Annotated in this window: 55 protein-coding genes, 1 tRNA gene, 1 other RNA gene and 1 pseudogene (1 of these 58 cut by a window edge); 20 read left to right on the forward strand and 38 right to left on the reverse strand. The window is 67.6% G+C overall.

The features are described 5' to 3' along the window. Nucleotides 1-56 precede the first annotated feature (56 nt). Together HCX50_RS04315 and HCX50_RS04320 are read right to left on the reverse strand one after the other, a co-directional pair. Nucleotides 57-203 (reverse strand): annotated as a pseudogene (locus HCX50_RS04315) (trehalose-6-phosphate synthase); the annotation flags it as partial. A gap of 66 nt (nt 204-269) precedes the next feature. Beyond that, complete coding sequence (locus HCX50_RS04320) at nt 270-1532, reverse strand: MFS transporter (RefSeq protein WP_167633151.1); 1263 nt, start codon at nt 1530-1532, stop codon at nt 270-272. Nucleotides 1533-1759: 227 nt separating this feature from the next. Between HCX50_RS04320 and HCX50_RS04325 the strand changes: the two genes are divergently transcribed. Further along, nucleotides 1760-2965, forward strand: coding sequence for an aminotransferase-like domain-containing protein (locus HCX50_RS04325; protein ID WP_237682344.1), 1206 nt, complete (start codon nt 1760-1762; stop codon nt 2963-2965). Between the two features lie 9 nt (nt 2966-2974). After that, nucleotides 2975-3274: a hypothetical protein gene (locus tag HCX50_RS04330; RefSeq protein ID WP_029263584.1), complete on the forward strand. Its 300-nt coding sequence runs from the start codon at nt 2975-2977 to the stop codon at nt 3272-3274. Nucleotides 3275-3298: 24 nt separating this feature from the next. On the opposite strand, the gene HCX50_RS04335 is transcribed toward HCX50_RS04330, so the two are convergent. From HCX50_RS04335 to HCX50_RS04345, 3 genes are read right to left on the reverse strand one after another with little or no spacing between them, the layout of a single operon-like run. Continuing rightward, nucleotides 3299-4483 carry an acetyl-CoA C-acetyltransferase gene (locus tag HCX50_RS04335; protein ID WP_167633152.1) on the reverse strand — a complete coding sequence of 395 codons (1185 nt, stop codon included), beginning with the start codon at nt 4481-4483 and terminating at the stop codon, nt 3299-3301. Further along, nucleotides 4476-5144, reverse strand: coding sequence for a CoA transferase subunit B (locus HCX50_RS04340; protein ID WP_205828788.1), 669 nt, complete (start codon nt 5142-5144; stop codon nt 4476-4478). The genes HCX50_RS04335 and HCX50_RS04340 overlap by 8 nt, the downstream gene beginning before the upstream one ends. 1 nt (nt 5145) lies before the next feature. Further along, the gene (locus HCX50_RS04345; RefSeq protein ID WP_167633153.1) at nt 5146-5919 is read right to left on the reverse strand and encodes a 3-oxoacid CoA-transferase subunit A; all 774 of its coding nucleotides are present in this window, start codon (nt 5917-5919) and stop codon (nt 5146-5148) included. Between the two features lie 105 nt (nt 5920-6024). Between HCX50_RS04345 and HCX50_RS04350 the strand changes: the two genes are divergently transcribed. From HCX50_RS04350 to HCX50_RS04365, 4 genes are all read left to right on the forward strand, one after another. Beyond that, nucleotides 6025-6813, forward strand: a complete 789-nt coding sequence (locus HCX50_RS04350) for an IclR family transcriptional regulator (RefSeq protein WP_091033453.1) — start codon at nt 6025-6027, stop codon at nt 6811-6813. A gap of 36 nt (nt 6814-6849) precedes the next feature. After that, the gene (locus HCX50_RS04355) at nt 6850-7287 is read left to right on the forward strand and encodes a MarR family winged helix-turn-helix transcriptional regulator (protein ID WP_167633154.1); all 438 of its coding nucleotides are present in this window, start codon (nt 6850-6852) and stop codon (nt 7285-7287) included. Beyond that, complete coding sequence (locus HCX50_RS04360; protein WP_167633155.1) at nt 7284-8513, forward strand: MFS transporter; 1230 nt, start codon at nt 7284-7286, stop codon at nt 8511-8513. The genes HCX50_RS04355 and HCX50_RS04360 overlap by 4 nt, the downstream gene beginning before the upstream one ends. A 74-nt stretch (nt 8514-8587) precedes the next feature. Beyond that, nucleotides 8588-9070 (forward strand): YbaK/EbsC family protein, encoded by a 483-nt coding sequence (locus HCX50_RS04365; protein WP_167633156.1) that lies wholly within the window; start codon nt 8588-8590, stop codon nt 9068-9070. Nucleotides 9071-9181: 111 nt separating this feature from the next. On the opposite strand, the gene HCX50_RS04370 is transcribed toward HCX50_RS04365, so the two are convergent. Both HCX50_RS04370 and HCX50_RS04375 read right to left on the reverse strand, forming a co-directional pair. Next, the gene (locus tag HCX50_RS04370; protein ID WP_167633157.1) at nt 9182-10735 is read right to left on the reverse strand and encodes a DUF5979 domain-containing protein; all 1554 of its coding nucleotides are present in this window, start codon (nt 10733-10735) and stop codon (nt 9182-9184) included. Between the two features lie 255 nt (nt 10736-10990). Next, nucleotides 10991-11063: transfer RNA gene (locus HCX50_RS04375), tRNA-Lys, on the reverse strand. Nucleotides 11064-11217: 154 nt separating this feature from the next. Between HCX50_RS04375 and HCX50_RS04380 the strand changes: the two genes are divergently transcribed. Continuing rightward, complete coding sequence (locus HCX50_RS04380; RefSeq protein WP_337748981.1) at nt 11218-12015, forward strand: inositol monophosphatase family protein; 798 nt, start codon at nt 11218-11220, stop codon at nt 12013-12015. Between the two features lie 19 nt (nt 12016-12034). Next, the gene (locus HCX50_RS04385) at nt 12035-12601 is read left to right on the forward strand and encodes a hypothetical protein (protein ID WP_167633159.1); all 567 of its coding nucleotides are present in this window, start codon (nt 12035-12037) and stop codon (nt 12599-12601) included. A 24-nt stretch (nt 12602-12625) separates the two neighbouring features. Here the strand turns inward: HCX50_RS04385 and HCX50_RS04390 are convergent, their stop codons facing one another. Then, nucleotides 12626-15487: an HAD-IC family P-type ATPase gene (locus tag HCX50_RS04390; protein ID WP_337748982.1), complete on the reverse strand. Its 2862-nt coding sequence runs from the start codon at nt 15485-15487 to the stop codon at nt 12626-12628. 231 nt (nt 15488-15718) lie between these two features. Further along, nucleotides 15719-16088: a transfer-messenger RNA gene (gene ssrA / locus HCX50_RS04395) on the reverse strand. A gap of 141 nt (nt 16089-16229) precedes the next feature. Between ssrA and HCX50_RS04400 the strand changes: the two genes are divergently transcribed. After that, entirely contained in the window at nt 16230-16895 is a 666-nt protein-coding gene (locus tag HCX50_RS04400; RefSeq protein WP_091033470.1) for an SIMPL domain-containing protein, read from the forward strand. Nucleotides 16896-16900: 5 nt separating this feature from the next. Here HCX50_RS04400 and hflX read toward each other — a convergent pair whose 3' ends face one another. Next, on the reverse strand, nt 16901-18412 hold the full coding sequence (hflX, locus tag HCX50_RS04405; RefSeq protein WP_167633160.1) for a GTPase HflX: 1512 nt from the start codon (nt 18410-18412) through the stop codon (nt 16901-16903). Nucleotides 18413-18482: 70 nt separating this feature from the next. Here hflX and HCX50_RS04410 point away from each other — a divergent pair, with 70 nt between their 5' ends. Continuing rightward, nucleotides 18483-19130: a class I SAM-dependent methyltransferase gene (locus HCX50_RS04410; protein WP_167633161.1), complete on the forward strand. Its 648-nt coding sequence runs from the start codon at nt 18483-18485 to the stop codon at nt 19128-19130. Nucleotides 19131-19184: 54 nt separating this feature from the next. Here the strand turns inward: HCX50_RS04410 and dapF are convergent, their stop codons facing one another. The 17 genes from dapF to HCX50_RS04495 form a co-directional block, all read right to left on the reverse strand. After that, nucleotides 19185-20057 (reverse strand): diaminopimelate epimerase, encoded by an 873-nt coding sequence (gene dapF / locus HCX50_RS04415; RefSeq protein WP_167633162.1) that lies wholly within the window; start codon nt 20055-20057, stop codon nt 19185-19187. A gap of 72 nt (nt 20058-20129) precedes the next feature. Then, nucleotides 20130-20669, reverse strand: coding sequence for a dihydrofolate reductase family protein (locus HCX50_RS04420; RefSeq protein WP_167633163.1), 540 nt, complete (start codon nt 20667-20669; stop codon nt 20130-20132). 58 nt (nt 20670-20727) lie between these two features. Next, entirely contained in the window at nt 20728-21639 is a 912-nt protein-coding gene (miaA, locus tag HCX50_RS04425; RefSeq protein ID WP_167633164.1) for a tRNA (adenosine(37)-N6)-dimethylallyltransferase MiaA, read from the reverse strand. After that, nucleotides 21636-23183: a tRNA (N6-isopentenyl adenosine(37)-C2)-methylthiotransferase MiaB gene (miaB, locus tag HCX50_RS04430; protein ID WP_091033485.1), complete on the reverse strand. Its 1548-nt coding sequence runs from the start codon at nt 23181-23183 to the stop codon at nt 21636-21638. Before miaB ends, miaA begins: the two co-directional genes overlap by 4 nt. A 49-nt stretch (nt 23184-23232) precedes the next feature. After that, on the reverse strand, nt 23233-23616 hold the full coding sequence (locus HCX50_RS20265; protein WP_244175990.1) for a regulatory protein RecX: 384 nt from the start codon (nt 23614-23616) through the stop codon (nt 23233-23235). 470 nt (nt 23617-24086) lie between these two features. After that, the gene (recA, locus tag HCX50_RS04440) at nt 24087-25136 is read right to left on the reverse strand and encodes a recombinase RecA (protein WP_091033490.1); all 1050 of its coding nucleotides are present in this window, start codon (nt 25134-25136) and stop codon (nt 24087-24089) included. 267 nt (nt 25137-25403) lie between these two features. Beyond that, nucleotides 25404-25628 carry a DUF3046 domain-containing protein gene (locus HCX50_RS04445; RefSeq protein ID WP_091033493.1) on the reverse strand — a complete coding sequence of 75 codons (225 nt, stop codon included), beginning with the start codon at nt 25626-25628 and terminating at the stop codon, nt 25404-25406. Between the two features lie 21 nt (nt 25629-25649). Beyond that, on the reverse strand, nt 25650-25958 hold the full coding sequence (locus HCX50_RS04450) for a helix-turn-helix domain-containing protein (RefSeq protein ID WP_017830901.1): 309 nt from the start codon (nt 25956-25958) through the stop codon (nt 25650-25652). 141 nt (nt 25959-26099) lie between these two features. After that, nucleotides 26100-26588, reverse strand: a complete 489-nt coding sequence (locus HCX50_RS04455; RefSeq protein ID WP_091033495.1) for a CinA family protein — start codon at nt 26586-26588, stop codon at nt 26100-26102. Then, nucleotides 26585-27163, reverse strand: a complete 579-nt coding sequence (pgsA, locus tag HCX50_RS04460) for a CDP-diacylglycerol--glycerol-3-phosphate 3-phosphatidyltransferase (RefSeq protein ID WP_091033497.1) — start codon at nt 27161-27163, stop codon at nt 26585-26587. Before pgsA ends, HCX50_RS04455 begins: the two co-directional genes overlap by 4 nt. Further along, a complete protein-coding gene (locus HCX50_RS04465; RefSeq protein ID WP_091033500.1) occupies nt 27163-29874 on the reverse strand; it encodes a DNA translocase FtsK in 2712 nt (903 codons plus the stop codon). Before HCX50_RS04465 ends, pgsA begins: the two co-directional genes overlap by 1 nt. A 73-nt stretch (nt 29875-29947) precedes the next feature. Continuing rightward, the gene (locus tag HCX50_RS04470; protein WP_091033502.1) at nt 29948-30442 is read right to left on the reverse strand and encodes a GNAT family N-acetyltransferase; all 495 of its coding nucleotides are present in this window, start codon (nt 30440-30442) and stop codon (nt 29948-29950) included. Nucleotides 30443-30506: 64 nt separating this feature from the next. Next, nucleotides 30507-32183: a ribonuclease J gene (locus HCX50_RS04475; protein WP_091033505.1), complete on the reverse strand. Its 1677-nt coding sequence runs from the start codon at nt 32181-32183 to the stop codon at nt 30507-30509. 53 nt (nt 32184-32236) lie between these two features. Next, complete coding sequence (gene dapA, locus HCX50_RS04480; RefSeq protein ID WP_167633165.1) at nt 32237-33214, reverse strand: 4-hydroxy-tetrahydrodipicolinate synthase; 978 nt, start codon at nt 33212-33214, stop codon at nt 32237-32239. Between the two features lie 51 nt (nt 33215-33265). Next, entirely contained in the window at nt 33266-34027 is a 762-nt protein-coding gene (locus tag HCX50_RS04485) for an SDR family NAD(P)-dependent oxidoreductase (RefSeq protein WP_091033508.1), read from the reverse strand. Further along, nucleotides 34027-34503, reverse strand: a complete 477-nt coding sequence (locus HCX50_RS04490) for a dihydrofolate reductase (protein ID WP_091033511.1) — start codon at nt 34501-34503, stop codon at nt 34027-34029. The genes HCX50_RS04485 and HCX50_RS04490 overlap by 1 nt, the downstream gene beginning before the upstream one ends. Next, nucleotides 34500-35309: a thymidylate synthase gene (locus HCX50_RS04495; RefSeq protein WP_091034478.1), complete on the reverse strand. Its 810-nt coding sequence runs from the start codon at nt 35307-35309 to the stop codon at nt 34500-34502. Before HCX50_RS04495 ends, HCX50_RS04490 begins: the two co-directional genes overlap by 4 nt. 118 nt (nt 35310-35427) lie before the next feature. On the opposite strand from HCX50_RS04495, the gene HCX50_RS04500 reads away from it, so the two are divergent. The 3 genes from HCX50_RS04500 to HCX50_RS04510 all read left to right on the forward strand — a co-directional run bounded on the left by HCX50_RS04500 (nt 35428) and on the right by HCX50_RS04510 (nt 36951). Continuing rightward, nucleotides 35428-35841: a thioredoxin family protein gene (locus HCX50_RS04500; protein WP_091033514.1), complete on the forward strand. Its 414-nt coding sequence runs from the start codon at nt 35428-35430 to the stop codon at nt 35839-35841. A gap of 23 nt (nt 35842-35864) precedes the next feature. Further along, entirely contained in the window at nt 35865-36440 is a 576-nt protein-coding gene (locus HCX50_RS04505) for a DUF4395 domain-containing protein (RefSeq protein WP_167633166.1), read from the forward strand. Nucleotides 36441-36525: 85 nt separating this feature from the next. After that, nucleotides 36526-36951, forward strand: a complete 426-nt coding sequence (locus HCX50_RS04510; RefSeq protein ID WP_029263617.1) for an OsmC family peroxiredoxin — start codon at nt 36526-36528, stop codon at nt 36949-36951. 14 nt (nt 36952-36965) lie between these two features. Here the strand turns inward: HCX50_RS04510 and HCX50_RS04515 are convergent, their stop codons facing one another. The 5 genes from HCX50_RS04515 to HCX50_RS04535 form a co-directional block, all read right to left on the reverse strand. Beyond that, complete coding sequence (locus HCX50_RS04515; RefSeq protein ID WP_091033519.1) at nt 36966-37400, reverse strand: hypothetical protein; 435 nt, start codon at nt 37398-37400, stop codon at nt 36966-36968. Further along, nucleotides 37400-38140, reverse strand: coding sequence for a 4-hydroxy-tetrahydrodipicolinate reductase (dapB, locus tag HCX50_RS04520; RefSeq protein WP_167633167.1), 741 nt, complete (start codon nt 38138-38140; stop codon nt 37400-37402). The genes HCX50_RS04515 and dapB overlap by 1 nt, the downstream gene beginning before the upstream one ends. A gap of 74 nt (nt 38141-38214) precedes the next feature. Continuing rightward, nucleotides 38215-38817, reverse strand: a complete 603-nt coding sequence (locus HCX50_RS04525; RefSeq protein WP_029263620.1) for a histidine phosphatase family protein — start codon at nt 38815-38817, stop codon at nt 38215-38217. A gap of 69 nt (nt 38818-38886) precedes the next feature. Next, nucleotides 38887-39912, reverse strand: a complete 1026-nt coding sequence (locus tag HCX50_RS04530) for an aldo/keto reductase (protein WP_091033523.1) — start codon at nt 39910-39912, stop codon at nt 38887-38889. A 220-nt stretch (nt 39913-40132) separates the two neighbouring features. After that, nucleotides 40133-42409, reverse strand: coding sequence for a polyribonucleotide nucleotidyltransferase (locus HCX50_RS04535; RefSeq protein ID WP_091033524.1), 2277 nt, complete (start codon nt 42407-42409; stop codon nt 40133-40135). A 361-nt stretch (nt 42410-42770) separates the two neighbouring features. Here HCX50_RS04535 and HCX50_RS04540 point away from each other — a divergent pair, with 361 nt between their 5' ends. Further along, on the forward strand, nt 42771-44081 hold the full coding sequence (locus tag HCX50_RS04540) for a UDP-glucose dehydrogenase family protein (RefSeq protein WP_167633168.1): 1311 nt from the start codon (nt 42771-42773) through the stop codon (nt 44079-44081). Between the two features lie 39 nt (nt 44082-44120). Here the strand turns inward: HCX50_RS04540 and HCX50_RS04545 are convergent, their stop codons facing one another. Further along, nucleotides 44121-46061 (reverse strand): GDSL-type esterase/lipase family protein, encoded by a 1941-nt coding sequence (locus tag HCX50_RS04545; protein WP_167633169.1) that lies wholly within the window; start codon nt 46059-46061, stop codon nt 44121-44123. A 140-nt stretch (nt 46062-46201) separates the two neighbouring features. Between HCX50_RS04545 and HCX50_RS04550 the strand changes: the two genes are divergently transcribed. Both HCX50_RS04550 and HCX50_RS04555 read left to right on the forward strand, forming a co-directional pair. Beyond that, the gene (locus HCX50_RS04550; RefSeq protein ID WP_167381604.1) at nt 46202-46786 is read left to right on the forward strand and encodes a DedA family protein; all 585 of its coding nucleotides are present in this window, start codon (nt 46202-46204) and stop codon (nt 46784-46786) included. A gap of 31 nt (nt 46787-46817) precedes the next feature. Further along, nucleotides 46818-46994 (forward strand): DUF5302 domain-containing protein, encoded by a 177-nt coding sequence (locus HCX50_RS04555; RefSeq protein ID WP_017830923.1) that lies wholly within the window; start codon nt 46818-46820, stop codon nt 46992-46994. A gap of 55 nt (nt 46995-47049) precedes the next feature. Here HCX50_RS04555 and HCX50_RS04560 read toward each other — a convergent pair whose 3' ends face one another. After that, nucleotides 47050-48489, reverse strand: a complete 1440-nt coding sequence (locus tag HCX50_RS04560) for a cation:dicarboxylate symporter family transporter (RefSeq protein ID WP_091033532.1) — start codon at nt 48487-48489, stop codon at nt 47050-47052. A 145-nt stretch (nt 48490-48634) separates the two neighbouring features. Between HCX50_RS04560 and HCX50_RS04565 the strand changes: the two genes are divergently transcribed. Then, nucleotides 48635-49918, forward strand: coding sequence for a sensor histidine kinase (locus tag HCX50_RS04565; protein WP_167633170.1), 1284 nt, complete (start codon nt 48635-48637; stop codon nt 49916-49918). Then, on the forward strand, nt 49915-50604 hold the full coding sequence (locus HCX50_RS04570; protein WP_091033537.1) for a response regulator: 690 nt from the start codon (nt 49915-49917) through the stop codon (nt 50602-50604). Before HCX50_RS04565 ends, HCX50_RS04570 begins: the two co-directional genes overlap by 4 nt. Nucleotides 50605-50607: 3 nt before the next feature. Here HCX50_RS04570 and HCX50_RS04575 read toward each other — a convergent pair whose 3' ends face one another. Genes HCX50_RS04575 through HCX50_RS04585 form a run of 3 tightly spaced genes read right to left on the reverse strand, consistent with a single transcriptional unit; the run spans nt 50608 to nt 53884 of the window. After that, the gene (locus HCX50_RS04575; protein WP_140403338.1) at nt 50608-51960 is read right to left on the reverse strand and encodes an FAD-binding oxidoreductase; all 1353 of its coding nucleotides are present in this window, start codon (nt 51958-51960) and stop codon (nt 50608-50610) included. Between the two features lie 51 nt (nt 51961-52011). Beyond that, nucleotides 52012-52656, reverse strand: a complete 645-nt coding sequence (locus tag HCX50_RS04580; protein WP_091033542.1) for an FMN reductase — start codon at nt 52654-52656, stop codon at nt 52012-52014. Nucleotide 52657: 1 nt separating this feature from the next. Further along, on the reverse strand, nt 52658-53884 hold the full coding sequence (locus HCX50_RS04585; RefSeq protein WP_091034484.1) for an LLM class flavin-dependent oxidoreductase: 1227 nt from the start codon (nt 53882-53884) through the stop codon (nt 52658-52660). Between the two features lie 111 nt (nt 53885-53995). Here HCX50_RS04585 and HCX50_RS04590 point away from each other — a divergent pair, with 111 nt between their 5' ends. Continuing rightward, complete coding sequence (locus HCX50_RS04590; RefSeq protein WP_091033544.1) at nt 53996-55138, forward strand: acyltransferase family protein; 1143 nt, start codon at nt 53996-53998, stop codon at nt 55136-55138. After that, nucleotides 55135-56013: a serine hydrolase domain-containing protein gene (locus HCX50_RS04595; protein ID WP_167633171.1), complete on the forward strand. Its 879-nt coding sequence runs from the start codon at nt 55135-55137 to the stop codon at nt 56011-56013. The genes HCX50_RS04590 and HCX50_RS04595 overlap by 4 nt, the downstream gene beginning before the upstream one ends. Before the next feature lie 6 nt (nt 56014-56019). On the opposite strand, the gene efeB is transcribed toward HCX50_RS04595, so the two are convergent. Continuing rightward, on the reverse strand, nt 56020-56437 hold the end of the coding sequence (efeB, locus tag HCX50_RS04600) for an iron uptake transporter deferrochelatase/peroxidase subunit (protein ID WP_167633172.1). 887 nt of this gene lie beyond the right edge of the window; only the last 418 of its 1305 coding nucleotides appear in the window; its start codon lies beyond the right edge, outside the window; the stop codon is at nt 56020-56022.

Here is a 56437-nt window from a genome sequence, read left to right on the forward strand (position 1 = left end):
ACCGTGATCTACACTGGCGCGTTCGTAGGCAGCGTCAGATGTCTATAAGAGACAGCCCACGCGCCGTGCACGTTGCGCATCATCGGCTCGAGGGCGGCGACGAGCCCACCGGGAGACGTGCGCCAGACTTCCTCGCCGTCAGGTCCCTCCACCCGGTCGACCGGCAGGCGGTTGGCGACGACGACGAAATCTGCGGCGGTCAAGTGGGACTCCTCACATCAACGATGGAATCCAACCTACCCAGGATCACGGAATACCGTCGCCCGAGGTCAGGCGGTCACCGACGAACGACCTCGCCTCTCGCCGCTGAGAACCCAGTTCGCCACTCCCGCTCCGAAGGCGATGAACGCGGCGATCATCGGCAGCAGGAGTGCGGCGGATGTTCCGACGTTCTCGGCGATCTCGCCGGCCACTGCCGCACCGATCGACTGCCCGACCACGACGCCGGAGCCCAGCATCGTCATCACCGTCGCCGAACGTCCACGCGGGCTGCGGGCGGCACCGAAGCTGTATTGCGTGACCAGGGTGGGTCCGATCCCGATTCCCATGATCGCCAGCGCCAGCATCATCGTGCCGGGCGAGTCGACGAGGCCGAGCAGGAGTGTTCCAGCCAGCAGGATGCCGGAGAAGACGAGCCACCGTGCGCGCATCGAGAACGACGGAGGAAGCCAGGCGACGCCCAGCGCGAGCACCGCCGACCCGACGCCCATCACGCCGTAGAGCAGTCCGGCCTGCTCGGGCGCACCGCGGTCCGCCATGAACGACGTCAGCGACGTCAGCATCGTCCCGAAGAAGATCCCGACGCCCAGGATGCCGAGGACGACGATGAGCAGCTGCGGCCGGAACAGCTCCGAGACCGCTGACGGGGCCCTGCCGTCGGCGTCGCGGTCCTGCGACACGTGACGTCCGCTGGGGTGCAGCGCGAACGCGCCGACGAAGACGACGGTGAGCACGGCGGCGCCCACCAACGGGGCCCAGGGCGCGAATGCGGACGCCAGGATGCCGACCAGGAAGGGGCCGAAGACGAAGACGGTCTCATCCGCCGCGGACTCGTAGGCCATCGTCCCGGAGACGGTCTTCGCGCGGCGCGCCTCCGGCATCCGATCGGCGATGATCGTGACCAGACGTGAGCGCGAGAGCGGCGCGACCTGCGGTGCCGTGGCGCCGATCCCGACCGCCGCCAACAGCACGAAGCCGTCTGCGGCTCCCCCGTAGACCACGAAGGTGAAGAGCAGGAGCATCGCGCCGTTGGCCAGTGCGAGCACGACCAGGACCACCCGCTGGCCGAACCGGTCGGCGGCAGCACCGAGAAGGGGGCCGAAGCACGCCGTTCCCAGACCGACGGCGGCCGATGTGAGCCCACCCAGCGAGAGCGAGCCGCGGGCCGAGACGACGACGGTCAGGACGCCGACGACCATCATGGCGAACGGAAGTCGCGCGATGAAGGCGATGAGGAAGTAGGGGAATCCGGCGAGACGGAGAAGGCTCGGGCTCGGCTCGGTGATCTGCGGGGGTGCTGATGCGCGTGTCATGGCTCTCGCGCGTCGAAGACGCGATGTCGGGTGCCGCCGCTGTCCGCCGGGGATGCCGACGGCCGGTAGATACACGGTTTGTGCGGCCGCGGGCGAGCCGCGACGACCCCAGGATAGCGGATGCGCCCGGGAAGCAGCCGGGAGATCGGTGTTTCGAGACGGGTCTATCCTGGGCGACACCGCCGCACCGCTGTCCCCGCACTCACTCCTCCGAGGAAGAACCTCCGTTGACCACTGCCCCGCATGCCGCTGCCGCCGCACTCGCCCTCCCTCCGCGTTCGCAGCGCGCAGGAAACGCCAAGACCTCGCCGGTGCGCGACCTTCTCGCACTGACCGAGCGCCCGGAGGTCATCTCGTTCGCCGGCGGCCTCCCCGCGCCCGAGCTGTTCGACGTCGTCGGCATCCGGGCGGCGTTCGACGCGGTCCTCGACTCCCCCACTGTGCTCCAGTACTCCACGTCCGAGGGAGACGCCCGGCTCCGGGAGGAAGTCGCCCGGCGCTACTCCGCGGACGGATTGCCCACCGCGGCATCCGACCTCATCATCACGACGGGTTCGCAGCAGGGGCTCGGCCTGATCTCGACGACGCTTCTCGATCCCGGCGACACGATCCTGGTCGAGGAACCGTGCTACCTCGCGGCCCTGCAGACCTTCGCGCTGGCCGGGGCTCGGGTCATCGGCGTCCCCTATGACGGCGACGAGCTGGATCTCGAAGCACTGGACCGGCTGGCCGCCGAGCACAGCCCGAAGTTCCTCTATACGGTCCCCACCTTCCAGAATCCCACCGGACGCACGCACGGACTCGATGCCCGTCGGCACATCGCCGCCATCGCACAGCGGCGGGGGTTCCGCATCGTCGAGGACGAGCCCTACCGCCAACTGCGGTATTCGGGTGAGACCCTCCCCTCACTGGCCGAGCTCGCACCGGAGCACGTGATCGGCCTCGGCAGCTTCTCGAAAGTGATCGCCCCGGGACTGCGCATCGGATGGATCCGCACGACCCCTGATATCCGCCCCGCTGTGACGATCGCGAAGCAGGCCGCCGACCTCCACACCTCCACCATCGACCAGGCCGCAGCTGCCCACTACCTCCTCTCGGGTCGTGGGGAGCCCGCGCTCACGCGCATCCGTGAGGCCTACTCCGCCCGGCGCGACGCGATGCTCGACGCCCTGCCCACCGTTCTGCCGACCGGCAGCACCTGGAACCGTCCCGACGGCGGCATGTTCGTCTGGGCACGGCTGCCTGAGGGTATGGATGCCGCCGAATCGCTCGGACGCGCCCTGGCCAACGACGTCGCATACGTGCCCGGTGCCTCGTTCTACGCGGGAACGCCCGATCTGCGGACGCTCCGCCTGTCTTTCACGACCTACTCCCCTGACAGGATCAGGGAGGGCTTGTCAAGGCTCGGTACGACCTGGGGTGCGGGAAGGTAGCGTGGGGGCATGCGCTACCTCTTCAGCACCGGACTCGTCGCTGCGATCTCTGCAGGGGTCTCGCTGCTACGCGGCACCCGCGAGCAGCCGATCACCTGGCGCTCCCTGCTGTCCTGGCTGAGCTGGGGCATCACGATGGCGCTCGCCGTCGGCGCGGTGATCGACATGAACCGCGAGCGACGCGGGGTGCTCGTCGACGCCGACTCGCCGCAGTCGGTCAAGAAGGCGAAGAAGGCTCAGCGACTCCAGTTCCGCTCGCAGAAGGCCCTCGCCGACACTCAGGATCACGCCAAGGACGCACGGCACTGACACCGTGCGCCCCGAGCGCATCGTTCACCGTGTGAGGATCAGCGCCTCGCCCTGACCGCCACCGCCGCACAGCCCGACGGCGGCCGTTCCCCCTCCGCGACGCGCGAGCTCGTGAACGGCGTGCACCACGAGTCGGTTACCGGATGCGCCGATCGGGTGCCCGATCGCGATCCCTCCGCCGTGGATGTTCACGATGGCCTCGTCCAACCCGAGCTCGACCTGCGAGCGGGCCACGACCGCACCGAACGCCTCGTTGATCTCCACGAGATCGAGGTCCGAGGGGGCGATGCCCTGCTTCTCGCACGCGCGCTCGATCGCGCGCGCCGGCTGGGCCTGCAACGAGTTGTCGGGACCGGCTGTCTGGCCGCTGGCGCCGACGGTGGCAAGTACCGACCAGCCCTTGGTTTCGGCCGCGCGCCGCGTCGTGATGACCACGGCCGATGCGCCGTCGGAGATCTGTGACGAGTTCCCCGCCGTGATCGATCCGCCCTCCGCGAAGGCCGCCCGCAGACCGCCGAGAGTTTCGACGGTGGTGTCGGGGCGCACCCCTTCATCCTTCGTCACGCGAACCGGCTCGCCCCGGCGCTGGGGCACGGCGACGGCGACGATCTCGGCCTCGAACACTCCCGCTTCCTGCGCCGCGGCCGCTCGTTGATGCGACAGTGCGGCCACGCGATCCTGCGCCTCCCGAGTGAGCTCGTATCGCTCGTTGTGGCGCTCCGTCGACGCGCCCATGCTCTCCCGGTCGTAGGCGTCGGTCAGACCGTCGTAGGCCATGTGATCGAGCACCTCGACGCTGCCGTATGTCCAACCGTCGCGGGACCCCATCAGCATGTGCGGTGCCCGCGTCATCGACTCCATCCCGGCGGCGACGACGACGGACGCGTCGCCGGTACGGATCATCCGGGCGGCGTCGATGATCGCGGTCAAGCCCGACAGACACACCTTGTTCACGGAGTGGGCGGGAACGTCCCAGCCGATCCCGGCGCCGATCGCTGCCTGCCGAGCAGCATTCTGGCCGGAGCCTGCCGCCAGCACCTGTCCGACGATCACCGCGTCGACATCTCCGGGGTCGACGGAGCCCTGCTCCAGCGCGCCCCGGATCGCGAAGGATCCGAGTTGAGGAGCGGTGAAGGCCCCCAGCTGGCCTTTCAGTCGCCCCTGCGGGGTCCGGGCGGCGGCGACGATGACGATGTCGTTGTCAGTCATGGTGCGAGGTCCTTTCGTGGAGGAGATCCGGATGGATGGTGAGCGTCGGCTGGGTGGCGGCGATGACCTCGTCCACGCTCACTCCGGGGGCTGTCTCGACGAGCGTCAGCCCCTCGGGGGTGACGTCGATGACGGCCAGGTCCGTGATGATCCGGTCTACCACGCCGCGACCGGTCAGCGGCAGCGAGCACTCGTCCACGATCTTGGGCGATCCGTCCCTGGCCACGTGCTCCATCAGAACGATCACCCGAGCGGCACCGTGCACGAGATCCATGGCACCGCCGGGACCCTTCACCATCTTGCCCGGGATCATCCAGTTCGCGAGATCACCGCTCGTCGAGACCTGCATCGCGCCGAGGATCGCGGCGTCGATCTTGCCGCCGCGGATCATCCCGAAGCTGGTGGCCGAGTCGAAGAACGCCGCACCGGGCAGGGTCGTGACCGTCTCTTTGCCCGCGTTGATGAGGTCGGGGTCCACGGCGTCCTCGTGCGGATAGGGCCCGACGCCGAGAATCCCGTTCTCAGATTGGAGCACCACCGTGATGTCGCTCGACACGTGGTTCGGAACGAGCGTCGGCAGGCCGATTCCGAGGTTGACGTAGGAACCGTCCTCCAGCTCGGCTGCCGCGCGGGCCGCCATCTGGTCTCGTGTGAGTGCCATTTCAGGCTCCTTCCACGGCGACGGTGCGTCGCTCGATGCGCTTGGGGATGTCCGTGCCCACCTCGACGATGCGATGCACGAAGACACCGGGAAGATGGATGCTGTCCGGATCGAGGTCGCCCGGCTCCACGAGCTGTTCGACCTGAGCGATGCAGATGCGTCCGGCCATCGCGGCCAGCGGGTTGAAGTTGCGCGCCGCCTTGTTGAAGACGAGGTTCCCGTGGCGATCGCCGCGGGAAGCGTGCACGAGCGAGAAGTCCGTGGTGATCGCCTCCTCCAGCACGAAGTCCGTCGGCGAGCCATCGACCTCGAATGTTCGGACGTCCTTCACCGGGGAGGCGACGGCGATCGTGCCGTCCGCGTTGTACCGGCGGGGCAGCCCGCCTTCTGCGACCTGGGTGCCGACACCCGTCTGCGTGTAGAAGGCCGCGATCCCCGATCCCCCGGCCCGGAGCTTTTCGGCCAGCGTGCCCTGCGGCGTGAGTTCGAGCTCGAGTTCGCCGCTCAGGAACTGACGCTCGAACTCCTTGTTCTCCCCCACGTACGACGACGTCATCTTGCGGATGCGCTGCGCGCCGAGCAGGACCCCGAGTCCCCAGTCGTCGACCCCGCAGTTGTTGCTCACGACGCTGAGGTCTTTCGTGCCCTGCTCCAGCAGGGCTTCGATGAGCGCGATCGGGTTGCCGGACAACCCGAAGCCACCGACCGCCAGCGAGGCTCCGTCCGGGATGTCGGACACGGCGTGCGCTGCCGAGTCCCATTGCTTGTCGATCACGTCTGCTCCTTCGAAATCGTGCCTCACTCCAGCATCCGCTCTTCGGTCCGTGGCGCAACCGTCGGGTCTTGCCATGTGGGCAGATACGGAGATAGCGTCCACGATATGGAATCGACCGCGCGCTCCGTCCCCGGCGCACAGGCCATCGCTCGGGCCGCGCGCCTGCTCCGGCTCGTGACGGCCGCCGGTGCGGACGGCGCCTCCCTCCAAGATCTCGCACGTGCTGCCGAGCTGTCGCGCTCGACCGCCCATCGCTTGCTCAGTGCACTCAAACTCGAGGGCCTCGTCGACCGCGACGAGGACAGCACCCGCTGGATGCCCGGCCCCGAGCTGTTTCTGATGGGCTCGGTTGCCGCTGCGCGCTACGACGTGACCGCCCTCGCGCGGGACATCGTCCGGTCGCTGGCGGTCAAGACTGAGGAGAGCGCGTTCTTCTCCGTGCGGCGAGCGGATGAGACGGTGTGCCTGCTTCGGGAGGAAGGCTCCTTCCCCATCCGCTCCTTCGTCCTGAGCGAGGGCGTGAGGTTCCCCCTCGGCGTCGCCAGCGCGGGTCTCGCAATCCTGGCGTTCCTCCCTGACCATGATGTGGACACGTATCTGGAGCGGCACCCCGACCTCGAGAGCGCGTGGGGGCCCACACACCGCCCCCGCGCGCTGCGCACCCGATTGGCCGAGACCAAGGAACGCGGATACGCCGTCAACCCCGGCTTGATCGTCGAGGGCAGCTGGGGCATCGGCGCCGCGGTCTTCGATCGATCCGGACGCCCGGAGTGGGCGCTCAGTCTGACCGGAGTCGAGTTCCGCTTCGGTCCGGATCGGATGGCGGAGCTGGGTCGAACCCTGTTGGCGCACGCCCATCAGCTCTCGGCGCGGATAGCGAACGCCCGACGTTAGAAGTAAGTACATACCATCTGGTATATACTCGATGGTATGAATCGTTCGGATGTCGTCGCATCACTGGTGCTCTCCGGCTACGCTCTGGGCCGCATCGCGGCGCAGGATGCCGGCAACGACGCGCCCGCCGCGCAGTGGCGGGTGCTGAGCCTCCTCGAGCAGGAGGGTGCCAGGCGCGTGGGCGAGCTGGCCGCCGCAGCGCGTACCACTCAGCCCGGCATGACCCGCCTCCTCGGCATGCTGGAGCGTGAGGGGCTCGTGCTCCGCTCCCCCGACCCGGACGATTCGCGAGCGACCGTCGTCGACATCACCTCTCAGGGCGCTGCCGCCGTCGCTGCCTGGCGCGCAGAGTTCCGCGAGATCCTCGCGCCGCGGTTCGCCGCGCTGAACGACGACGACTGGTCCGCTCTCACCCGCGCGGCGGAGATCCTCGCTGCGCACACCGCCACGGAACGAACAGGAGAATCTCGGTGAACAACACCGCCACCCCCTCGGTGTGGAAGCAGCCGGCGCAGGTCTGGGCCGTCGCCTTCGCATGCGTCGTCGCCTTCATGGGCATCGGACTCGTCGATCCGATCCTCCCCGCGATCGCGGAGTCGCTCCAGGCGTCGCCGGTGGAGACCGAACTCCTCTTCACCAGTTACCTGTTGGTGACCGGCCTCGCCATGCTGGTGACCAGCTGGATCTCCAGCCGCATCGGCGCCAAGACCACCCTGCTCATCGGGCTCGCGCTCATCGTCGTCTTCGCCCTCCTGTGTGCTCTGAGCGGCAGCGTCGATGCCGTCATCGGCTTCCGTGCCGGCTGGGGACTCGGCAATGCACTGTTCATCTCGACCGCCCTCGCGACGATCGTCGGGTCGGCATCCGGCGGGAGCAGCGCCGCGATCATCCTGTATGAAGCGGCACTCGGCCTCGGCATCGCTGTCGGCCCCCTGCTCGGCGGCCTCCTCGGCGAGCAGAGCTGGCGCGGCCCGTTCTTTGGCGTCGTCGTGCTGATGGCGATCGCCTTCGTCGCCGTGCTCGTGCTCTTGCGCGGACCGGGCGAGAAGCGGGTACCGGTGCCCTTCTCCGCCCCGTTCTCGGCGCTCCGACGCCCCGCCCTCGCGATCCTCGCGGTCGCCGCACTGTTCTACAACATCGGCTTCTTCGTGCTGCTGGCGTTCTCGCCGTTCCCCCTGGGCTTCGGCGCAATGGGAATCGGGTTCACATTCTTCGGCTGGGGGGTCGCTCTCGCGGTCACGAGCGTCTGGGTGGCGCCGGTGCTGATGCGCCGCATGCCGCGCACGCGGATCATCCTCGTGGTGCTCCCTCTGCTCGCACTCGACCTCGTCGCCGCCGGGCTCGTGGTCGGGAACGCGGCCGCCCTCGTCACCTGCATCGTCATCGGCGGTCTGCTGCTCGGTGTGATGAACACCGTGCTGACCGAAGCGGTCATGGAGGCGACGGACCTCCCCCGCTCCGTCGCTTCCTCCGCCTACTCCGCGGTGCGTTTCCTCGGTGGCGCGATGGCTCCTCCGATCGCGGCGCTCCTGTGGCACGCGTTCAACGCGACAGTGCCATACCTGTTCGCGGCGGCGTCTGTCCTCATCGCAGCGCTGACGGTGTTCCTCGGCCGGCGCGTGCTCGCGCACATCGACGACGAGCCTGAAGACGCCGCCGCTGAGGATGCCGCGGCGATCCTCGTGGGCGACGCCGCCTGAGGCGTCATGTCGGTGCCGGATCGGCCGCTGACGCCCGATCCGGCACCGACATCCCCCTCCGATATCGTGGGGCGATGAGCGAAGAAACGCCCCTTCCCGAGCGCAGCAGACTCGTGCAGCAGCACCTTGTGGATGCAGGGGTCGACACCACCATCCGCGTCCTGCCGGACTCGGCGCGCACCGCGGCGGCCGCGGCCGCGGCGATCGGATGCGACGTCGCCGCTATCGCCAACAGCCTCGTGTTCATCGCCGACGGAGAGCCGGTTCTCGTCATGACCAGCGGCGGCCACCGGGCGGAACTCGCCGTGCTCACCGCCAGCATCGGCGCGCGCGAAGTATCGATGGCACCGGCGTCCGTCGTCCGCGCGGCCACCGGCCAGGCCATCGGCGGCGTCGCACCGGTCGGACATCCGACCCCGCTGCGCACCTTCCTCGACGACGCGCTCCAGCGCCACGACGAGCTGTGGGCGGCAGCCGGCCACCCGCACACCGTCATGCCGCTCACGTTCGACCAGCTGCGACTCATCACCGGAGGCACGGTCATCGCCGTGGCTTGAGGCTGACCCACGACCTACGGAGGCGGTCTGCAGCCGCGTGACTCCCCACCACCGCCGCGGGGCCGACGCCGCGGAGCTTCTGCTCCGACGACATCGACCCCAGTGCCCGGATCAGCCCTGGGTCTCGCGTCGTCGAGCGCGTACGGCGGCCAGAGTGGTGAGCGCGACGCCGAGCAGAAGCGCGCCACCGGCGCCCCAGAGCATGACCGCCGGCACATCGCCACCGGTCGTGGCGAGGGAACCGGCGGTCAACGGCAGCTCCGTCGGAGGCGTCACATCCGTCGGCGGCGTCGCGGGAGTCTCCGGCGTGGGAGGCGTGGCCGGCGGCACCACTGGCGGCTTCGCCGTCGCGGTGTTGGTGAGCGTGATCGCGAGCGTCGAACCCCCGTAGACGGTGATCTGTGCCCCGCCGTCTGCGGTCGCGCGCACTCCGGTGCCCGAGAACACCGGCGCACCCCATTCGATGCCGTCGATGGCCGGCGGGGTCAGCTCCTCGAGCGTGACAACGGTGCCGGCGGGGAGGCGAACGGGAGCGGTCGTCGCTCCTGCGATCACGGCGATGGTCTTCTCGACCGCCGGGTCGCCGTAGCTGTAGCGGACCGTGTACTCGGCGTCGGCCGGCACATCCGTCGCTCCGGAGCCGCCCACAGCCTTGGTCAGGGTGAACGCACCGGTGGCGGTTCCGTCTCCGGTGCCGCCACCCGTGACCTGCCATACCTCTCGGTCCTGCAGCACCACTCCGTTGACGTTGGCGACATTGCTGAATGAGGTCCCGTCCGCCTGAGTGCTCGGTACCGTGAAGTACTTGACGAAGTACATCCGCGCGGGATCGATCGCACCAGGGATCTCGAGATGGAACGCCGTGCCGTCCTCGTTCCACGCACCCGCCCAGTTCGTGATCGTCCGGTAGTCCTGCTGGTCGGCGTCGGTGCTCCAGACCACGAGTTGACCGTCTTCGTTGTGGTGCTCGGCGACCTCGCTGTTCGGTGCGGTCAGCACGTCGTCGACGATGATCGACTCGACCCCGGGAAAGCTGGACCCCGGAAGCTCGATCTGCCACGCGATGTTGCCGTCGTCCGTCTGCCACGACACCTTCTGAGGTTCCGTGGGCAGCGGCGCCACAGGCGTGATCCCACCCCCGGGGGTCTCGACCCGGGTGGTCTTGCCGTCGATGACGAACTCCAGAGTCGTTTCCGTGCTCTGCTCGTCCGCGCTGGCGAGGAACCACAGCGAGCCGTTCACGCCGGTGCGGCCGTTCACGTAGTCCGTGAGGGTGCAGGTCACGACCGGTGCCGCGTCGCTGCTGACGGCGCACTCGGCGACGATCTCCGTCGGGTCCTCGGTCGCGGGGACCGAGAATGACAGGCCGGACCGAGCGAATTGGCTCGGAAGCGTAAACCCGAACGTCTCGCCGCCGAGAGCGCCATCCGGCACCGACCAGTCCGCGCCCACGCGCACCTGATCGAATTGCGCCAGAGTCTCATCGCCATCCACGGTGGTCACCGTGATCGATGCGGGATCGATGGCCGCCGGATGGTCGTACTCGGCAGCGGTGGCCGCGGTGGCGCCCATGCCCGTCACCACAGCGGTGAGTGCCGCCGCAGCGGCGGCGACGAGCGTGATGGATGTGCGGCGCGATCGCGCGCGCCGATTACGTCTGTACACGGTGTTCCCCAGTTTCTTGTCGAAGCCCCACCGCCTCGGCCGTGCTGCTTCGCAGCGACGCATCCGACGGCGATGACGCGGTTGTCCCCGTGTGAGAGACGGCGTCGACAAGAGCCCATTACGCGGTATAGCGGCATTCTCTGAAAGTCCTCAGAAACCTGGACTTCGCCGGGCTATCCGGATCGACAAGCGGACCGCGTGCACAAGAAAGCAGAAAAGCCCCAGAAACTGGCGAGAGTTTCTGAGGCTGATCCGTGCACCCCCTCGGACTTGAACCGAGAACCCACTGATTAAGAGTCAGTTGCTCTGCCGATTGAGCTAGAGGTGCGTGGCCCGGGATAACCCCGACCGAGGAATTACATTACCAGCCGACCGGCCCCATGCGAAATCGAGGCGGGCCCGGGCGTGCCGGTCTCCGTCGTGCGCGGAAACATGGCCCTTCGGCCCTCAGCGCCCGCTATTCGGCCGACTATCCTGAGAGCGTGACCGCCTCCCCTCACACTGACGACCTGCGCAGCGATATCGCCCTCGCGCTCCGCCTCGCCGACGCCGCCGACGCCCAGTCGCTCCCGCGTTTCGATGCGGCCGACCTCGAGATCTCGACCAAGGCCGACAACTCGCATGTCACCGACGCCGACCTCGCGACGGAGCGTGCGATCCGCACCATCCTCGAAACCGAACGACCCGACGATGGCATCTTCGGTGAGGAGTTCGGCGCGCAGGGCGGCACGCATCGCCAGTGGATCATCGACCCGATCGATGGCACGGCCAACTTCCTCCGCGGCGTTCCCCTGTGGGGCACGATGATCGCCCTGGCGATCGATGGCGTTCCCCAGGTCGGTGTCGTCAGCATGCCGGCACTCGGCAGACGCTGGTGGGGAGCCACCGGCGAAGGCTCCTGGACGGCCACCGAGGGCGATCCCCGCCGACTCCAGGTGTCCGCCGTGTCATCGCTCGACGATGCCAGCGTGAGCTTCCAGAGCATCGCGCAGTGGTCCGACGCGGGACGGCTCGACAGTCTGCTCAGGGTCGCGGCACGCGTCTGGCGGGATCGCGCCTACGGCGACGTGTACTCCTACATGCTTCTCGCCGAGGGACGGATCGATATGGTCGCCGAATTCGACGTCAAGGAATACGACATCGCCGCGGCCGTGCCGATCATCCGGGAGGCCGGAGGGCGGATGACCGCCGCCGACGGAGCCGAGACGATATCGGCGCGCTCGACACTCGCCACCAACGGCACGCTCCACGAAGAGTTCCTGAAGCTCATGCACGACTGATCCGAACCATGAGGCCACGATGACCCCCCGCATCATGACCGCCGCAGCAGGCTCACTGTTGCAGCTCGTCGCTCTGACAGCGTGCGGAGCACCTGCGGATCCGCCGGCCTCACCCACATCGAACGCCGTCGCTCCAAGCCCGGCACCGAGCCCCGAGCCGGTGAACTCGAGCGTCCCGGAGGCTCCTGCCGAGCTCACCTGCGAATCCATGATCTCGGCGGGAACGGTTTCTGTGTTCACGGATATGGGATGGACCGCGCAGTCGAAGGAGTTCGTCGTCGGCGGGGTGGAGCTCACCAACGGGCTGCTGTGTTTCTGGGCCGACTACAGCGTTGCGTCCGACCACGGCCAGCTCTACGGGTGGGCGGCTCTGAGCATGGAGGAAGCCACTCAGGCTCAGGAGGGTCTGCTTGCTGAGGGGTGGAAGCGGGAAGCAGGCGCGGACGGCGTGTACGTCACAGAGGATCCGCGGTACGCGATGGGTCTCGATGAGGACGGCTACGGGATGACCTATCTGTTCGGCGACGGATGGGTGCGGTTCGCCGACACGCGGCAAGGACTGATCCTTGTCGAATGGACCGACTGAGCGCCGCTCGAGGTCACGACGTCACTACGGTGCCGCGCTCCCCATCGAACTCTCGAGGACGGGCCGGAATCCCCGGGCGACCGGTGGGGTCCAGAGCAGGACGACGATCAGGGCAGCGACCACGGCAGTGGCGGCTGCTCCCCAGTCCCACCGATCTCCGAAGACGAGCACGATCGCGCTGAGTGCGATCACGACCCCGAGGAAGATCGTGAGCAACAGCCGCGAGAGACCACTGCCCCGGCGGATACCGGCCGCGACCGCGAACACGAGAAGACCGAACAGCGCGATGGCCGCGCCCGTGAGCGAGAACGCGGAGGCGCTCACGTCCGGGTCGTAACGTCCGAGGAAGACCAGGATGCCGAAGCCCGTGGCGAGGACTCCGAATACGTAGGAGAGCACGGCGACCGTGGTCGTGATGACCGTCGCCAGGCCACGATCGACTCCGATGCCCGGCTCGGGTGCTCGCGCGGGCGCCGAGGCCGGCTCCTCTCTCAGGACGAGCCGACGATGCACGATGCGCACGACCTCGATCGCCGCGATCATCACGATCGTGATCCCGGTGAGCGCGATCGCGAGGTCTTCCCCCGGATCGACGAGGACGAAGAACTGTCGCGCGAGGGGAAGCGAGAACACGGCGATGAGCAGGATGAACATCGCACCCACGACCAGCACCTTGAAGCGGTTGAGGGGGCGGGCGAGCACGGCGAGCACCCAGATGCCGACGACGGCGAGGATGACGGTCGCTCCGGTGCGCAGCTGCTCCTCGTGCGCGTCGAGCCCGCGCGCGACGAAGGTGAACCACGTGAGACCGAGCGCCACGATGATCCCCGAGGGAATGGCGAAGCTCAACGATCGCCGGAGGAATCCGGGCACATAGCGTGCCGCGTTGGGCATGAGCGCGAGGAAGAACGCGGGGATGCCGATCGTGAGGCCGTCGGTGATGGAGAGCTGACGCGGGAGGAACGGGAACTCGAGCACGAACACCCCGAAGATGATCGCGAGAAGTGTGGCGTACACGGTCTTGTTCAGGAAGAGCATCGAGACGCGTTCGATGTTCGCGATGACCTGACGTCCTTCCGCGACGACATCGGGCAGGTGCGAGAACTGCCCGTCGAGCAGCACCAGCCGCGCCACCGCCTTCGTGGCGGGCGAGCCCGAGTTCATCGCGATACCGATGTCGGCGGCCTTGATCGCGAGGGCATCATTGACGCCGTCTCCGGTCATCGCCACGGTGTGCCCGCGGCTCTGCAGGGCCGAGACCATGCGCTTCTTCTGCTCGGGTGAGACGCGTCCGAACACCGTGTGCGTCTCGAGCACGTCTGCCAGTTCGGCGTCATCGTCAGGAAGACGACGTGCATCGAAACCCTCGGTGACGTCCACTCCCACCTCACGCGCGATCGCCGCGACCGTGCGCGGGTTGTCACCCGAGATGATCCGGATCCCGACATCCTGCCGGGCGAAGTACTCGAGGGTCTGTGCGGCGTCGGGGCGCACCTGCTCGCGGAAGGTGAGGACGATGGCCGCGGCCACACCACCCGGAAGCCGCTCGGCATCCACATCAGCCTCGGACAGCGCCGATTCCGAGTGACCGAGGACCAGTGTGCGACGGCCGGTCTCTGCGAGGGCGGTGACCGAGCGTCCGAGTTCGGTCTCGTCCGATGTCGCGGCATCGCCGAACACCATCTCCGGTGCACCCATCACCCAGGTCCCGGCGATCTCGTCGAAGGAGACCGCGCTCCACTTGCGCACGGACGAGAAGGGGATGTACTCCGCGACCGTGAGCGGAGACGCGGCCGGATACGCCGCTCGCATCGAGCGCGCCGTGGCGTTCGCATCCGGAGACGCGGCGTACCAGCCGAGCGCCGCCGCTGCCGCCTCCGCACGCTCCGATGTGAGGCCGGCGAGTCCGTGGGCTTCGTCGAACCCGATCTCCCCCACGGTGAGGGTGCCGGTCTTGTCGAGACACACGACGTCGACCCGGGCGAGCCCTTCGACCGCGGGCAGCTCATTCACCAGAACCTGCCTGCGCGCCAGTTTCGACGCACCGACGGCGAATGCGATGCTCGTCATGAGCACCAGTCCGAGGGGGATCATCGCCGTCAACGCGGCGATCGTGTTCACGACGGCCTGGACCCAGGCGCCGCTGGAGAACACGGTGGCGTACCCGCCCGTGACGATGATCTGCGCGTTCAGGACGAGCAGCCCCACCGGTCCGATCACCCAGCTCACCCACTTCAGTACTCGGTTGACCGACGAGCGGAGCTCGCTGGAGACGAGCGAGAAACGCTTCGCTTCACCCGCGAAGTGGTTGGCATACGAGTCGGCACCCACACGCGTTGCCTGCGCGGTGCCCTCCCCCGCGACGACCACCGCTCCGGAGAGCGCCTCGTCGCCCGGCTGCTTCTCCACCGGGTCGGACTCGCCGGTGAGCATCGACTCATCGATCTGCAGCCCGCGCGCCGTGAGTATTCGGGCGTCGGCCGGCACCTGCTCGCCGGCTCGCAAGACCAGCACGTCGTCGAGGACGACCTCGGTGGGGGCGACCTCCGCCTCCGCACCTTCCCTGAGCACCAGGGCGCGCGGTGCATTCATCAGCGCCAAGCGGTCGAGAGCAGACTTCGCTCGGAACTCCTGAACACAGCCGATGATGGCGTTCGCGAAGGCGGCGAGCCCGAAGAGCGCATCCTGCCACCGCCCGACCAGGAAGAGGATGAAGAAGCACGCGAAGACGATGCCATTGAACAGCGTGAAGACGTTCGCACGCACGATGCTCCATGCGCTGCGGCTCGTGTCCGCCACGAACGCGTTCGTCTTCCCATTCGCGACGCGTTCGGCGACCTCCGCTCGGGTGAGACCGGTCGCGACAGTTTCGGGGGTCGATTCCACAGACCTCAATATAGGTCCCCCGTCGAAACGAGCGGAGGTCTTTCGCGCTTCCTCGACGTGTGTATGGTCCGTGCCTGTGATCGCGCTCACCGCAGCAGCGCCCGAGTATGCGGATGCCGTGCTGACGGTGCCGTACACACAGACGGTGGAGTGACACCCGGGTCCGCACACGAAGAAGCCCCGTGACCTCCTGGTAGGAGTGCACGGGGCTTCTTTTCAGTGACAGCGACCTGGTGGAGCTGGGGGGAATCGAACCCCCGTCCAACGCTGAGTCTCCACGCCTTCTCCGGGCGCAGTCTGTGAAGACGTTCTACTCGGCTCCGACCTTTGTCACAGACACCTAAGTCGACAAGCCCAGCCTGGGAAGAGTCCCACGTGACGTCCAGACGCCATCACGCAGCAAGATTCCTAAATGACGCCAGGATCCGTATCGGAATCACATACGGCCTGACGGACTATCGGGCTCGCTTATGCAGCGAGGGCGAAGTCGTTGCGCTTGGTTTCGGCAACTATTTTTTTGCAGAGAGCGTTAACGAGATAACTCTGCATCCTCGGCCCGCTTCTCGTGGATTCACAGGCGCTGTCGAAACCGATCAGCCCCGTGGTCCTTCTCTCGAAGGAGCCGCTGTCACACTGTGGAATTACCATCCCGGGCGACGAACACCCGAGCATCACAGACTACAACGTTCACCGGCTCTCCGCCATTCCGCAGGTGCCCGGAGTGCTGGCGTAGAGTCGGCGCATGAGCGAAGTCACCGTCACAGTCCGCGGCGAACACGAGGCGCGCATCGCGCCGGAGCGCGCCACCATCCGGGTCAGCGTGCGGGCGGAGGGCTCGGAGCGCACGACGGTCGTCGAGCACGTGATGCGGTTGGCCGAGCCCGTGCGCGGCAGCATCACCGAGCGGGCTGACGCGGGCAGCGTCGTCGACTGGACCAGCAAACGACTCTCCGTGCGAGCCGAGCGTCCCTGGAACAACGACGGGAAGCGCCTCGCCCCCGTGTACTACGCGAGCATCGACTTCACGGCGACGTTCGCAGAGGCGTCGGAGCTGTCGATATGGGTTTCGGACGTCTCGCCCTGGGACGGCGTCGAAGTGGGCTGGGTGGACTGGCACCTCACCCCTGTGACCCGAACACAGGTGGAGCGCGAGGTGGCCGCCGAAGCCGTCAGCGTCGCCGTGACTCGCGCCAAGGCGTATGCGGGGGCTCTCGGACTCGACGAGGTCACGCCGCTCGAGATCGCCGATGTCGGCCTCATCTCGAGCGGACAGCCGATGCCGGGTGCACCGATGATGAAGGCCCGCGGAGGCGTCGCATTCGCCGCCGACGCAGCCCCGGCCATGGAATACGAGCCGGAGGAGATCATCATCTCCGCGACGGTCGAGGCGCGCTTCCTCGCCCGCTGAGCCCGTCAGCCTTCGACGGTGAAGGGCGCGAGTTCTGCCGCGAGGCGTTCGGACACCCGTGCGTGCACAGCGGTGCCCGCCTCTCGATGCTCCACCTCGAGGAGCATCCCCGTCTCATGGATGGCTGCCACGAGGTCACCGCGGTCATAGGGGATCACCGCGTGGATCTCGATCGCGGGCTTCGGGAGGGCTTCCTCGATGACGGCACGCAGCTCGGCGATTCCCTCACCGGACCGCGACGACACGAAGTGCGCATGCGGCTGCAGACCGCGGAGCACCAGGCGCTCGTCGTCATCGATCAGGTCAGCCTTGTTGAAGACGACGATCTCGGGCAGATCTCGCACGCCGACATCGCCGAGTACGTCGCGCACCGTCTGCAGCTGCCCGGCCGGATCGGGGTGCGACGCATCGACGACGTGAAGCACCACGTCCGCCTCTCCGACCTCCTCCAACGTCGAGCGGAAGGCCTCGACGAGCTGATGCGGGAGGTTGCGGACGAAACCGACGGTGTCGGTCAGCGTGTAGACACGGCCGTCTTCGGTCTCCGAACGGCGCACGGTCGCGTCCAACGTCGCGAACAGCGCGTTCTCGACCAGGACGCCGGCACTGGTGAGCGCATTGAGCAGACTCGACTTGCCTGCGTTGGTGTAGCCGGCGATCGCCACCGAGGGGATGGTGTTGCGTTTGCGCTCCGCACGCTTCGCTTCACGAGCCGGTCCGAAGTCACGGATCTGCCGACGGAGGAGCGCCATCTTGGTGCGGATCCGTCGCCGATCGAGCTCGATCTTGGTCTCACCGGGGCCACGGGATCCCATGCCCGCACCACCGGCGCCGACCTGGCCACCGGCCTGGCGACTCATGGAGTCACCCCAGCCACGAAGACGAGGGAGCAGATACTCGAGCTGGGCGAGCTCGACCTGCGCCTTGCCCTCCCTGCTCTTCGCGTGCTGGCTGAAGATGTCGAGGATCACGGTCGTGCGGTCGATGACCTTCACCTTGACGACATCCTCGAGCGCGCGTCGCTGGCTCGGCGCGAGTTCGGTATCGGCGATGACTGTATCGGCTCCGACGGCAGCGACGATGTCCTTGAGTTCCTGCGCCTTGCCGCGTCCGAGATACGTGGCAGCATCCGGGTGGGGGCGACGCTGCAGCACGCCATCGAGCACGACGGCACCCGCGGTCTCGGCCAGTGCGGCGAGCTCACGCAGCGAGTTCTCGGCATCCTCCTGCGCACCCTGCGGGTACACACCGACGAGGACGACGTTCTCCAGGCGAAGCTGTCGGTACTCGACCTCGGTGACGTCCTCGAGCTCTGTCGAGAGTCCACCGACGCGGCGAAGGGCGTGACGGTCTTCGAGATCCCATTGAGCCCCGTCCGTGCTGGTGTGCGCAGCGGTCGACTCGTCCTGCAGCGCCTGCGCTGCCCCGAACACGTGCACGTCGGAGCGCTTCTCTGCGTTCGCGAGCACGCGATCGACCGTCTCGTCGCCGTTGGAGGGTGTCGTGGTATCCGTCATCCGTTCCTTGTCTCTGGGGGTTTTGTAGCGAGCCTTAACCTTAGCCCGCGCTGTCCGGTACGCTCACCGTATGGGGTCAGACCACTACTTCACTGCGGCCCCGGCAAGCCCCGAGAATCTGCGCAGGATCCGTGTATCACTCGCAGGCCGAGAGCTGGAAGTCACCACCGCCGGTGGCGTCTTCAGCCCGGATCGGCTGGATGCCGGCACTGCAGTGCTTCTCGCCAACATGCCCCCGGTTCCCCCGGGAGGCAATCTTCTCGACCTCGGCAGCGGCTGGGGCCCCGTCAGCATCTCGATGGCCCTCGCCGCTCCGCATGCGACGATCTGGGCCGTCGATGTGAATGAGCGGGCCCTCGATCTGGTGCGCCGCAACGCAGCATCCCTCGGGCTCACCAATGTCAACGCATCTCTACCCGACGATGTTCCCGAGCACGTCTCGTTCCGCACGATCCGTTCGAATCCGCCCATCCGCGTCGGCAAGAACGAACTGCACGGGCTGCTCGAGCGGTGGATACCGAGGCTCGACGAACGCAGCGATGCCTGGCTCGTGGTCCAGCGCAATCTCGGCGCCGATTCGCTGCAGCGCTGGATCGGTTCCACGTTCCAGCCCGGATACAGCGTCTTCCGCACCGCCACGGGCAAGGGCTACCGCATCCTCAAGGTACGCAAGCACGGAACGCCGCCGACCGAGCCGATCACACTGTACGGACTCTGACCGCTTCGATCTTGAGCGGGCCGCCCCGGCGACGATGAGGCCATCCGGCTTCGGTCAGAGCAGTTCGATCTCTCCGCTGAAGACGAGTTGAGCCGGACCCGACAGGGCGACGTGCTCTCCGTCTTCTGCCGGGAACATCCGCACTCCGAGCGTTCCTCCCGGCACCTCGACCTGCCAGTTGCTCGGGGCGTTCTCCCCCGCCCAGTAGCGGACGGCGAGTGCGGTGGCAGCCACACCGGTTCCACAGCTGAGGGTCTCACCGACGCCGCGCTCGAACACGCGCATGCGCACGTGCCCGACTCCGTCACGAACCAACGGCTCGCCCGGAACCACGAACTCGACGTTGGCACCGGCGGGCAGAACGGGATCGAGGTCCGGCGCACGGTGCAGGTCGAGCAAGCCGAGCTCGTGCTCCGACGCGATTGCCACGATCACGTGAGGATTGCCCACATCGATTCCGAGACCAGGACGCGTGACCGGAAGACCGTCGACCCGCACCAGCGGATCGTCGCCGGAGAGCTTCCACCGGCCGAGGTCGACCTGGTATCCAGTCGCGCTGCGCGTCACGTCGCGCACACCGGCGCGGGTACCGATCGGGAGCGTCGCTCCCGGTTCGATGGTCGCGAGACCTGCCCGTACGAGATAGTGCGCGAAGACCCGGATGCCGTTGCCGCACATCTCCGCGATCGACCCGTCGGCGTTGCGATAGTCCATAAACCACTCGGCTGCGGGTTCCTCCGCCAGCGCTGCAGCACCGTCGGCGATGGAGGCCGACCGCACGACCCGGAGGATGCCGTCGGCACCGATCCCGAAGTGGCGGTCACACAGCACTGCGACTTGCTCCACCGTGAGATCGAGCGCCCCGTCGGGGTCGGCGATGATGATGAAGTCGTTGCCCGTGCCGTGACCCTTGGTGAATGCGACCATGCTCCCCAGTCTAGAGAGCGCGGCCATACCGCGGAGACGCCGCGCATCCCGCCACGGAAGCGTTCGACGAAATCACTCCGCGGCTCCGGCCGAGACGACGGCGTAGCGACCGCAGAGGAAGTTGCGGTTTCGCGCGACCTCGAGAAGTTCGAGGTCGAGCCGTCGCGGAAGCAGCGGTGCGCCGGACCCCAGCGTCACCGGCGCGTACTGAATCCACACCTCATCCAGGAGGCCCGCGTCTGCGAACTGACCGGCGAGGTCTCCCCCACCGACGATCCAGATGTCCTGATCTGCGGCGGCAGCGAGCATGTCGGCGTGCACGCTCCGCACGTCGCTTTGTGTCAGCCGCACATCAGCGCCCTCGGGGAGCGGGATCTCGCGGTGCGTGAACACCCAGGTGGGCTGACTGTAGCCCCATCGTCCTTCTTCGTGCTTCATCACCCATTCGTAGGTCGACGAACCCATCGCCAGCGCGCCGATATTCTTCTCGAAGGCGTTATAGCCCATCGGTCCGTCGGGATCGACGTCTTGCGTGAGCAACCAGTCGAGCGAGTGCTCGTCGGTCGCGATGAATCCGTCAAGGCTGGATGCGGTGAAGAAATGCGTGGCCATACCGTGAGCTTCGCACCGGCCACCGACATCGCGACGAGGTCAGTCGCGGCGCACCGGCTCACTCAGCCAGGAGTGCCTCCGCATCCGCCGGGGCATCCCACCACTCCAGGTCGCGGTACCGCCTGAACCACGACACCTGTCGACGGGCGTAGCGGCGTGTGAGCGCCTGTGTCTCGGCGATGGCTTCCACCGCGGTGAGAGTGCCGTCCAGCTGGCCAAGCGCCTGCGCGTACCCGATCGCTCTGGAGGCCGTGGCGCCCCGCTCGAGACCCTTCTGCCGCAGTTCGGCGACTTCGGCCAGCATCCCGGCCTCCCACATCCGCTCGACGCGTTCATCCAGACGGGCGACCAGCTCCGAGCGTTCGACATGCAGGCCGATGAGTCTCGTGCGCCGATGCCACAGTACGGGCTTCTCCGGCAGGGACGCGCCGTGCGTACTGCTCCCCTGCGCGAGCACCTCGAGGGCGCGGATGACCCGTCGGCTGTTACGCGGGTCGACCTTCGCCGCTGCTGCCGGATCCTCCGCGCGGAGCCGATCGAGGAGAACGCCCAAACCGTGCGACTCCAGCTCTGCTTCCAGGCGTGCACGGACCTTGGGGTCTCGCGGCGGAAAGTTGAACTCGTAGACGACACTCGACACATAGAGACCGGAGCCGCCCACCAGAATCGCATCGCCTCCGCGTCGGTGAATCGCGTCGATCGCGTCTCGTGCTGCGGGCTGGTACCAGGCGACCGCCGCTTCCTGATCGACTTCACGAACATCGAAGAGGTGGTGGGGGATCCCGCGACGGTCCTCGACAGGGAGCTTCGCTGTGCCGATGTCCATCCCGCGATAGAGCTGCATGGCGTCGGCGTTCACGATCTCCGCCGGATTGCCGCGAGCACGAAGCGCCTCCGCCAGGTCAAGCGCCAGGTCGCTCTTCCCGGTTCCTGTGGCCCCGACTATCGCCCAGAGGCGCGGTTCGCTCACACTCCGACGCGAAGGGTCGGCAGACCGAGAGATACGGCGCGCAGGCCGCCGTCGGACGCCGGAGTCGGCACCGCGCACGATTCCGCCTGCGAGCGATCCCACGCATCGCCCCCGCGCGTCCGGCGGATCCGCAGCGGAGCCCCGGTCGGATCGTCGGCAAGCAAGTGGAAAGGCGCAGCATGCGTCACTCTGACAGTCACGACGTCGCCGGGCCTCGGCAGGTCCGAGCCGGCAGTGACTTCGAAGTGAACCAGACGGTTGTCTTCAGCGCGGCCGGTGAGGCGGTGCGTCTCGGCGTCTTTCTTGCCTTCACCGGTCGAGACGAGCACCTCGATCTGGCGTCCGACCTGCTTCTGGTTCTCTTCCAGAGAGATTCGCTCCTGGAGTGCGATCAGACGGTTGTAACGCTCCTGGACGATCTCCTTCGGAACCTGATCCTCCATCGTCGCTGCGGGCGTGCCCTCACGGATCGAGTACTGGAAGGTGAATGCTCCGGAGAAGCGGGATTGCTCGACGACGCGCATCGTGTCTTCGAAGTCCTCGTCCGTTTCGCCCGGGAAACCGACGATGATGTCGGTCGTGATCGAGGCGTTCGGGATTCGCGCACGGACACGATCGAGGATCCCGAGGAAACGCTCACTGCGGTACGACCGCCGCATCGCTTTGAGGATGCGATCGCTGCCGGACTGCAGCGGCATGTGCAACTGCGGCATCACGCTCGGGGTCTCGGCCATGGCGTCGATCACGTCATCGGTGAACGCGGCAGGGTGCGGACTCGTGAAGCGGATGCGCTCCAGTCCCTCGATTTCGCCGGCGGCGCGCAGCAGCTTTCCGAACGCCTGTCGGTCGCCGAACTCGACGCCGTATGAATTCACGTTCTGGCCGAGGAGAGTGACCTCGATGGCGCCGTCTTCGACGAGGAGGCGGATCTCGTTGAGGATGTCGCCGGGACGCCGATCCTTCTCCTTGCCACGCAGACTCGGGACGATGCAGAACGTGCACGTGTTGTTGCAGCCGACCGAGATCGACACCCATCCGCTGTGCGCCGAGTCACGCTTCGTCGGAAGCGTCGACGGGAACACCTCGAGCGACTCGAGGATCTCCAGCTCCGCATCGCCGTTGTGGCGTGCACGCTCCAGCAGCCCGGGCAGCGACCCCATGTTGTGCGTGCCGAACACGACGTCCACCCAGGGCGCCTTGTCGAGAACCGCCTGCTTGTCCATCTGGGCCAGGCAGCCGCCGACCGCGATCTGCATACCTTCTTTACGACGCTTGACGGAGGCGAGATGCCCGAGGGTGCCGTAGAGCTTTCCGGCGGCGTTGTCGCGCACCGCGCAGGTGTTGATGATCACCACGTCGGCCTCGGCGCCGTCGAGTGCACGGACGTAGCCGGCGCTTTCCAGCGATCCGGAGAGCCGTTCGGAGTCGTGCACGTTCATCTGGCACCCGAAAGTACGAACCTCGTACGATCGCTGGCGTCCGTCTTCGTCGACGGCTGCGGACGAGGCGCTGATGATCGTCGGTTCGCTTCGCGGAATAGTCATGATCAACCCATTCTACGAGCCGTGCGGATGCGGTTGCTGCGTCGCTTGCTCAGTCCGAATCGACGAATCGAACCCCCGAGCTCGACGCACTCGGGCCAGTCTCCCGCAGTGCCTGCTTGGCCGCCTTCATCGCGACGGACCCGTTGTAGCCGCGTCGAGAGAGCTGCCCCACCAGACGCCGGAGCGCGGTGTCATTGTCGAGTCGGCTCAAGGAACGCGCCTTGGTGCGGGCGAATTCGAGGGCGCGCTCATCGTCGTCATCCGGCAGTTCGTCGAGTGCAGCGTCGACCACGTCTCGAGGAATGCCTCGTTGAGCCAGCGCACGAGCGAGGGCGACTCTCCCCTGCCCCTTCCGTTCGACACCGGACGTCACCAGAGCGCTGGCGAGTGCAGCATCGTCGAGGTAGGCACGACGACAGAAGTCTTCGATCACTTCATCTATCACGCCGTTCCCGAGCCCGTGCCCTCGCAGAGCCTGACGTGCTTCGGAGATGGAGAGAGATCGCGTCCGCAGTTTTCTTACGAGCGACTCCTCGGCCGCACTCCGAGCTTCGTCCGGCACACTCGGATCCTCAGTATCGCCCTGCGATGCGGGCGGTGCCCCGAGCGCATGAAGCCGGGGGGCGGATCTCGATGCCGGCGAACCGGATCTGGCTGACGCCCCACGGGCGGGATGACGGTCACTCGGGCTCCCGGACTCCGCTGCACTTTCGGCGGGCGATGCACCCGCACCCCACGTGGGCCGCCACAGATCTGCACCGTCGGAGCGATCCGACCGGTCGCCGGAGATGTCGTCGTCCGTTCCCGGACTGATCGAAACCGGGTCGACATCCTTCGCGGCGCGACCGAAAAGGGGAATGATGGGGGCGATCCGATCCGGACCGCCCCCACGTGTGTCATTCATCAGGCCGGACGACGCTCAGCGAGCTCGTCTGCCGCAGCAGGCACGGCCGCCGGTCCGCCGATGCCGAGCTTCTGCTTGATCTGCGTCTCGATCGCCAGCGCGACATCGGGGTTGTTGAGCAGGAACGTCCGTGCGTTCTCCTTGCCCTGACCCAGCTGGTCGCCATCGTAGGTGTACCACGAGCCCGACTTCTTGACGATGGCATGTTCGACACCGAAGTCGATCAGGCTGCCCTCGCGAGAGATGCCGACACCGTAAAGGATGTCGAACTCCGCCTGCTTGAAGGGCGGGGCCATCTTGTTCTTCACGACCTTGACCCTGGTGCGGTTTCCCACCGCGTCGGTGCCGTCCTTCAGCGTCTCGATACGGCGGATGTCCATGCGGACAGAGGCGTAGAACTTCAGCGCCTTACCGCCGGCGGTGGTCTCGGGCGAGCCGAAGAAGACACCGATCTTCTCGCGCAGCTGGTTGATGAAGATCATGGTGGTGTTTGTCTGGCTCAGACCACCGGTGAGCTTGCGCAGCGCCTGCGACATGAGTCGCGCCTGCAGACCCACGTGCGAGTCACCCATCTCGCCCTCGATCTCGGCACGAGGCACGAGCGCCGCGACGGAGTCGATGACGATGAGGTCGATGGCACCCGAGCGCACGAGCATGTCGGCGATCTCGAGCGCCTGCTCACCGGTGTCGGGCTGGGAGACGAGAAGCGCGTCGATATCGACGCCGAGCTTCGCCGCGTAGTCGGGGTCGAGCGCGTGCTCGGCATCGATGAAGGCTGCGATGCCTCCGCCACGCTGGGCATTCGCGATCGCATGCAGTGTCAGCGTCGTCTTACCCGAGGACTCAGGTCCGTAGATTTCGACGATACGGCCACGCGGGAGACCTCCGACGCCGAGGGCGACGTCAAGGGCGATGGAGCCGGTGGGGATGACGGCCACGGGGGCGCGCTCATCGCTGCCCAGCCGCATGACCGAGCCCTTTCCGAACTGACGGTCGATCTGGGCGAGTGCGGTCTCGAGGGACTTCTCGCGGTCGGCGGGTGATGGCATGGTCTGCTCCTTCTGCGCGCGTGGTGCCGCCTGTAGGCTGTCGCGGCTCTCCCGGCTGGGAGGAACTCTCCGACAAGGCGTAATGGCTCTTCGGCTTGTTTCCACCGTAGGAGAGGCCACCGACATCGACGCGGAGAGCTCACATACCGTGGAGAACAGATTGCCTGAACCACTTGTGCAGAAGACTACGCCCGGTTCGAACAGACCTTCGACGACACGCCGCCCACTGCACATTGTGTGCCGTAACCTGCGGACATCCCCTGGGACTCAACGCCCCCGCGGCTCCTGCCGTCCGACGCCGTGTCGTCGGTTCTCCGGAACATCCATCTCTGCGCACAACGCAAGCCAGATCTCCCGCGGCGGAGTTCCGTCGTCCAGAGCCTCGAGCGCCGTACGGCCGCGCAGGGCCGAAAGCCCGAGGTCGTTCACCAACGAAGAGGCCCGCGCCTGGAATTCGGTGTCGACCGCGCGAAGGAACTCGCTACGACGCATCGCTCACCCGCACGCCGACGCTCAGTGCAGCGAGAGCTGGGGTTCGATCGACGCCACGAGGTCGTCCGGAACGACATCCGGGAAGACCTGAATGCCCTCGAGAACAGAGATGCGGTCCCCGACCTCACGCATGATCGTCGAGATGGGGACGTCGAGAGCATCGGCGACGGATGCGAGGATCTCGCTCGACGCCTCCTTCTGCCCCCGCTCGACCTCACTGAGATAGCCGAGCGCCACCGACGCCTTGCTTGCGACCTGCCGGAGCGTGCGCCCCTTCTGCAGGCGGAAGTCCCTCAGCACATCGCCGATTTCCTGTCGTACAAGAATCATCGGAACCTCCTCCCCGTGTGATCGTTCGAGGTTTCCCCCGATGAGACAGCCAGTCTAGTACTCCTGGCCTGCTCGAAATCTACCCCTGCACTCTGTGGTTTGAATGTGAGCACATCGGTAATAACCGACATCGGACCGCCACTATTCCAGGACGAACTCAAGCAACACCTGAAGAGCCGCGTTCACCGTCTGCGCACGGATCGAATCACGGTCACCCTGCAGGTGCAGCGCCTTCGCCGAGGAGCCGTCTGGCGTCACGATCCCGATGTGCACCGTTCCCACCGGCTGGCCGTCGGGGGAATCCGGCCCCGCGATCCCGGTCGTCGACACACCGACATCCGCCGCGACGCCGTTCACGCTCACCACGCGGCGCACACCGTCAGCCATCTGCAGGGCGACCTGCGGATGAACCGGCCCCTCGGCGGCGAGGAGCTCGGCGTCCACTCCGAGCACCGTCGTCTTGACCGGGGTCGCATACGCCACGACGCCGCCGAGCAGGACCGCGGAAGCGCCCGGAACGGATACGATCTCGGCACACAACGCGCCGCCCGTGAGGGACTCCGCGACGCCCAGAGACCAGCCGCGCTGATTTAGAGCCGACAGCAGTGCGGCGGCGCCCGCGTCGCTCATGCCCGCTTCTGGCGCGCCCCGCGTACCTGCGCGACGATGTAGTCGATGCCGCTCGCCACCGTGAGGACGAGCACGATGAGCATCAGGATGAACGTGATGATCGTCCAGGCTTCGAGCCCGATGAGGACGTTCAGGGGAAGCAGCGCCCAGCCGAGCGCGACGCCCTGGAAAGCCGTCTTGATCTTGCCCATCCAAGCAGCAGCGACGACATGCTCGCTCGCGACCATGAGGCGGTGGATCGTGATCCCCCACTCGCGGACGAGGATGACCGCGACGATCCACCAGCTGACCTCCCCGAGGATCGCGAGGCCGATGAAGCCCGCTCCGGTGAGCATCTTGTCGGCGATCGGGTCCCAGAGTTTGCCGAAGTCACTGACGATGTCGTACTTGCGTGCGAGGTATCCGTCGACCCAGTCGGTGGAGATTCCGACGATGAAGATGATGGCGGCCGCCCAGCGGAGGCCGGGCTCGGGGAGACCGTAGGTGCCACCCAGGAGCAGCAGCACGAAGAAGATGACCGCCAGCGGGATACGCGCGACCGTAATGGCGTTGGGCAGCTGCCGAGGAATAGCCATCAGTCGCGCCCCGTCAGGCCCCAGGCGTCTTCGTCGCCACCCTCGGCCTCCACCTCGGGGAGTCCTTCGTACTGAGCGGCGATCGGATCATGCGTCTGCGGCATCGGCGGAACCGGAGGAGTAGCCGGAGACGGGGAGGACGCGGGAGCGTCGTCCCCCCGCAGCTTCGCCATCACCTGCGGGAGCTGCTCGGCCGTGGCCAGCACATCTCGGGCCTTGGAACCCTCGGAGGGCCCGACGATCTCGCGCGATTCCAGAAGGTCCATGAGGCGACCCGCCTTGGCGAAGCCGACACGCAGCTTTCGCTGGAGCATCGACGTCGAACCGAACTGGGACGAGACGATGAGCTCGGCGGCAGCGAGCAGCAGCTCGAGGTCGTCGCCGATGTCTTCGTCGACTTCCTTCTTCTTCGTCGGCTCCATCGCCTCCTGGACGTCGGGACGGTAGTCCGGACGTGCCTGACGGGTGACGTGCTTGACGACGGCGTCGATCTCCTTCTCGTCGACCCACGCACCCTGCAGACGGAACGGCTTCGACGATCCCATCGGGGAGAACAGCGCGTCGCCCTGCCCGATCAGCTTGTCTGCACCGGGGCTGTCGAGGATGACGCGGCTATCGGTGACGCTGGTGACGGCGAACGCGAGTCGCGAAGGGACGTTGGCCTTGATGAGACCGGTGACCACGTCGACGCTGGGGCGCTGCGTCGCGAGCACCAGGTGGATACCCGAGGCACGAGCGAGCTGCGTGATGCGGACGATCGAGTCCTCCACGTCGCGAGGGGCGACCATCATGAGGTCAGCGAGCTCATCGACCACGACCAGGAGGTAAGGGTACGGCTTGAGAACACGTTCGCTGCCCACAGGCAGCTCGACCTCGCCGGCGCGCACGGCACGGTTGAAGTCGTCGATGTGACGGAAGCCGAACGACGCGAGGTCGTCGTACCGCATGTCCATCTCCTTCACGACCCACTGCAGCGCCTCGGCCGCCTTCTTCGGGTTCGTGATGATGGGCGTGATGAGGTGCGGGACGCCGGCGTAGCTGGTGAGCTCGACGCGTTTCGGGTCGATCAGGACCATGCGCACGTCAGCGGGGCGAGCGCGCATCAGCAGGCTCGTGATCATGGAGTTCACGAAGCTCGACTTACCGGAACCGGTGGAACCGGCCACCAGGAGGTGCGGCATCTTCGCGAGGTTCGCGATGACGATGTTGCCACCGACGTCTTTGCCGACGCCGATGGTCATCGGGTGTGTGCTCTTCTGCGCGGCCGGCGACCGGAGGACGTCGCCGAGCGCGACCATCTCCTTGTCGGCGTTCGGGATCTCGATGCCGATCGCGCTCTTGCCGGGGATCGGCGAGAGGATGCGGACATCGTTCGAGGCCACGGCGTAGGCGAAGTTGTTGCTCAGCTGCAGGATCTTCTCGACCTTGACGCCGTGACCGACCTCGACCTCGTACTGCGTGACGGTCGGCCCGCGCGAGAAGCCGGTGACCTTCGCGTCGACCTTGAACTGCGTCAGCACGCTGGTGATCTGCTCGATCACCTTGTCGGTGGCCTCGGAGCGAAGAACCGGCGGCGGCCCTTCGACGAGGAGGCCGGGAGAAGGCAGGATGTACGGCGTCACGGGAGCCTGCGGACCCCGGTCGCCCGGACCGTCTGTACCGAAGCCGTCGAGGCCGGGAAGCTCCGGTGCTTCGCCCGTGTCGGAGGAATCGTCGAGGAGCGCCGTGGTCTGCTGCTCGGCGAGCGAATCCGCGACCGAGCGAACCTCGGACAGCACCTCGGTGGCGGCGTCATAGGGATTCTCGACGACGACCGCCTGGTCGTAGGCCGGAGTCGGGTCGGAGGTCGTAAGCAGCGCCGTGATGTCGTCGGAGCCGAGAGTGCCCTCGTCAGGGTCTTCTTCCCGACCCGTCTTGTTGCGTCGCCACCAGGGCAGCACGTCGGGGTCGTCGACCTTGTCGGCCTCATCGATTGCGGCGGCGTCTTTGGCGGGCTTTTCCGGACGCTCGGCGTCGAACATCCAGGCGTAGAGATCGCCGAGGCGCCGACCGATGCGGTTCGGCGGTGTCTTGGTGAGGATCAGGATGCTGAGTGCGGTCAGCAACGCGAGCACGATGTAGGCAGGGATATTCGTGAGGTAAGTCAGCGGCTGCCCCACCAACCACCCGAGCAACCCGCCCCCCGTGTTCAACGCCGTGATGTTCGGCTGGGGCTGTGGCTGTCCTCCGGCGACATGGCAGAAACCTGCCAGGGAGATCACGAACAGGCCGAAACCGAAGCCGATGCGTCCGTTGTCGTGAACCGACGCGGGGTGGCGGAACAGCCAACCGGCCAGCACCAGCAGAAGCAGGGGCATGATGAACGCCACTCTGCCGACGAGCAGCCCCACGGAGTAGGCACTGATGTTCTCGGCCACTTCGTTGCCGATGAAGACCCACTCGTTCACGGCGCCGAGAGCCGCGAGCAGCACGAGGAGGAACGGGAAGCCGTCGCGGCGGTCGTCCTTCTCCAGCGCCTCAGGCCCGAAGGCACGGAAGAGCCCGCCGACGCCGTGGGCGAGTCCGATCCAGGCCCGGACTGCCACCGGAGGCTTGTCTGCCTCGTCGATGTACTTCTTCGGTGCGGGCTGGGCCTTGGGAGCCGTCTGCCGCTTGGGGCGCGACGGTGCGCTGGTCGACGCGCGCTCTGTCTTCGTGGTACTCCTGGCCATGCTCTCACGTTACGTCCAACAGCCGACATCTCCGCGTAATGACGCGGCTTTCCGTCGATCCTCGCGGAGGCGGCTACCTGGTGCGACGCGCCATCGTGTCTCGGGTCTCACCCTCCCCGACAATGGCGAATCCCTCGGCGCGATACAGATTGCGGGCGAAGTTGTCACGCTCGACGCTCAGGCTGATCCGTGCATGCCCCTCTGCGCCGGCGAGCTGCACTATGCCGCGCAACAGAGATCGTCCCACCCCCCGAGCCCGCCAGAGCGGGTGCACGCCGATGATCAGCTCGGGGACAGCGGCTCCGATGAAGCCGAGTCCCGGGGCGTTCTGCGGCAGGACCCGATACCAGGCAGCGCCGACCGGGATGTCATCGTCGCTGGTGGCGACAAGACCGTCGTCGGACATCCGCTTCCATCCCGCGAGATAGCGTCGATGATCCGCCGACGTCAGCACCTCGTGTCTCGGGCGCACTCCCCCGGCGCGCCAGTTGGCGGCCTCGACGAGCATGTCGCCGAGGAACATCGCATCCGTCTGCGCCGCCCTGCGAAGGGCAATGCCCCTGTCCATGACGTGAGCATAGAACCGGGGTGTTACGCCGGGATGACGGCCAACCGTGAATACCGGGCGGCCGTCACGCTTCGATGACGAGCGGGACGATCATCGGACGACGACGCAGCCGCTGGTTCACCCAGCGCCCGATCGTGCGTCGCACGACCTGCGACAGCGAGTGGGTGTCGCGCACGCCGTTGCCCGCCGCCTCCTTGAGCGCCGCGACGATCTTCGGCGCGACGTCATCGAACACGGAGTCATCTTCGGCGACACCACGCGCGTGGATTTCGGGACCGGAGATGATGCGGCCGGTCGCGGCATCCACGACGACGATCACAGAGATGAATCCCTCCTCGGCGAGGATGCGTCGATCCTTGAGGTCGGCATCGGTGATCGCTCCGACCGAGGAGCCGTCGACGTAGACGAACCCGAGATCCAGCTGGCCTACGACGCTCGCCACGCCGTCCTTGAGATCAATCACGGTGCCGTTGGAGGCGATGATCGTGTTCGCCTCAGGGACGCCGGTCTCCTGCGCGAGCTTGGCGTTCGCGATGAGGTGTCGGTACTCGCCGTGCACCGGAAGGACGTTCTTCGGCTTCAGGATGTTGTAGCAGTAGATCAACTCTCCGGCGGCGGCATGTCCGGAGACATGCACCTTCGCGTTGGCCTTGTGCACGACGTTGGCGCCGAGCTTGGTCAAGCCGTCGATCACGCGGTAGACCGCGTTCTCGTTGCCCGGGATGAGGCTGGAGGCGAGGATGACGGTGTCGCCCTCGCTGATCTCGATCGCGTGGTCCATGTTCGCCATGCGACTGAGCACCGCCATCGGCTCACCCTGGGAACCGGTCGACATGTAGACGATCTTCTCGTCCGGGAGATCGCGCGCCTTCTTGAAGTCGATGAGGACCCCGTCGGGCACCTTCAGATAACCGAGCTGCTCGGCGATGGTCATGTTCCGCACCATGCTGCGGCCGAGGAATGCGACGCGGCGACCGTTGGAGTACGCGGCGTCGATGACCTGCTGCACACGGTGGACGTGGCTGGAGAAGCTCGCGACGATCACGCGGCGCGGTGCCTTGGCGATGACCTGGTCGAGAACCGGACCGATGGAACGCTCGGTGGGAGTGAAGCCGGGGACGTCGGCATTCGTCGAGTCCACGAGGAACAGGTCGACGCCCTCCTCGCCGAGGCGGGCGAACGCGCGCAGGTCGGTGATGCGGCCGTCCAGCGGCAGCTGGTCCATCTTGAAGTCACCCGTGGCGAGCACCATGCCGGCCGGTGTCCGGATGGCGACGGCCAGAGCGTCGGGGATCGAGTGGTTGACCGCGACGAACTCGAGATCGAAGGGTCCGACTCTTTCCTGCTCGCCCTCCTTCACGGTGAGAGTGAAAGCCTTGATGCGGTGCTCCTTGAGCTTTGCTTCGACGAGCGCGAGCGTGAGCCCCGAACCGATCAGCGGGATGTCGCTCTTCAGGCGCAGCAGATACGGAACGGCACCGATGTGGTCCTCGTGGCCGTGAGTGAGCACGACGCCGACGATGTCGTCGAGGCGATCACGGATCGGCTCGAAGTCGGGCAGGATCAGATCGACGCCCGGCTGGTGTTCCTCGGGGAAGAGCACGCCGCAGTCGACGATCAGGATCTTGCCGTCGTACTCGAACGCGGTCATGTTGCGACCGATCTCGCCGAGACCGCCGATCGGGATGACCCGCAGCGTCCCTTCAGCGAGAGCGGCCGGTTCTACCAGGGGAATGGACATGCTGTCTCCTCAGTCGGACACTCCACGCGTCCGTTCGTTCGTGGGGACGCGGCTCAGCGCGTCGTGCCGTGCACCTTCGGCAGGGCACCACCCGCAGCCGCGTTGCGGTCGGGTCGGAAGTTCGAGAAGTCGGCTCCGGGAACGTTCTTGACGAGGTCGAGCTCATCCTCGATGAGCGCGGCCTCCCATTCCTCGGGACCGACCAGGGGCAGACGGACGCGCGGGCTCGAGATGCGGCCGAGCCCGTGCAGGATGTACTTGGCGGCGACCGTTCCTGGGACGTGCGTCATGACAGCGCGCACGAGCGGCTCGAGCCGCTTGTGCGCGGCTGTCGCCGTGGCCAGGTCGCCCGCGTTCACCGCGTCGATGATCGTACGATACGGCGCTGCAGCAACGTTCGCCGTCACGCCGATGAGGCCGGTGGCCCCGATCGCGAGGTGCGGCAGCACATTGGCGTCGTCGCCGGAGAAGTACATCAGATCGGTCTGGTTGAGCACGCGGCTCACCTCGGAGAAGTCGCCCTTGGCGTCCTTCACCGCGAGGATGTTCGGGTGCTTCGCGAGGCGCAGGATCGTCTCGTACTTGATCGGCACACCGGTGCGCCCCGGGATGTCGTAGAGGATCACCGGAAGGTCGGTCGCGTCGGCGACCAGGCGGAAGTGCGTGAGGATGCCGGCCTGCGTCGGCTTGTTGTAGTACGGCGTGACGATCATGATGCCGTCGGCGCCGGCCTTCTCGCTGGCCTTGTAGAGCTCGATGGCGTGCGCGGTCTCGTTGGAGCCACCGCCGGTGATGATCTTGGCGCGGCCTGCCGATACGGACTTGCCGACCTCGACGAGCTTGAGCTTCTCGGGGTCCGTCAGGGTCGAGGTCTCGCCGGTCGTTCCCGTCACGACGATGCCGTCCGCTCCCGCGGTGATCACGTCATCGATGTGCTTCTCGACGGCGGGCCAATCGACTTCACCGTCGGCTGTCATCGGAGTGACGAGCGCGACGAGAACCTGTCCGAAAGGGTTGCCCGAGTGCGTCATAGACCCAGCGTATCGGTTCGCGTCGAGGTCATGCGGACGCGGTGACGCTCGTCAGACACGGCCGCGACGAGCGACGCCCGACGTCAGCGAACTCGGCAGCACACGCGTCAAAGCCACGATCGCCTTGTATCGCAGCGACGGGATGGACACGGACCTGCCCCGGGCCGCATCGCGTAGCCCCGCACGGACCACGTCGCGGGCGTCCAACCACATGAAGGCGGGCACGCCCTCCTCGCCCACGGCGAGTCCCATCCGCTCGTGGAACGAGGTGTGCGTGAATCCGGGGCAGAGGGCGGTGACGCTGACTCCGTCGCGCGCATACTCCGCGTTCGCCCACCGACTGAAGCCGATCAGCCACGACTTGCACGCCGAATAGGTCGAGCGGGAGATGAAGCCGGCGACGGAGGCCACGTTGATGATGCGCCCGCCTCGTCCGCGCATGGACTGCAGAGCGGCGTGCATGAGACGCATCGACGCCTCGACATGCACCCGGAGATGCCGTACCTCATCATCGATGTCGTTGTCGGCGAAGCGGAGCGGCAACCCGAATCCGGCGTTGTTCACGAGCAGGTCGACCGGGTCCGCGGTGTCGCGCAGCCGTTCAGCGACGCTCTCGACCCCCGCAGCGTCTGCCAGATCGGCGGGGAGCACCTCGACTGCTACCCCGTACTCGCTGCGCAGCTCGGTCGCCAGCTGCTCCAGCGCGGCCTCGGAACGTGCGACGAGGACGAGATCGGCGCGGCGGCGGGCAAGCTGGCGGGCGAACTCTGCCCCCAGTCCGGCGCTTGCGCCGGTGATCAGAGCGGTGGGCATCAGCGCTCGTATCCGAGGAAGCGGTAGCGGATACCGGTGCGCGAGGTCTGCCACTCCCCCTCGTCGACGAGTCGCCACCCGGTCTTGGCCGGCGCGTAGGCGTCACCGTCGACATCGAGGTCGAGCTCGGTGACTTCGAGCCGGTCGGCATCCCCGATCACCTGGCGGAAGATCTCCGCGCCGCCGATGATCCACACCCGGTCCAGGCCGCGGACGGCTTCGGCGACGGTGGCGGCGCGGCGGGCACCCTCCTCCGACCAGTCCTGCTGACGGGTCACCACGATGTTGTCGCGGCCGGCGAGCGGACGGAAGCGCTCCGGAAGCGAGTCCCAGGTCTTGCGCCCCATGACCACCGGGGCCCCGAGAGTGACGTCCTTGAAATGCGCGAGGTCTTCGGGCACGTGCCAGGGCATGCCCCCCGCGGCACCGATCACGCCGCCGTGGGCTTCGGCCCAGATGAGCCCGACCCAGGTCATACCGCCACCGCCGCGCGGATCGGCGCGTGATGCTGGTAGTCCTCCACGACGAAGTCCTCGTACCGGTAGTCGAGGATCGACTCGGGCTTGCGGGCGAAACGGAGCGTCGGATACTCGAACGGCTCACGGCTCAGCTGCTCGCGCACCTGCTCGACATGGTTGTCGTAGACGTGGCAGTCACCGCCCGTCCAGACGAAGTCACCGGGCTCGAGGCCAACCTGCTGCGCGATCATCATCGTGAGCAGGGCGTAGGAGGCGATGTTGAACGGCACCCCGAGGAACATATCCGCGCTGCGCTGATACAGCTGGCACGAGAGTCTGCCGTCGGCGACGTAGAACTGGAAGAGCGCGTGGCAGGGAGCGAGCGCCATGTCGGGGATGTCGGCCGGGTTCCACGCCGACACGATGAGCCTGCGCGAATCGGGGGAACGACGGATCTGCTCGATCACCTCGGAGAGCTGGTCGATGCTGCCGCCGTCGGGCGTCGGCCATGACCGCCACTGCACACCGTAGACCGGTCCCAGGTCGCCCGACTCGTCCGCCCACTCGTCCCAGATCGTGACGCCGTGCTCCCGCAGCCAGCCGACGTTGGAGTCGCCCTGCAGGAACCAGAGCAGCTCGTAGGCGATGGACTTGAAGTGCACGCGCTTCGTGGTGATGAGCGGGAACCCCTTCGCCAGGTCGAAGCGGATCTGTCGGCCGAAAACACTCGTGGTCCCCGTCCCCGTCCGATCCGACTTGTGCGTCCCGGTCTCCAGCACATCGCGGAGCAGGTCTTCATAGGGCGTCGGGACGGCTGCACTCATGACAGCCACGATACCTTCCCGCCCCCGGTCACGGGCGGATCCACCGCGGCGGGATCGGGGTTCGTCACGCTCGGAAACATCGGCCTCGGTACCTCTGTGGAGCACGTAGCCTCGACACATGTCGCCCGCCCTCGCCCTCGGATTCGCAGCGGCGCTTCTCGCGCTCGCGACGATCGTCGGCATCGTCCTGCGACGTCGAGACGGGCGGCGACGCGACGGCGGGACGCTCCGATTCGATCCCGCGGATGTCGCCTCGGCGGAACTCGGCTCGCGCGCCACCCTGGTGCAGTTCAGCACCGAGATGTGCGCGCGGTGCCCGCAGGTCCGTCGCCTGCTCCGCGACTACGCATCCGGTCACGATGGGCTCGCGCACGTCGAGGTGGACCTGACGCATCGTCCCGATCTCTCCGCGCGATACAAGGTGTTGCAGACGCCGACAACCTTCCTGGTCGACGATTCCGGCGCGGTCCGCGCACGATTCCATGGCGTGCCGCACCCGCACGCCCTCAAAGAAGCCGTCGCCGCCGTCTGAGGCGCCAAGACCGGAGCACACCCATGAGCACACCCGCAGGCATCGATCCCCGTGGTCCGCGCTTCGCCGCCTCGATCACCGCGATGCTCCTGTTCGTCGCGACGTTCCTGGCACTGATCGGGATATCGACGGAACCCGCCAGTGCGGGCTCATTCGGCTGGTTCGCCTATCAGCCGCTCACGGACTCCGCCTTCGTGCCCGGTGGTTTTGTGATCTCCTCGTCGACGCCCGCCCAGCGCGCGCTCGACCCGGGCTTCCTGCTCACGGTCGTGATCGCCCTTCTGTTCCTGTGGGGTGTCGTCTCGCCCCGGACCACGCCGTGGAGCGTCGTCTTCCGCACGCTGGTGCGCCCGCGACTCTCGGCGCCGACCGAACTCGAGGACCCGCGCCCGCCTCGCTTCTCCCAGGGAGTGGGGCTGTTCGTCGTCGGCATCGGTCTTGTGCTGCATCTCCTCGGCGTACCGTGGGCGCTGCCGATCGCCACCGCTGCCGCGTTCATCGCCGCGTTCCTGAACGCCGCCTTCGCTTTCTGCCTCGGCTGCCAGCTCTACCTCCTGCTGCAGAGGGCCGGCATCATCGGTCGCGCAGCCGCTGCCTGACTCCTGTTCCGTCCCGCCCGGCCCCTCGGTAGGCTGGCCGCAACGTGCCCCGCACACCGAGCGGGGCCCGAGAAGCGGAGGAATCATGCCCGTCACCAGCGAAGCCGCCAGCACCTGGACCGGATCGCTCATGGAGGGATCGGGCACGGTCGCGTTCTCGTCGTCGAACCTCGGCACCTTCCCGATCAACTGGAAGGCGCGCAGCGAGGGCAGCGACACCACGACCACCCCGGAGGAGCTCATCGCGGCGGCCCACGCCTCGTGCTTCAGCATGGCGCTCTCTCACGCACTCGCCGAGAACGGCACGCCGCCGGAGCGCGTCAACACGACGGCCTCGGTCACCTTCAAGCCGGGCGTCGGCATCACGGGCAGCCATCTGAACGTGAACGCGACGGTCCCGAATCTGACGCCCGAGGCGTTCCAGGAGATCGCGGCCGGCGCCAAGACCGGCTGCCCGGTGTCGCAGGCCCTCGCGGGCATCGAGATCACGCTCGAAGCGACTCTCGCCTGAGGAATGATGCGGGGTCAGCGACGCGAGAGGCGGATCGCCTCGCGAATGCTGGCCCTGGCATCCTTCCGGTGGCCGGCCGCATCCTGCACGACACCCAGTCGGTAGCGTGCACGCCAGTCATCATCGGCGGCATCGGCCTCGGCGGTGTATCGCGCGATGAGCGGATCAGCGTCGGCTCGAGCGATGCGACCGCTGGGGGTCAGTTCCGTCTCCACCGGAGGCATCCCGCCCTCCGCGTCGAGCAGGCGCCCGAGGCGGTCCGCGCCGAAGCCGAACATCATCTCCCGCACCAGCGCCCAGGCACCGATCGGAGCCAGCACCAGCAGCGTGATGCCCATGCCGATCGACACCGGCGAGCCGACCGAGATGAACATCACAGCCAGCCAGATGGCGACCGCGAGATAGACCAGCAGCGCCGCGGCCATCAGCCCGACGCCGATCCGCGACATCACGAGCGGATGCCGATGTCGATCATGTTCTCCAGGCCGACGATCACACCGCGCGCCTCAACCGCGAACGGGACGGCGAGCCGGATCCCCGGCGCATAGGCGAGCGCCGAGTCGGTGGTGTCATGCGTGAAGGTCAGCGACTCGCCGGGGCCCGACAGAATGACCTCCTGCTTGGCGACGACACCGGGGCGCCGCAACGAGTGGATCGGCACGCTGCCGACCTGCTGACCGCGTGCACGCTGATCCGCATGCGGAGCGCTGACCGGGCCTTGCTCCGCACGGGCGGCCGCGATGAGCTCGGCGGTGCGCACCGCCGTGCCGCTCGGCGAATCGATCTTGGTCTCACGGTGCGCTTCGACGATCTCGGCGGAGCCGAAGAACGGGGCGGCGGCCGCAGCCAGTGCCGACCCGAGTACCGAGCCGAGTGAGAAGTTCGGGATGAAGACGGCCCCGGTGCCGGCAGCCTCGACGAGTGGACGCACGAGGGCGATCCGCTCCGAGGACCACCCGGACGTCGCGACGAGGACGTTGGTACCACGTTCGACGGCGGCGCGGACGACCTCGATGCTGACCTGGGGCGTGGAAGCATCGACGACGAGATCGGCTCCGTCCAGTTCGGTGAGATCACTCGACGAGGTCAGCACACGGCTCACCTCGAAGCCCTCGAGCTCATCGATCACCGCTCCGATGATCGTGCCGAGCTTCCCGGTTCCGCCGACGAGGGCTACCTGCGTGGTCATGCGTCCAGTCTATTTCGCGGGACGCGGTCCGGCCGGGGGCGCGCGGGCGGTCTCCGCCGTTCGGGAGCGAGAGCTCAGACGAGAAGCGCGTCGGGGATTCCCGTTCGCAGCTCCACCGGAAGATGCCCGGTGTCGTTGTGCGTGAGAAGCGTCCACGGACGCCCCTGCTTCTGCGCGATGACCGTCAGACCGCAGTGGGACTGGTTCAACGTCATCCACCGCCACTCAGGCGCTGCGAGCACCTCGCGCACGAACCACGAGATCACGAAGTTGTGTGTGATCAGCACCTCATGCACCTCCCCGGTCTTGCGCACGAGGAACTCCTCGACGGCATCCGACATCTGTGCGCGCCCCGCCTCGATCTCGGCTTCGGTGACCGAGCCGAAGAAGGGCTCGAACACTGCGGGAGTCTCTTCGGTCATCCCGGTGGGGACGCAGTCGAAGAGCAGTGCGGTGGGCTCAGGGTCGACGGACGGCAGACGAGCGGCGATGGCTCGGGCCGTCTCGTTCGCGCGGAGCAACGGCGAATGCCAGACCGCGTCGAGCGGAAGCCCGGACAGCCGGTCGGCGATCAGCTCCGCCTGACGCTGCCCTCGAGGAGAAAGGGGTCCGTCGGCGAGACCATGCTCTGCATCCTGATGTTCACCGTGTCTGACCAGATATATGTAGTGCGTCACAACTCGCTCGCTTCATCGCCAGCATCCGCCGGGCCTTGATCCCACCCTATGTCACGGGTGGGACGATGCTCAGTTACCGGCCCGGGTCAACTCGGCGACGTGGCTCCGCGAGAGCGAAACACCGGCGCCCTGCATGAGTTCGTCGACATGATCCGTCGCGAAAGTGTTCACGATCGGTGCCGCGATCGTGCGCTGAGCGAGCAGCCAGGCGACCGAGACCGCCGCCACCGGCACAGCCAGTTCTTCAGCCACCTGGTCGAGTGCGCGCAGGATCTTGATCCCCCGCCGATTCAGGTGCCCGCGCAGCTGCTCGCCACGCACGCCCCGTGAGGTGAGGGCCTTGTTGCGGTGACGCCCCGAGAGGAAACCGTGCTCGAGCGCGTGCGACGGGGTGACCGCGAGGTTCTGTGCGCCGGCGACGAGGCGCAGGTCGCCTTCGAACGGCTGACGACGGATCAGGTTGTACGGCGCATCGATCACCTGGATGCGCGGATAACCGGCCGAGGCGAGGATCCGTGCCTCGACGAGGCGCTCCGGCGACAGGCCGAAGGCTCCGACGGCACCGACCTTCCCCGCGTCCGACAGCCATTCGACGGTCGCCAAGGTGTCTTCGAGGTTGGTCGTCGCGTCGAGCGTGGCGTCGAGATACAGCACATCGATGCGCTCTACCCCGAGCCGAGTCAGCGACCCCTCGACGGCACGCACGAGGTTGACGGAACCCAGCCCCGGATTGTCGGCGTGGGCTCCGATGCGCACGCTCAGCACCGCGTGATCGCGCCGGCCGCGCGATCGCAGCCACTGCCCGATGATGTGCTCGCTGCGTCCGCCGGAGAATCCGTCGGCCGTGTGGATGGCGTTGCCGCCGAACTCCATGTAGCGATCGAGGATGCCGTGGCTGGTCTCGAGGTCGACGTTCCAGCCGAACTCGGCGGCACCCAGCATCAGCGGGAAGGTCTCATAGCCGGTCTCGCCGAGCGGGACGCGGATCGTCTCCCCTACCCCCGGTCCGACGATGGGGATAGGTGCGGACGGGTGCTCGGCATGCTGCTGGGCGCGATCGGCCGACGCTCCTGCGCCTACGCTGAACAACCGCATACTCTCTCACCCCCGCGTCGATCGGTGCGTGCCGACCTGCGTACCTGCTGGATCTGCACCCCCCGGTGCGTACTTCGAGGGTAAGCGAATTCATCGAACGCCCTGACCAATCCGGGGAACGGCGCGGAAACGGCCGATAACGATTTGATCACACCGGGATACGCCGGAACCCGGGCCCGTCCTCGACGGACGGACCCGGGTTCCGGTTCGATCTCTGCGCTTACTCGGCGGCCGCGTCTTCTGCGGGCGCTACCTCAGCGGCGGCGGCATCGTCGAGAACAGGCTCGAGCGAAAGCTTGCCGCGGTCGTCGATCTTCGTGATCTTGACGAGGATCTTCTGACCGACCGACAGCACGTCGTCGACGTTCTCCACACGCTTGCCACCGGCGAGCTTGCGCACCTCGGTGACGTGGAGCAGGCCGTCCTTGCCCGGGAGCAGCGAGATGAACGCACCGAAGGTGGCGATCTTCACGACGGTGCCGAGGAACTGCTCCCCGATCTCCGGGTTGGTGGGGTTGGCGATCGCGTTGACCTGGGCGCGAGCGGCCTCGGCCGCGGGGCCGTCGGTCGCACCGATGTAGACGGTGCCGTCCTCCTCGATGGAGATCTGCGCCCCGGTCTCGTCCTGGATCGCGTTGATCGTCTTGCCCTTCGGGCCGATCAGCTCACCGATCTTGTCGACCGGGATCTGCACGCTGATGACGCGCGGCGCGGTGGGCGCCATCTCGTCAGGTGCGTCGATCGCAGCGTTCAGGACGTTGAGGATCGTGAGGCGAGCCTCGCGAGCCTGCGTCAGCGCGCCCGTGAGCACCGACGTCGGGATGCCGTCGAGCTTCGTGTCGAGCTGGATCGCCGTGACGAAGTCACTCGTTCCCGCGACCTTGAAGTCCATGTCACCGAGAGCGTCTTCCGCGCCGAGGATGTCGGTCAGCGCCGCGTAGCGGGTCTCGCCGTTGACCTCGTCGGAGACGAGACCCATCGCGATACCGGCGACGGGGGCGCGCAGCGGCACACCCGCGTTCAGCAGTGACAGGGTCGACGCGCACACGGAGCCCATCGACGTCGAGCCGTTGGAGCTCAGCGCCTCGGACACCTGACGGATCGCGTAGGGGAACTCCTCGCGGCTCGGCAGCACCGGCACGAGTGCGCGCTCGGCGAGGAAGCCGTGCCCGATCTCGCGACGCTTCGGCGAACCGACACGGCCGGTCTCACCGGTCGAGTAGGGCGGGAAGTTGTAGTGGTGCATGTAGCGCTTGCTCGTGACCGGCGACAGCGAGTCGATCTGCTGCTCCATCTTGAGCATGTTCAGCGTGGTGACACCCAGGATCTGAGTCTCGCCGCGCTGGAAGACCGCGGAACCGTGCACGCGCGGGATGACCTGCACCTCGGCGTCGAGCGGGCGGATGTCCGCGAGCCCACGGCCGTCGATGCGAGCACCCTCGGTGAGGATGCGACCACGGACGATCTTCTTCGTGACCGACTTGTACGCCGCGGAGAACTCGAGCGGAGCCGCCGCCGGGAGCGAACCCGCCTCGGTGGCCTCGATGAGCTCGGCCTTGACGCGGTCCTTGATCGCGTCGTCAGCGGTCTGACGCTCGACCTTGTCGGCGATCTGGTAGACGCCGACGAGCTCGTCGTAGGAGCGGCCGGCGACGAAGTCGTAGACCTCCTGGCTGTACGCCGGGAAGACCGGGTAGACGCCCGGCTCCTTCGATGCGGTCGCGGCGAGCTCGGCCTGAGCCTTGACGAGCTGAGCGATGAAGGGCTTCGAGGCCTCGAGGCCCTGGGCCACGACCTCTTCGTTCGGCTTCGTGGCGCCGGCCTTGATCAGGTTCCAGCTGCCCTCGGTGGCCTCAGCCTCGACCATCATGATGGCGACGTCTTCCGTGCCATCGGCCTTGGTGACGACACGACCGGCGACGATCAGGTCGAACACGGCCTCCGAGACCTGCTCGGCGTTCGGGAACGCGACCCACTGGTCGTCGTTCTGGCCGTTGCCCGGGATGAACGCGAGGCGCACACCGGCGACCGGGCCCGAGAACGGGAGACCCGAGATCTGCGTGGACGCCGACGCGGCGTTGATCGCGAGAGCGTCGTAGAACTCGCCCGGAGCGATCGACATGACGGTGATGACGACCTGGACCTCGTTGCGCAGGCCGTCGACGAACGACGGGCGCAGCGGACGGTCGATCAGACGGCAGACGAGGATCGCCTCGGTGGAGGGGCGGCCCTCGCGACGGAAGAACGAGCCGGGGATCTTGCCGGCGGCGTAGGAGCGCTCCTCGACGTCGACCGTCAGCGGGAAGAAGTCGAAGCCTTCGCGCGGGTGCTTGCCTGCGCTGGTGGCCGAGAGGAGCATGGTCTCGCCGTCGAGGTACGCGGCGACTGCGCCCTGAGCCTGCTGCGCGAGGCGGCCGGTCTCGAAGCGGATGGTGCGGGTGCCGAAGCGGCCGTTGTCGAGAACGGCCTCGGTGGCGGTGATTTCAGGACCTTCCAAGAGGTCTCTCCTTCTTTGTTTAGACTCGCGAGTCCATGTGACGCGCGAGCGTGTTCAAAGGAGCGGAACGGAAGGGTTCGGGCGCGCGGGCACTCCCGCGAATGTCGCCTGCGCTGGCCACCAGTAGAAAGCCACCCGACATGTCCTGCCGAGGAACCCACCACAGGGGACCAGCTTCTCCGCCGCTCGCTCCATGAGTCGATATTCGATTGTGCGATTGACACACGTCAACCTCGTCCACCCTACCAGCGGACGTCGCAAAACCCACGTCACCGCAGCAGCGCGGAGTGGACAGGCGCCGGCCACGGAACGTTCACCGAGCGGATGCCGTGCCGTGGCGGGAGTCCGTTGTGCTGTCTCCATGCGCATGTCAGTGATCGGCTGCGGGTACCTCGGTGCCGTGCACGCCGCCGCCATGGCCTCGATCGGACACGACGTCATCGGCATCGACGTCGACGAGCGGAAGGTGGCCGCGCTCAACGCGGGCTCCGCACCGTTCTTCGAGCCACAGCTGACGGAGCTGCTCACCGAGGGGCGGGAGTCCGGTCGGCTCCGGTTCAGTGATCGGATGGCGGATGCCGCCGGCGCGCAGGTGCACTTCCTCGCCGTGGGTACGCCGCAGATCCCCGGCGGTCACGCCGCCGACCTCCGATACGTCGATGCGGCGATCGACGGGCTGCTCCCCCACCTCCGCCCCGGCGACGTGATCGCGGGGAAGTCGACCGTGCCGGTCGGCACCGCCGCACGACTCGCGACCCGCGTCGCCGACTCCGGCGCGACCGTGGTGTGGAATCCCGAGTTCCTTCGCGAGGGCTGGGCCGTGCACGACACGCTGACCCCGGACCGGTTGGTGGTCGGCGCCGAGCCGGACGCGGCCGGTGAACGCGGCGTCGCGGTGCTGCGCGAGGTCTACGCGGCGGCTGTCGAGGCCGGGACGCCGTTCCTGGTGACCGACCTCGCCACGGCGGAACTGGTGAAGGGCGCCGCGAACGCCTTTCTCGCGACCAAGATCTCGTTCATCAACGCGATGGCGGAGATCGCTGATGCTTCCGGCGCCGACGTGGCGCTGCTCGCCGACGCTCTCGGCCACGACTCGCGGATCGGTCGGCGCTACCTCGGCGCCGGCATCGGCTTCGGCGGCGGATGCCTGCCGAAGGACATCCGCGCATTCGCCGCGCGTGCGGAGGAGCTGGGACGCGGTGAAGCTGTCGGCTTCCTCCACGAGGTGGACGCTATCAACCTCCGGCGCCGGGAGCGGGCCGTGCAGCTCGTCGTGGACGCGCTGGGCGGGCTCGTGTTCGGGCGCCGGATCGCCGTTCTCGGCGCCGCGTTCAAGCCGTTCAGCGACGACATCCGCGACTCCCCCGGCCTCGACGTCGCCGTTCGCCTGCGCGGACTCGGAGCGGACGTGGTGGTGACTGACCCCGCCGCGCTGGACAATGCCGCCGCCGCCCATCCGCAGCTGGGTTACGCGCGAGACCGGAATGATGCGCTTCGGGAAGCGGATGCGGTCGTGATCGTGACCGAGTGGGACGAGTACCGCCGCGACCTCTCCCCTGCGCACGCCGGCGGTCTGGTCCGCGGACGGATCATCATCGACGGGCGCAACTGCCTCGACGCGGCGGCCTGGCGCGCAGCGGGCTGGCAGTACCACGGCATGGGGCGGCGCTGATCGGCCCCGGCCGTCGGCGGTGAGGTAACGCGACGCGAGTCAGCCGACGTTCGCCCACCGCGCCGCGGATGAGCGCCCGAGATACACGTAGTCGTCATGCTTCGCCGCGCGACCGTCGCCCGCCGCGCGTCCGTGCAGGCGGCGCCAGACCCAGGGCAAGGCGTGTCGGCGCCACCACACGCCCGCGCCGATCGGCTCGTGCTCGTGCAGGGCAGCGTCCAGGATGCCCAGGGCATCCGCATCGGGCACCCCCAGCATCTCGGCCGCTCGATACGCGAGGAGACGATGGCCACGACTGCTCAGATGCACCAGGTCCTCACCCCAGTTCGGCCGCTCGGCCAGTGCAGGATGCAGATCCGTGTCGATCAGGATCGCTCCCGTGCGCGCGGCGACCCCCGCCAACGCCGTCGCGAACGCGGCGAAGCGCCGTGTATAGATCGCCGCCGCCCGACGTCCCGGCAGGAACGGCGTGACCAGCAGCACATCCGCACCGATCGCCCGCAGCCGCACGACGGCGTGCTCCACCTCCGCGGCGAGCGCTGCGACGTCGACACGATGCTTCACGAGATCGTTCGCTCCGATGAGGATCGAGATGAGGTCAGGATGCAGCTCGAGCGCACGCTCCAGCTGTCGACCGCACACATCGCGCACGCGCTTCGACCTGATCGCGAGGTTCGCATAGTGGAGCCCTCCCCGCGCGGCGAGCAGCAATGCGAGCCGATCGGCCCAACCGCGCAGGGCGCCATCCGGGGCGGGATCGCAGAGTCCCTCGGTGAGCGAATCCCCCAGCGCGACGAAGCGGCGCCAGCGATGCGCGGTGACCGGCGGCGGGGAATCCGGCCGGGTGACGCGGCGAGCGCGCGAAGCCGCATCCACCCGCTGCAGCAGCCGCGCCTCCTCGAAGTGGCCGAGCAGTTGATCGCACACGCTCGCCCAGCTGCGACTCTGCACTGCATCACGACCGGCTTCTCCGAACGCCCGCCGCTTTCGCGCGTCGCCTGCCAGATCGGCCACTCGCATCCGCAGGTCATCGAGGTTGCCGGGGCGGTACAGCCATCCGTCGACGCCCATGCGAACGAGGTCGAGGGGCCCGCCGCGCCCGGTCGCGATCACCGGGACCCCGCTGGCGTGCGCCTCCTGCAGGGTCTGCCCGAACGTCTCGCTCTCCCCGGGGTGCACGAAGACGTCGAACGACGCCATGGCCGCGGCGAGCGCAGACCCGTCGAGGTGGCCGAGGAACACGGCATCCGGGAGCAGCCCCTCCAACCGTGCTCTGCTGGGGCCGTCTCCGACGATCACCAGGCGCGCCCCCGGGAGGTCGCGGAGCACGACGAGGTCCTCGACCTGCTTCTCCGGGGCGAGGCGGCCGACGTATCCGATCACGACCTCGGCATTCCACTCGGCACGCAGCGCAGGGTCCCGACGCACCGGCTGGAAGCGTTCCGCGTCGACGCCCCTTCCCCAGTGGCGCACGCGATCCACTCCGAGTGCGGCGAGCTGCTGGGCTGCATCCGCGGAGGGAGCGAGTGTCATCGTCGCTCGTCGGTGCAGCCGCGCGATGTGCGTCTGGGCGATGCCGGTCGCCGCGGCGACCCCGTAGCGCTCCGTATAGGCCGCGACGTCGGTCTGGTAGGCGGCGACGCTGGCGACCCCGATCCGCTCAGCGGAGATCACCCCACGCCAACCGAGCGCGAACGGCGAGGCGAGGTGCACGACATCCGGCTGGAAGCGGCGCAGGGACGCGGCGATGCGCGGGACGCCAGACGTGCCGACCCTGACGTTGTGATAGCCCGGAAGCGCGAGGCTCGGAATAGCCTCGATCGACACTCCGTGCACCGCCCCGGGGATCCCGACCGCGGCGGGGGCGATCACGTGGGCATCGTGCCCGCGGTGCTCGAGGTGTCTCAGGATCTGCAGCACTGACCCGGTGACGCCGTTCATGTGCGGAAGGAAGGACTCCGTGACGATCGCTACTCTCACAGCCTCAGGATGACCGTGCTCCGACGCTGCAGTCGCCACAAACGGCTTGCGGCACCGGATGTTCACCGGATGCTGGACGGCGGGTCACCGGCTATGCGCTCTTTGGTTGCCGTTCACCGTCTGCGGGCACAGTGGACGACGTGTCGACGGATCTGCTCACCGAATCCCTCACCGGGCCTTGGAGCCTGGCGCTGATGGGTCTGCTCGTGCTCGGGGACGCCTTCTTCGTCGTCGTGCCGGGTGAGATCGCGGTGACCGCACTCGGAGCGCTGGCGGCGACCACGGGGACCCCGCCGCTCTGGTCGGTCGTCGTCTGCGCCGCGGCAGCCGCGACCGTCGGAGACGCGTGCTGCTACCTGATCGGCCGGACCGTCGGCCTCGATCGGTGGCGGTGGATGAGGGCGCCTCGTGTGCAGCAGGCACTGGGTTGGGCACGGCACCGGCTGGACGCGGGCACAGCCACCGTCCTCTTCACCGCCCGCTTCGTGCCCTTCGCCCGACTCGCGATCAACCTCGTGGCGGGGGCGTCGCGCATCCATCCACCTCGGTACCTCGCCCTCGTCGCACTGGCCGGGTCCGGTTGGGCGCTGTACCAGGCGGCCGTGGGCGCCGCCGTCGCCGCCATCCTGCCGGGCGGCCCGCTGATCGCCGTCCCGGTCTCTATCGTCATCGCGCTGGGTCTGGGAGTGCTGCTCGATCGCGTCCTGCGCGGCACGAGAGGGTGACCCGCCGCAGCCGGTGCTCTAGGCTCGGGGCATGAGCACCGAAGAAGGCGCCTCCTCCTCTGAGGAGATGAAGCGCAAGTTCAAGGAAGCGCTCGAGAAGAAGAACGCGCACCACCGGCAGGGCGAGGCGCACCTGGATGGCGACTCCGCCGTGCACAGTGCGAACGCCCCGCAGACCCGGCGCGAGTTCCGACGCAAGAGCGGTTGACCGCGCGGATGCGGGAGCCCGTTCACCCGGACTCCCGCATCCCTCACCCCTCTCGTCAGCCGCGTTCCGCGCGCGCCCTGGCCCGCTCCTCCTTCGCCGCCATCTCCGTCATGGCCGCCTCCCGCAGCTCCTGCACGTCCGCGCCTTGTGAGGCCTTCTCATGACCGTGCGCGTCGACGCCGTCGAGCAGGGACTCGTCGAAGGGGAGGTCACCGCTCAGCACCCGCCGCACGCGGTCACGGTCGATCTGCTTGGTCCAGGTGCCGATCAGCAGAGTCGCGACGGCATTCCCGGTGAAGTTCGTCAGAGCCCGTCCTTCTGACATGAAGCGGTCGATGCCGACGATCACGCCCACCCCGTCGACGAGGTCGGGGCGATACGCCTGCAGCCCCCCGGCGAGTGTCGCCAGTCCCGCACCGGTCACTCCGGCCGCCCCCTTGCTGGCGATGATCATGAACACCAGCAGCCCGATCTGTTCGCCGATCGACATCGGCTGCCCCATCCCCGTGGCGATGAACAGCGACGCCATCGTCAGGTAGATGGCCGTTCCGTCGAGGTTGAACGAGTACCCGGTCGGCACCGTGATGCCGACGACCGGCTTGGACACGCCGACGAACTCCATCTTCGCGATCAGGCGAGGGAGGGCGGACTCCGAAGAAGACGTGCCGACGATCAGCAGGTACTCCCGTGCGAGGTACTTCATGAGGGCGAAGATGTTCACCCGTGTCACCGCCCACAGCATCACACCGAGGATCACCACGATGAACAGGATGCAGGTGATGTAGAACGCGACCATCAGCGTCCCGAGACTCCAGATCGCCGCCACACCGGTCTTGCCCACCACCGCGGCGATGGCTCCGAACGCCCCGATCGGTGCGAGCCAGAGGATCATCCCGAGGATGCGGAAGACGAGCTTCTGCAACTGCTTGACCGCCTCCATGATGGGGGCGCCGCGCTCGCCGAGTCCCTGCAGCGCGAAACCGACGAGCAGTGCGATGAACAGCACCTGCAGCACGCTCTCCCCCGTGAAGGCCGAGAAGAACGTGGTCGGGATGATGCCGAGGATGAACTCCTGCGTCGTCTTGGCCTCCGCTTCGACCGCGTCATACGTCGAAGACGCCATGTCGAGCCCCGCGCCCGGGTGGATGATGTTCCCGACGACGAGGCCGATCGCCAGCGCGAACGTCGACATCACCATGAAGTAGAGGAGAGCGAGCCCGCCGATCTTGCCGACCGTCGCCGCCTTGGCGATGGATCCGACGCCCACGACGATCGTGCAGAAGATGATCGGGGCGATCATCATCTTGATCAGGGCGACGAAGCCCGTGCCCAGCGCTTCGAACCCTCGACCCACCTCCGGCCAGATGAGCCCGACCATCGCGCCGAGTACGACCGCGATCAGCACGGACATATACAGCCAGGTGTGCCGGTCCCACGCGTGCTTCCCTCGTCGCCAGTTGAACTTCGGCAGTGCGAATCCCGTTGTGAGCGCCATGGCTTCCTCCTCGATCGTCGACGTCTTCGTCCGAATGGCGGCTTCTGCGCCGCCGATCGGTTCCCACGGTCATCCACCTCCCGCCGCAACACGAGTTGTGGTCGTATTGGTCACGGCACCTGACCATCGACGATCGGAGCAGGCGATGGCGCACACCTCCCGCGGCCGCAGCACCGCTTCGCGCGTCTTCGCCGTGCTGCTCGTCGCGGCGGTCGTGATCGGCGCCCTCGTGGCGGTCTTCCTCGTCGCCGAGGCGCAGCGATCGATCCGCACCGAAGCGGAGCGGGTGACGGCGGCCATCGCGGCCTCGTTCGCCTCCTCCCCTCTCGTCGTCGACGGCCTGCGCTCGAGCGATCATGACGCGGCCACCCGCGTGCTCGAGCCCTACTCCCTGGGGGTGATCGCCGGTGCCGGGCTCGACTTCATCACCGTCATGACCCCGGGCGGCACGCGGATCACCCACCCCGATACCGACCAGATCGGCGGGATCTACCTGGGCACGATCCCCGCGACACCCCAGACACTGACGGAGGAGTTCACCGGAACCCTCGGTCCCTCCATACGGACGATCTCGCCGGTCATCACACCGGACGGAGACCTGATCGGCTGGGTCGCGGCCGGGGTGACAACCGAATCCATCACCGACACCCTGATCCGCCGCCTGCCTCTCACGCTCGGTATCACGGTCGCCCTCATCGCACTCGGCGTCGGTGGCGCGATCATCGCGCGGCGTGTGACCCGCCGCATCACCGGTGACCTCCCACCCGGTCAACTCCGCGACGCGGTGTCGTCGTACGAGTCGATCCGCACCCTGGGCGAGGCTCTGCGCGCGCAGACGCACGAGCACGGGAACCGTATGCACGCCGCGGTCGCGCTGCTCGAGCTCGGACGCCGCGATGAGGCGATCGAGATACTCACGGAGACGTCACGACAGAGCCAGTCGCTCGTGGACCAGGTGACCGCGCGACGCCACGGGGATCCCGCCGTCGGCGCGCTCCTCCTCGGCAAGGCCTCGCAGGCCAAGGAGCGCGGCATCGACTGGCGGGTGCACATCGAGCCCGATACGCCCCGCACGCCGTTGTCTCCTGTCGATGCCGTCTCGGTGCTGGGCAACCTCGTGGACAACGCCATGGACGCCGCCGCCGAGTCGGACGACCGCTGGGTGCAGGTCTCACTCCGCCCCGACGATGGCGCAGGGATCGTGCTGGAGGTCTCGGACAGCGGTCCCGGGATCCCTCCTGCCGTGCGCGAGCGGATCTTCGACCAGGGTTACTCCACGAAACCCGCCGACGGGAACGGCCGCGGTATCGGTCTGGCGCTCGTCCGTTCCGTCGTGACCGGTGCCGGCGGCTCGGTGACGGTGAGCGACGCACCGACCACGTTCCGGGTCATCGTCCCGGCAGCGGCACCTCGGCGGTCGACGCCGTGATCCGCGCACTCATCGTCGACGACGACGCTCTGACGCTCGAGTTGCACCGCGACTACGTGGCCCGCCTCGACGGGTTCGTCGTCGCCGGCGAGTGCACGGGAGCCCGGGCCGCTCTGACCGCCCTGATCGAGCATCCCGGCGCGTTCGACCTCGTCCTGCTCGACATCACGATGCCGGACGGCTCCGGCATCGATGTGCTCCGGGCCCTTCGCGCTCGCTCCGCTGCGGTGGATGTGATCGCGATCACCGGTGTGCGGGACGCCGAATCCGTACGGCAGATGGCGGCGCTCGGCGTCTTCCAGTATCTCGTCAAGCCCTTCCCCTTCGCGGTGTTCCGCGAGCGGATGGAACAGTATCGTGCGCATCGGGAGCAGGCGCGGACCACCGATGGCGAAGCCACCCAGGCAGAGATCGACGCACTGCTCGGCCGCGCCACCGGGACGATCACGCTTCCCAAGGGGCTCTCGGCGGCCTCGCTGGACAGAGTCACCGCACAACTGCGCACCGACGGGCCGTTGTCGGCAAGCGAGGCGGCCGAACGGCTCGGCATGTCCCGGGTCGCCGTGCGACGCTATCTGGAACACCTGGTCGTCGAAGGTGTGCTCACGCGGGCCGCACGTTACGGGAACCGCGGACGACCGGAGACCGAGTACGGCTGGAAGCGGCGAACCGGCCCCGAGGTCTGACCGTCAGCGGGGCAGCCGCCCCTCGTGCAGCAGAGCGTCGGGATCGAACCGCGCGCGCAGTTCCCGGAGACGGGCGATCTCGTCGGCAGATCCGCAGCGCTCGAGGGTCTGCTCCGGCTCGAGGAAGGTCGCCACGGTCTGAGAGGCCTCGTTCGGGGCCAGCAGCTCTCGGAAGGCCACGAGACTCGCCTCTCCCGGCTCGGCGGGCACTCCGGGGATCACTGGCACGAGAGCGTGCAGCAGCCAGCCCACGGACTCCAGAGAGGCGAAGCCCGGTCGTCGCGGTGTATCCAGGGCGCCACCGAGCATGCGGATGTCGATGCCCATGATCGGCCACTGCTCGGGCAGTTCGCGGAACTCGAGGAGCGCGTCGATGGTCGCGTCGTCGAGGGCGCTCAGCGCCATCGATGATCCGCGGCCGGGCGTCGGATCCGTCGGCTCGTTCGATGCGGCGGCCAGTGCCGCCGGCGAGGTCGGGCCGGTGATATCCCTGCGCACCTCTCCGGCCCGGCGCACCGCGTCGATCAGCTCTTCCTGCGGCCCGTCGGTCGACAGCGCCTGGACCGTGAGGAAGCTGCGCCCGCGGATCTGCTCGGGGAGCTGCGGCGCATCCGGCATCCGCATCGAGTTCAGGAACACGTTGAGCGTCGATGGAGCCGAGGACGCCAGGTCGCGGACCGCTCGGACGACCGTCGGCGCATCGGCGACGTCGAAGGTGAGGTTCGACCCCCAGACGGCGGGTGCCCGCACGAGTTCGATCTCGAGTGCGGTCACGATGCCCACGAGGCCGCCGGCCCCCCGCAGCGCCCACAGGAGGTCGGCGTCGGCATCGTCGTCCACGCGCTCGTGCGTGCCGTCTGTGCGCAACACCCACGCCGCGCGCAGATTGTCGGAGCCGAGGCCCGCCGTGCGGCTGAACCACGAGTGTCCACCGCCCAGTGTGTACCCGGCGACGCTCACGACGGGGCTGGTGCCGGCCGGCGCGACCCATCCGGTGCCTTCGAGCGCCTCGACGACCGCGCCCCAGCGCACGCCGCTGCCCACCCTCGCGACGCCGCTGTCGAGATCGATCTCCAGATCGTCGAACGCGCTCATCCTCACCAGCACGGCACCGGACAGAGAACCCGAGGCTCCGTGGCCACTCGGCTGGATCGCGAGCCGCACACCCGACTCCCGCGCCGTGTTCAGCAGCGCGCGGAGGTCGTCGACATCGGCGGGCGTCGCGACCGCGACCGGCCGCTGCTCGATCGCGAGATTCCACGGCTGTCGAGCCGCGTCGTAACCCGAGTCATCGGGAAGGAGGAGGGTGCCGGAGAATCGTTCCTGGAGCGCGACGATCGCGGGGTGTGTGGGCATGACGCCACCGTACGATACCCCTCGGACATCGTCGATGGCGTCATGCGCCACTCACTCCCCCGCGAGGCCTCCGAGCATGTGCCCGAAGGAGCGCCCTTCGCCCAGGTACGTCGCCGGGTCGTACGGGTCTGCGACCGTGGTCGCTTCCTTCCGCGCGATCGTGTCGGCGAGCTCCCGTGCGCCCTTCTCCACGCGCTTCGCGAGCGGGGCGACGTCGTCACCCGAGTCTCCCCAGTCGCTCGATGCCGCGAACACGCCCGTCGAGACGGTCTCGGCGTGCAGGTAGGCGAACAGCGGCCGGATCGCGTAGTCGATCGCCAGCGAGTGCCGCGCGGTTCCCGCGTTCGCGCCGATCAGGACCGGCTTCCCGGTGAGCGCGTCGGGATCCAGCACATCGATGAACGACTTGAACAGTCCCGAGTAGCTCGTGGAGAAGATCGGTGTGACGGCGATGAGCGCGTCGGCGGAGACCACCGTGTTGATCGCGGTCTCGAGCGCCTGCGGTGCGAACCCCGTGAGCATGTTGTTCGTGATGTCGTGCGCATAGTCGCGCAGCTCGATCACGTCGACGGTGGCCTCGATGTCGCGCTCCGCGAGGGCCTTCACGGTCTCGGCGGCCAGTCGATCGGCGAGCATCCGGGTGGACGACGGGTTCGAGAGCCCCGCCGCGACGACGGCGATACGACGCGTGGTCATGTCACGCCTCCTTCCGGCCGAGCCCGAACGCTGCGCCGGCGGGCGCCGGGCTGTCCTGGTACGGCGAGTCGCCGGTGAGGTTGTCACCGCGATTCGCGCCGGGGCGAGCCTGGCGCGTCGGACCGTCACCGAACTCCGCGGCCACGCGTGCGGCGTGGGTCGGTGCGTCCGGGACGGCGGACGGGCGGTCCTTCGCGAGTTCCTTGCGCAGCACCGGCACGACCTCGGAACCGAGGATGTCGAGCTGTTCCAGCACCGTCTTCAGCGGGAGCCCCGCGTGGTCGATCAGGAAGAGCTGGCGCTGGTAGTCGCCGTAGTACTCGCGCATCGACGCATACCGGTCGATGACCTGCTGCGGCGAACCGACCGTCAGCGGCGTCATCTCGGTGAAGTCCTCCATGCTCGGACCGTGACCGTACACCGGCGCGTTGTCGAAGTACGGGCGGAACTGGTTCACCGCGTCCTGCGACTTGGCCGCCATGAACACCTGACCGCCGAGGCCGACGATCGCCTGCTCCCTGGTGCCGTGACCGTAGTGCTCGAAGCGCTGACGGTACAGCTCGATGAGGCGCTGGTAGTGCTCCTTGGGCCAGAAGATGTTGTTCGCGAAGAACCCGTCGCCGTAGTAGGCGGCCTGCTCCGCGATCTCCGGGGTGCGGATGGACCCGTGCCACACGAACGGCGCGATGCCGTCGAGCGGCCGCGGTGTCGAGGTGAAGCCCTGCAGCGGGGTGCGGAACTTGCCCTCCCAGTCGACGACGTCTTCACGCCACAGCTTGTGCAGCAGCGCGTAGTTCTCGATCGCGAGCGGGAGACCCTGGCGGATGTCCTGCCCGAACCAGGGATACACCGGTCCGGTGTTGCCGCGACCGAGCATGAGGTCCATGCGCCCGTCGGAGACGTGCTGCAGCATCGCGTACTCCTCGGCGATGCGCACCGGGTCGTTCGTGGTGATGAGCGTCGTCGAGGTCGACACGATGAGGCGCTCGGTCTGCGCGGCCAGTGCCGCGAGGAAGGTGCTGGGGCTGGAGGACCAGAACGGCGGGTTGTGGTGCTCACCGATCGCGAAGACGTCGAGTCCGACCTCTTCGGCGTGCACGGCGATCGCCGTGGTCGCCTTGATGCGCTCCTGCTCGCTGGGGGTGATGCCCGTGGTGGGATCGCGGGTGATGTCGCTGACCGACATGATGCCGAACTGCATCGCCTGCGCGCCTGACTGCTCGCTCATGATTGCTCCGTGTTCTCCGAACCGGATGACTCGCATCCGTTTCTATTCATTTGAATGTATCTGTGTCAACGCGCTCACAGCAACTTTATTCCCGGGCTGTAGCCTCGAAAGATGAGCAGTACCGGGGCGGACATCTCAGGGCCCACCACAGGATCTCTCCCGCGAAAGCGACGGCGCGTGCCGTTCTGGGACAACGCGCGGTACATCTGCATCGTCCTCGTCGTGCTCGGGCATGCGATCCAGCGGCTCATCTACGACTCGGACATCGCCTTCGCCTTCTACCTGGCGCTGTACGCGTTCCACATGCCGGCGTTCGCGATCATCTCCGGCTACTTCTCCAAGTCGGGCACTCCCACCAAGACACAGATGGCGCGGGTGATCACGGACATCATCCTCCCCTACGTGATCTTCGAGACACTGTGGACGCTCACCAAGTGGCTCGTCGAAGGCGAAGCGACACCGAACTTCACGAAACCGAGCTGGACGCTGTGGTTCCTGCTCGCGCTCGGCATATTCCGACTGGTGCTGCCCTATCTCGCTCTGCTGCGCTGGCCGCTCCTGTGGACGGTCGTGATCTCGATCGGCTCCGGCTACCTCCCGAATGTCGACAGCACGTTCTCGCTGTCTCGCACTCTCGGCCTCCTGCCGTTCTTCGCACTCGGCTGGTGGCTGCGCGAGCACGACATCGTCGATCGGTTCCGGCTGCTCGACTTCCGCCCCTGGTGGATCCGGGCCGCCGCAGTGGCGCTCTTCGCGGGAGTGGGCTGGGCGGCGTGGAACTGGCTGCCGCTCTGGCAGGCCGTGGATCTGCGCCACTGGCTGTTCTACGAGGACTCGTACTCCGACCTGGTCGGCGAGCAGTGGTGGGCCGGTGCGATCCGTATCGCCCTGATGCTGTTGGCCGTGCTCCTGTGCGCCGGCTTCTTCGCCCTGATCCCCCGCGGCTCGTACTGGTGGACCACATTCGGTCAATACACGATGTACGTGTACCTGCTTCACTCCTTCGTGCTCTACCCGTTCCGCGAGACCGGCGTGCTGCGCGACCTCGAGCCCACATGGATCTGGTTGCCGCTGGTGACGGCGCTCTCCGTGGTCGTCGCGCTGCTCCTGGCCACTAAACCCGTGCGTCGGGTGTTCCGACCCCTGGTCGAGCCGCGTCCGCGCTGGCTCTTCACCGACCCGGCCCTCACGTCACGCGAAGGACGTCGAAACGATCCGACCGGGTCCCGACGACCCCGGACCGATCCGCGATGACCGCCGCACGAATCGTCCGCGACCGCATCGTCGAGGCGGTGTCCACGTCCGGCTTCGGCGCGCACGGGCTTCACGTGCGCATCGGAGCCGGCGAGGCGGAACACCGCTGGACGCCCGATGTGCTCGAGGATGTGCATTCGGTCGCCAAGGGCGTGTGCGTGCTCGCGGCCGCGATCGCCGCCGATGAGGGCGCGATCTCCTTCGATGTGCCCGTGACCGTCTACGTGCCCGACTTCGAGCGCGGCGAGGGCGTCGACGAGGTCACCCTGCGACACCTGCTCACGATGTCGAGCGGCATCGACCTGCCCTGGTCCGAGACGCTCATGACGGACTGGCCGGACCTGGCCCGTGAGTTCCTGCGTCGGCCATCACGCGGACGCAGATTCCAGTACTCGAACGCCAGCACCTACACCGCCATGACGGCCCTCTCCGCCCGAGTCGGCGATGTGGGCGACTACCTCGATGCCCGGCTGTTCCGCCCGCTCGGCATCGATGATGTGGTGTGGACGCGCAGCCCGAACGGGCGCATCCAAGCGGGCGGCGGGCTTCCGCTGCGAACGAGTGAGATGGCACGGATCGGCCTGCTGATCCGCGACCGCGGATGGTGGCAGGGCACGCAGCTGGTGTCGTCGGGATGGATCGACGCGATGCACGAGAACGGCGTCGTCGCCGGCCCGAACCCCGGCTACGACCGCTACGCCCTCGCCGGCTGGGGCGGCCCCGGGCGCGGGTGGCGGCTGCACGGCGCGCACGGCCAGCTGCTCATCTTCCTCGACGACGCGGTCGTGACCATCACCGCTGCCGATCACTTCGGTGCGGACGAGATGGCCGCCACGGTGGTCGACATCCTCGAGACCGCCCGACGCGGAGCCTGAACTCACTCAGGCGAACAGCTGCGCACCCACGTAGGACCCGGGGGTCGCGCCGCGCGGCACGGCCCAGATCCCGGAGCCGACATGGCGGATGTACTCGTTCATCAGATCGGTCGACAGCCGCCGCTGCAGTGCGATGAACTGTGCGGGGTCGCGCTGGTACGACAGGAAGAAGAGTCCGGCGTCGAGGCGTCCGAGCGCGTTGTTGCCGTCGACGTAGTTGTAGCCGCGCCGCAGGATCCGCACACCGTCGTTCTGCTCGGGATGCGCCAGGCTCACGTGGCTGTTGGCGTCGATGGCCTTGCCACGGAAGTCGGGCGCGGTGAACTCGTCCCCTCCCGAAAGGGGCGCGCCCTCCCCTTTATCCCGTCCGACGATCGCATCCTGCTCCGAGAGCCGCACCCGGTCCCACGTCTCGATCAGCATC

This window comes from Microbacterium sp. B19(2022), from assembly GCF_012030385.1.
Taxonomy (GTDB): domain Bacteria; phylum Actinomycetota; class Actinomycetes; order Actinomycetales; family Microbacteriaceae; genus Microbacterium; species Microbacterium oxydans_B.

What these genes read in the sequence shown, in the direction of transcription:
- HCX50_RS04320 (WP_167633151.1), bottom strand. Translation starts at nt 1,532, where the DNA reads ATGACACGCGCATCAGCACCCCCGCAGATCACCGAGCCGAGCCCGAGC.
- HCX50_RS04330 (WP_029263584.1), top strand. Translation starts at nt 2,975, where the DNA reads ATGCGCTACCTCTTCAGCACCGGACTCGTCGCTGCGATCTCTGCAGGG.
- HCX50_RS04335 (WP_167633152.1), bottom strand. Translation starts at nt 4,483, where the DNA reads ATGACTGACAACGACATCGTCATCGTCGCCGCCGCCCGGACCCCGCAG.
- HCX50_RS04340 (WP_205828788.1), bottom strand. Translation starts at nt 5,144, where the DNA reads ATGGCACTCACACGAGACCAGATGGCGGCCCGCGCGGCAGCCGAGCTG.
- HCX50_RS04350 (WP_091033453.1), top strand. Translation starts at nt 6,025, where the DNA reads ATGGAATCGACCGCGCGCTCCGTCCCCGGCGCACAGGCCATCGCTCGG.
- HCX50_RS04355 (WP_167633154.1), top strand. Translation starts at nt 6,850, where the DNA reads ATGAATCGTTCGGATGTCGTCGCATCACTGGTGCTCTCCGGCTACGCT.
- HCX50_RS04365 (WP_167633156.1), top strand. Translation starts at nt 8,588, where the DNA reads ATGAGCGAAGAAACGCCCCTTCCCGAGCGCAGCAGACTCGTGCAGCAG.
- HCX50_RS04385 (WP_167633159.1), top strand. Translation starts at nt 12,035, where the DNA reads ATGACCCCCCGCATCATGACCGCCGCAGCAGGCTCACTGTTGCAGCTC.
- HCX50_RS04400 (WP_091033470.1), top strand. Translation starts at nt 16,230, where the DNA reads ATGAGCGAAGTCACCGTCACAGTCCGCGGCGAACACGAGGCGCGCATC.
- hflX (WP_167633160.1), bottom strand. Translation starts at nt 18,412, where the DNA reads ATGACGGATACCACGACACCCTCCAACGGCGACGAGACGGTCGATCGC.
- HCX50_RS04410 (WP_167633161.1), top strand. Translation starts at nt 18,483, where the DNA reads ATGGGGTCAGACCACTACTTCACTGCGGCCCCGGCAAGCCCCGAGAAT.
- dapF (WP_167633162.1), bottom strand. Translation starts at nt 20,057, where the DNA reads ATGGTCGCATTCACCAAGGGTCACGGCACGGGCAACGACTTCATCATC.
- HCX50_RS04420 (WP_167633163.1), bottom strand. Translation starts at nt 20,669, where the DNA reads ATGGCCACGCATTTCTTCACCGCATCCAGCCTTGACGGATTCATCGCG.
- miaB (WP_091033485.1), bottom strand. Translation starts at nt 23,183, where the DNA reads ATGACTATTCCGCGAAGCGAACCGACGATCATCAGCGCCTCGTCCGCA.
- recA (WP_091033490.1), bottom strand. Translation starts at nt 25,136, where the DNA reads ATGCCATCACCCGCCGACCGCGAGAAGTCCCTCGAGACCGCACTCGCC.
- HCX50_RS04445 (WP_091033493.1), bottom strand. Translation starts at nt 25,628, where the DNA reads ATGCGTCGTAGCGAGTTCCTTCGCGCGGTCGACACCGAATTCCAGGCG.
- HCX50_RS04450 (WP_017830901.1), bottom strand. Translation starts at nt 25,958, where the DNA reads ATGATTCTTGTACGACAGGAAATCGGCGATGTGCTGAGGGACTTCCGC.
- HCX50_RS04455 (WP_091033495.1), bottom strand. Translation starts at nt 26,588, where the DNA reads ATGAGCGACGCGGGCGCCGCCGCACTGCTGTCGGCTCTAAATCAGCGC.
- pgsA (WP_091033497.1), bottom strand. Translation starts at nt 27,163, where the DNA reads ATGGCTATTCCTCGGCAGCTGCCCAACGCCATTACGGTCGCGCGTATC.
- HCX50_RS04465 (WP_091033500.1), bottom strand. Translation starts at nt 29,874, where the DNA reads ATGGCCAGGAGTACCACGAAGACAGAGCGCGCGTCGACCAGCGCACCG.
- HCX50_RS04470 (WP_091033502.1), bottom strand. Translation starts at nt 30,442, where the DNA reads ATGGACAGGGGCATTGCCCTTCGCAGGGCGGCGCAGACGGATGCGATG.
- HCX50_RS04475 (WP_091033505.1), bottom strand. Translation starts at nt 32,183, where the DNA reads ATGTCCATTCCCCTGGTAGAACCGGCCGCTCTCGCTGAAGGGACGCTG.
- dapA (WP_167633165.1), bottom strand. Translation starts at nt 33,214, where the DNA reads ATGACGCACTCGGGCAACCCTTTCGGACAGGTTCTCGTCGCGCTCGTC.
- HCX50_RS04485 (WP_091033508.1), bottom strand. Translation starts at nt 34,027, where the DNA reads ATGCCCACCGCTCTGATCACCGGCGCAAGCGCCGGACTGGGGGCAGAG.
- HCX50_RS04490 (WP_091033511.1), bottom strand. Translation starts at nt 34,503, where the DNA reads ATGACCTGGGTCGGGCTCATCTGGGCCGAAGCCCACGGCGGCGTGATC.
- HCX50_RS04495 (WP_091034478.1), bottom strand. Translation starts at nt 35,309, where the DNA reads ATGAGTGCAGCCGTCCCGACGCCCTATGAAGACCTGCTCCGCGATGTG.
- HCX50_RS04500 (WP_091033514.1), top strand. Translation starts at nt 35,428, where the DNA reads ATGTCGCCCGCCCTCGCCCTCGGATTCGCAGCGGCGCTTCTCGCGCTC.
- HCX50_RS04505 (WP_167633166.1), top strand. Translation starts at nt 35,865, where the DNA reads ATGAGCACACCCGCAGGCATCGATCCCCGTGGTCCGCGCTTCGCCGCC.
- HCX50_RS04510 (WP_029263617.1), top strand. Translation starts at nt 36,526, where the DNA reads ATGCCCGTCACCAGCGAAGCCGCCAGCACCTGGACCGGATCGCTCATG.
- HCX50_RS04515 (WP_091033519.1), bottom strand. Translation starts at nt 37,400, where the DNA reads ATGTCGCGGATCGGCGTCGGGCTGATGGCCGCGGCGCTGCTGGTCTAT.
- dapB (WP_167633167.1), bottom strand. Translation starts at nt 38,140, where the DNA reads ATGACCACGCAGGTAGCCCTCGTCGGCGGAACCGGGAAGCTCGGCACG.
- HCX50_RS04530 (WP_091033523.1), bottom strand. Translation starts at nt 39,912, where the DNA reads ATGCGGTTGTTCAGCGTAGGCGCAGGAGCGTCGGCCGATCGCGCCCAG.
- HCX50_RS04540 (WP_167633168.1), top strand. Translation starts at nt 42,771, where the DNA reads ATGCGCATGTCAGTGATCGGCTGCGGGTACCTCGGTGCCGTGCACGCC.
- HCX50_RS04555 (WP_017830923.1), top strand. Translation starts at nt 46,818, where the DNA reads ATGAGCACCGAAGAAGGCGCCTCCTCCTCTGAGGAGATGAAGCGCAAG.
- HCX50_RS04560 (WP_091033532.1), bottom strand. Translation starts at nt 48,489, where the DNA reads ATGGCGCTCACAACGGGATTCGCACTGCCGAAGTTCAACTGGCGACGA.
- HCX50_RS04565 (WP_167633170.1), top strand. Translation starts at nt 48,635, where the DNA reads ATGGCGCACACCTCCCGCGGCCGCAGCACCGCTTCGCGCGTCTTCGCC.
- HCX50_RS04575 (WP_140403338.1), bottom strand. Translation starts at nt 51,960, where the DNA reads ATGCCCACACACCCCGCGATCGTCGCGCTCCAGGAACGATTCTCCGGC.
- HCX50_RS04580 (WP_091033542.1), bottom strand. Translation starts at nt 52,656, where the DNA reads ATGACCACGCGTCGTATCGCCGTCGTCGCGGCGGGGCTCTCGAACCCG.
- HCX50_RS04585 (WP_091034484.1), bottom strand. Translation starts at nt 53,884, where the DNA reads ATGAGCGAGCAGTCAGGCGCGCAGGCGATGCAGTTCGGCATCATGTCG.
- HCX50_RS04590 (WP_091033544.1), top strand. Translation starts at nt 53,996, where the DNA reads ATGAGCAGTACCGGGGCGGACATCTCAGGGCCCACCACAGGATCTCTC.
- HCX50_RS04595 (WP_167633171.1), top strand. Translation starts at nt 55,135, where the DNA reads ATGACCGCCGCACGAATCGTCCGCGACCGCATCGTCGAGGCGGTGTCC.